The sequence below is a fragment of the Reyranella sp. genome, from assembly GCF_965279625.1.
GTDB lineage: Bacteria > Pseudomonadota > Alphaproteobacteria > Reyranellales > Reyranellaceae > Reyranella.
Genome location: NZ_OZ257251.1, coordinates 5,170,292 through 5,225,384 on the forward strand (window position 1 = coordinate 5,170,292; position 55,093 = coordinate 5,225,384).

Here is a 55,093-nt window from a genome sequence, read left to right on the forward strand (position 1 = left end):
CGTTGCCCCAGCTCGAGAACAGGTTCTTGCGGGCCCAGCCGAGAACGCCGGTCTCGTCGACGGGCGGGGCGAGCGGCTTGCGGTCGCCGACAGGCATGGCGTCGGTCATGCTCAGCGCTCCCTCAGGGCGATACGTTTGTTGTACCAGTTCATGAACGCCGAGATCGACAGGCTGACCGACAGGTAGGCGGCCATGATGATCAGGATGTTTTCGATCGCCTGACCGGTCTGGTTGATGGTCACGTTGATCGAGGCGACGAGGTCGGGGTAGCCGATCGCGATGGCCAGCGAGCTGTTCTTGGTGATGTTGAGATACTGGCTGGTCATCGGCGGGACGATCACCCTCAGGGCCTGTGGCAGCAGCACGAGGCGCATGGACTGGCCGCGCGACAGGCCGAGCGCCGCCGCCGCCTCGCTCTGGCCCTTGTGCAGGGCCAGGATGCCGGAGCGCACGATCTCGGCCACGAAGGCGGACGTGTAGAGCACGAGGCCGACCAGAAGCGCGGTGAACTCGGGCTGGATGACGGTGCCGCCCGAGAAGTTGAAGCCCTTCAGCTCGGGCCAGCTCATATGGTGCGGCGCGCCGCCGGCCAGCCAGACGAGAGCCGGCAGGCCGATGATGATGCCAAGGCCCGCGGAAATGCCGGGGAAGGGCTGGCCGGTGGCTTCCTGACGCTTCTTGCCCCAGCGATTCACGAACCAGGCGCCGGCGATGCCGGCGAGAAGGGCGAGACCCATCCATGTGTGGATGGGGTCGGCCATGGGCATCGGGAAATAGACCCCTCGGTTACTGAGGAACACGCTGTTCCAGAGCAGCGAGATCGCCTGCCGTGGACCGGGAAAGGCCTCGCTGATCAGCTTGTAGAAGAGGAACAGCCACAGCAGCAGGGGCACGTTGCGGAAGGCCTCGACGTACCAGGCGCAGATCCGGCTGAGCAGCCAGTTGGGAGACAGGCGGCCGACGCCGACCAGGGTGCCGAGAAGGGTGCTGAGCAGGATGCCGAGAACGGCGACGCGCAGCGTGTTGAGGATGCCGACCCAGATGGCGCGGGCGTAGGTGCTGGCTGGCGAGTACTCGATCATCGTATCGCCGATTTCGAAGCCGGCTTCGCGCTCGAGGTAGTGGAAGCCGCTGGCGATCTTCTGGCGCTGCAGATTGTCGATCGTGTTGCTGACCAGATACCAGGCAAGAAACCCGACGAGACCGACCACGACGATCTGGAACACCCAGCCGCGAATGACCGGATCGTTCCACGGTGCCACTTTCACACGTGGCGTAGAGCCGAGAGCCTCGACCGCCATACGCTATTCCCCCTGCCTTGTGCGGTTTTCCCGCGCGGGCGTTATATGCCCGGTATTGCCCTCAGTGTATGTGGGAATTGCCCCTGCGCAACGGGACAAATCCCGACGTCCCCTGCCTCGGTCCCCCGGCATCAACGGATCGGCGGCGAGTATTGCAGGCCCCCCTGGGTCCACAATGCGTTCTGGCCACGCTCGATCTTGAGCGGCGAGCCCATGCCGACATTCCGGTCGAAGACCTCGCCGTAATTCCCGACCTGCTTGACGATGTTGTAGACCCACTTCTCGTCGACCCCGAGCGCCTTGCCCATGCCGGGCGTGACGCCGAGGATGCGCTTGATCGAGGGATTGTCGCTCTTCAGCATCTCGTCGACGTTTTTCGAGGTGATGCCGGCTTCCTCGGCCTCGACCATGGCGTAGAAGGCCCAGCGCACGATGTCGGCGAACTGGTTGTCGCCATGGCGGACGACCGGTCCCAGCGGCTCCTTGGAAATGATCTCCGGCAGGATGACGTAGTCATCGAAGGTCTGGGGCGGCGGCACGTTGGCGGCGCGCGTGGCGGCGAGGCTCGATGCGTCGGTCGTGTAGACGTCGCAGCGGCCGGAGAAGAAGGCCGAGCGGATCTCGTCGACCTTCTCGATGACGACCGGCTTGAAGGTCATCTTGTTGGCCCGGAAATAGTCGGCGAGGTTGAGTTCCGTGGTCGTGCCCGGGGCCACGCAGACGGTGGCGCCGTTCAGCTCCTTGGCGCTCTTCACGCCGAGCTTCTTCGGCACCAGGAAGCCCTGACCGTCGAAGTAATAGATGCCGGTGAAATCCAGTCCCAGCGCCGTGTCACGCGTCAGCGTGTAGGTGGCGTTGCCCATCACGATGTCGACTTCGCTCGACTGCACCGCGGTGAAGCGCTGCTGGGAGGTGAGCGGGACGTACCGTACTTTCTCGGAATCGCCGAAGATCGTGGCCGCGACGGCGCGACAGACATCGACCGAGAGACCCTTCCACTTGCCCTGGCTGTCCGCGAGCATGAAACCCGCCGTGCCGATGCCGACCCCGCAGTTCACCATGCCCCGGGCCCGGACGGCATCCAGGTCCTTGCCGGCGTGAGCCGTCCCGGCAACGCCAAGCAGCGCTACGACGATACCGGCAGCCGCCACGATCTTGTTGTGCATGTCACCCCCCTTGTTCTTGAACACAGCATGCCGCCTTCTCCCCGCGGCTTGCAAGCCGCAGGCCAAAACGAGGGCGGGGAGCCCAAACGAAAACCGCCGCCCTTTCGGGCGGCGGTTCGTCTCGATGTTGGATTGGAAATCCTAGCGGATCGGCGGGGAGTACTGCAGGCCGCCGTTCGTCCACAGAGCGTTCAGGCCACGCTCGATCTTGAGCGGCGAGCCCATGCCGACGTTCCGGTCGAAGCTTTCGCCGTAGTTACCGACCTGCTTGACGATGGTGTAGACCCACTTCTCGTCGACGCCGAGCGCCTTGCCCATGCCGGGCGTGACGCCGAGGATGCGCTTGATCGAGGGATTGTCGCTCTTCAGCATCTCGTCGACGTTCTTCGAGGTGATGCCGGCTTCCTCGGCCTCGACCATCGCGTAGAAGGCCCAGCGCACGATGTCGGCGAACTGGTTGTCGCCCTGGCGGACGGCCGGTCCCAGCGGCTCCTTCGAAATGATCTCCGGCAGGATGATGAAGTCGTCCGGCTTGGCAGGCGCCGGGGTGTTCGCGGCGCGCGTCGAGTACAGGCCCGAGGCGTCGGTGGTGTAGACATCGCAGCGCCCGGCATAGAAGGCGGCGCGGATTTCCTCGACCTTCTCGATGACGACCGGCTTGAAGGTCATCTTGTTGGCGCGAAAATAGTCGGCAAGGTTGAGTTCGGTCGTCGTGCCCGGCTGGACGCAGACGGTGGCGCCGTTCAGCTCCTTGGCGCTCTTCACGCCGAGCTTCTTCGGGACCATGAAGCCCTGGCCGTCATAGTAGTTGATGCCGGTGAACTCGAGGCCGAGCGCGGTATCGCGGGTCAGCGTGTAGGTCGTGTTGCGCGAGAGAATGTCGACCTCGCCCGACTGCAGGGCCGTGAAGCGCTGCTGGGCCGTCGTCGGCACGTACTTGACCTTCTCGGAGTCGCCGAAGAGCGCGGCCGAGACCGCGCGGCAGACGTCGACGTCTAGGCCGGTCCACTTGCCCTTGTCGTCCTGCTGCGCGAAGCCCGCGACGCCCGTGTTGATGCCGCAGACCAGCTGGCCGCGGGCCTTCACCGCATCGAGATCCTTGCCGGCATGCGCCGTACCGGCGACACCGACCAGACCGGCGGTGACGACGCCGGCCATCATTTTCTTGAGCATTATGTCATCCCTCGTGGTTTGCCTCTGGCGTTCCCGTCGGTCGCCTGTCGCGACCGTTCAGGATCGGTGACGCAATTGGTAGGCGAACAACCGGAGGCGCGCAACGGCAGTGCACTGCCGGTGCGGTGACTCACAGGCGGTCGGCGGCGCGAGACGAGAAGGGGTTGGACGACCACGGATCCGCGCCCTGCAGACCCGGATAGCGGGTGTCGCTGCTGCCGCGGCTGCGCTCGGAGGCGCGCTTGATCTCCTGCTGCCACTGCCGATAGGAGACGAGTTGTTCGCCTCCCAGGGTGCCCTGGCCGCCCTTGTCGGAAATGTAGGGTTGCGGATCGACGAACTGGCCGTTCACGATCACCGAGAAGTGCAGGTGCGCGCCCGTCGAGCGGCCGGTCGAGCCGACATAGCCGATCACGTCGCCCTTGCGGATGCGCGTGCCCGGGCCCATCCCGTCAGCGAAGCGGGACATGTGCGCGTACAACGTCTCGAAGTTGTCGGCGTGGCTCATCTTCACCGTGCGGCCGTAGTTGAAGTACCAGCCCTGGTGATTGATGACGCCGTCGGCCGCCGCATAGATCGGCTCGCCGGTCTTGCCTTCGTAGTCGATGCCGTTGTGGAAGCCGCCGCCGCTCTTGCGGCCGTAGTAGCGCCGTGTGCCGAACGGTGACGACTGGCGGGCGCCCGGCCGCGGGTCGGCCAGCGCCGTGCCGCCGAGACGTCGGCCCTCGTCATCGAACCAGCCTTCCGGCTGGTTCTGGGGCGCGAACCACCAGAAGGACCGTTTCGCGGCGCCATCGCCGAGGCTGGCGACGAGGATGCGCGGCGCACCGTCCACGGTGCGGCCCTGGACGACGTCGATCTTGGCGGCGGCCGGTGCGAAGCCGGAAAGAGCCTGGGTCAGCTCTTTCAGGGCGGCCGGGTTGGCGCCGGTCGGAGCCAGGGTGCTGGCAAGCGTCGCGCTGCTCGTCTTCACCGTTTTGACCGAATCGGCAACCACGGAGCGGGCACCCGGGCCGGCGGTCGACGGGGCGGAGCCCGGCAGGCTCGAGACGCGCTCGTCATCGTCCTCGGTGGCACCGGGGGCAAGCTTGAAGCCGAACGAGCCATCGGCTCCACGGGCCAGGTCGACGGCCAGCGACTTGTTCGAATAGAGTTGAAGGGAGACGAGACGCTTGGGCTGGCCGCCGCCCTGCGGGGCGAGCACGGCGCGGCCGGAACTGGCGGCCTTGACCTCGGGCTGGCTCAACGCCTTGCCGACGGCATCGGCGGCAGCCTGCGCGTCGGTCGGATCAACCTGCAGGATGATGAGCTGCTGGGCAACCGAGCTGTCGGCTGCAATGGAGAAGGACTGGACGTCTTCGCTGGGGACAGGTGCGGGGGCCGACTTCGCCACCGGCTTCTTGAGCTGGTTCTTGGACGGGGCCTTCACCTGCGCCATCGCGCCGGCAGCACAAAAGAGAGAGGAGACTGCAAGGGTCGCCGCCGTGAGGCTGCGGATGGTTCGCCAGCTATAGGCGCGTTGGAGACGCGTCATGTTGGACGTCATCGTTGGGCCGCTCCCGTTCCATTGAACGCAACTAATTGACGGTTGAGGCAACTGACGATCCACCGACTCCCCAGTCGATGCCCCCGCGTGCCCCGCTTGAGGGTCACTTTGGCCACGGAGTATCCACAAGTCCACAAAAAGTTGCAAAAATGCAACACCCGTGAAAACTCCCTAACATGTTGTAAATGCTAGAGTTTCAGACTCGCGGATCCTTGCGGTCGTCAAAGGTCACAGGGGAAAGACGCCAATATTTGCTGCATTGCGAATAAGCGCGCTGCGGGCAAAATTATCCGCTCGCCGAGACCTACACCTCGACGTGGGTCTGCGGGGATTGACCCGCACGACCCTTCCGCATAACCGGCATGACCGAGCATCTGCATGACCGCGCCACCCCAAGAGGTGGCCCGTTCGTCGGTAGGCGTTGGGCGCAATGGTTGCAGCACAGGCGTAAGAGGAGAACACGATGGCCGATCCGATCGAGCTTCTGATCCAGGGACGGGCGCACGATCTGGGAGGCGGTTTCGCGGTCCGCCGTGTCCTGCCCAGCGTCAAGCGGCGCACCGTCGGGCCCTTCATCTTCCTCGACCATTTCGGCCCGATGGACGTGCCGCCGGGCGGCGGGATGGAAGTCCGTCCGCATCCCCATATCGGCCTGGCCACCGTGACCTACCTGTTCGACGGCGGCATCTACCATCGCGACAGCCTGGGCTATTCGCAGGCGATCCGGCCGGGCGATGTGAACTGGATGACCGCCGGCAGTGGCATCGTCCACAGCGAGCGCACCGAGCCCGAGATGCGGGCCACAGGCTTCCGTATGCACGGCGTCCAGACCTGGGTGGCGCTGCCGAAGACGCACGAGGAGACGGCGCCGGCCTTCGAGCATGTCGAGGCAGCGCGACTGCCCGCCTGGACCGAAGGCGGCGCTTCGCTGCGCCTGATCGTCGGTACCTATGCCGGCCGCACGGCGCCCACGACCCACTTCTCGCCGATCTTCTATGTCGGGGTGGAGATGACCGCCGGCGCCTCGCTGGCCGTCACGCCCGATCACGAAGAGCGCGCGATCTATGTCGCCGAGGGCATGATGGTGGTGGGCGAGAGCCAGCTCGGCGTCGGCGACCTGGCGGTGCTGGCGCCCGGCCAGACGGTCGAGGTGCTGGCGGGCCCCGAGGGCGCCAAGGCGATGCTGCTGGGCGGCGCCACGATCGACGGCCCGCGCCACATCTGGTGGAACTTCGTCTCCTCGAGCAAGGACCGCATCGAGAAGGCCAAGGAAGACTGGCGCGAGAAGCGCTTTGCCATGGTGGCAGGGGACCCCGAGTTCATCCCGCTGCCGGACCGGTAGAAGGAACGGGACACCATACTGTCATCGCGAGCGGGGTAACCCCCGCTGTGGAGCGCAGCGAAGGATCTGGCGCTAGCCAAGGAGTCCTTTGGTCAATCTGCTAGGTCTTTCGCTTCGCTCAAGACGACAATGGCCGCCTACTTCTTCTCGACGTTCCAGAACACCGTGATGGGCGATTCGATGTTGCCTGTCACTCCCTTGCGCCGGGCCATGGGCTGGAGGAACTGGCCGAGCGGCACCGTCACGCCCTGCTCCAGGATGCGCTTCTGCACCTGCTCGGCGATCTCGAACTGCTTCTTCGCATCGCCCTCGCCCACGAAGGCCATGCGCAGCCGCTCGATCTCCTCGTCGAGCGGCCAGCCGAACTGGGCGCGGTCGCCGCTCGCCTCGGCGTAGTGGTTGTTCACCGGGTCGATCAGCAGCACCGCGGCGCCCGCCGTCATGGCGATGTTCCATCCACCCTGGGCGATCGGATCCTTCTTGGAACGCCGGGCGACCAGCGTCTGCCAGTCCATCGACTGCATGTCGACCTTGAAACCGCCGCGCTCCAGCAGCGTCTTGGCGACCGGTGCCAGGTTGGTCAGGACGGCGAGGTCGGTCGACTGCAGCAGCACGATCGGCGTGCCATCATAGCCGGCCTCCTTCAGGATCTTCTTCGACTCCTCGAAGCGCGATTCCAGGATTCCCTCGGTGCCGGCGGCATTCTCGAGCGGGGTGCCGCAGCCGAACATGGCCTTGCAGACCTTGTAGTAGCGCGGATCGCCGATGACGGCCTGCAGGAAGTCCTTCTGGTTGAGAGCGACCATGGCGGCGCGACGGTAGCGGACGTCGTTGAACGGCGGCTGCTTCCAGTTGAAGCGCAGCACGTAGCTCGAGCCGAGATGGTCGGGAATGACGATCTCGACGTTCTTGTCCTTTTCGATGACCGGCAGCAGGTCGTGCGAGGGCTGCTCGATCATGTCGATCTCGCCCTGCTGCAGGGCGTTGATCGCGGTCTGCGTGTCGGGGATCGAGACCCATTCGATCCGGTCGACCTTGGCCACCTTGCCGCCGGCCAGCCCCGACGGCGGCTCGGCGCGCGGCTTGTAGTCCGGATTGCGCAGGTAGACGACCTTCTCGCCGGGCTTCCATTCGTCCTTCTTGAAGATGAACGGTCCCGAGCCCGTCGTGTCGGAGAGCTGTTGGGTGACGGGCGTCTCGGCGACCCGCCTGGGCATGATGAAGAGCGGGATCGAGGAGGGCTTGGCCAGCGTCCTCAGCATCATGCCGTAAGGCTGCTTGAGGGCGATCTGGAAAGTTCGGTCGTCGATGGCCTTCATCTCCTGGGTCTGCTTGCCCAGCAGGCCGCCCAGCGTGTCCTTGTCGGTGAAGCGCTTGATCGACGGCAGTACGTCGGCCGTCGTCACCGGTTGTCCGTCATGCCACTTCAGCCCCTCGCGTAGCTTGAACGTCCAGGTAAGCTGGTCGTCGCTCACCGTCCAGCTCTCGACCATCTGCGGTCGCGGCTCGAGCTTGCCGTCGAGCGCGAAGAGCGTGTCGTAGATGAGGTAGCCGTGATTGCGCACGATGTAGGCGGTCGTCCAGACCGGATCGACGATCTTGAGATCCGACTGCATGACGACTTTCAGCGTCTTGCTCGGCTGGGCGTAAGCGGGCGCTGCGGCGAACAACGCAAGGGCGGCAAACAGGGTACGGCGCAGCATGGAAGAATCCCTCAATTCGAGGCCGGAGGAGTCCAGCTCGTTTCCTCGTCGAGCGGATAGACGGGCCTCGGCAGTTTGGTCCAGGTGAAGTTCGCCAGCACCGGCGACGTCAGGCCCGGACAATCGACTTCGTAGATCTGCTCCGGCCTGAAGAACTCGTCGAAGCCGCCGCGGAAGTGGCCGCGGCTCTTCACGACCACGGTGCGTGCCTGTGCAATGTCCAAGCCAAACATCTCGAACTGGCGCGGGTCCATGCACTGGCAGCGGATGCTGATGACCACGATCAGGATGCCGCCGAGATCGAGCAGAGCCGACGGGCCCATGTCGGCCGAGACGTTCTTGAGTACGCCGCGGCGTCCGACATACTGGCCGTCGGAGAGCTTGACGACCTTGGCCTCGCAATCGAACGGCAGGGAGAATACCTGCTGTTCCTGGGTGTTGAAGGAGGCGTTGAAGATCGCACCTTCGCCCAACTCGTGCGCCTTTGCCGCGAGCGCCGCGTCGTTGAACACGCCGAAAAACACGCCCTGCGCCCGGGCGCCCTTCAGCGCGCGCAACAGATAGGTCGTGTTGCCGCGTCCGCCGCCGCCGGGATTGTCGGCGACGTCGGCCAGGATGATCGGCTTGCGGCGCTTGTCGCGGCCGATGGCGGTGGCATGCTGGACGGCGTCGGCCAGGGTCATCATCTCACGCTTGAAGCGTTCCCTCGTCCCCCAGGCGCGCTGGGCGATGTCGAGCGCAAGGTCGGCCGCCGCCTTGCGGTTGCCGTTGCGCGCGGTGACGACGGCGGTGAGGCCGTTCTTGGGACTGTCGCTATAGGCGAAGCCCGCCATCACCGAGACGTTGAGGATGTCGCCGCCGACCTTGGTCTGGCCGTACTTGATGAGGTCGGCATAGGGGCCGCGCGCGGTGAGCAGCGCGATCTGCGGCGGCACCAGCGGGATCTTGACCATCTCGACCGCGGTGCGCGTGCCGGCGAGCAGTTCGCGCATGTGCTTCGCCGCCTCGACGCCGCGCTCGTAGATGTCGACATGCGGGTTCTCGAGATAGCCGACGAAGACGCTGAGATTGTCGGTCATGCGGCGCGAGACGTTGGCGTGCAGGTCGAACACCGAGACGATGGGCACGTCGGGGCCGGCGACGCGGCGCAGCATCTCGAACAGGTCGCCGTCGGGATCGTCGGTGCCTTCCGCCAGGGCGGCGCCATGGCAGGACACGAAGATCGCATCGACCGGCAGGACGGATTTCAGGCTGGCTTCGATTTCGGCGAGATAGGACTTGAAGAACTGTTCCTCGACCGGGCCGCCGGGCTGCGCCAGCGAGACGCGCAGCGGCACCGGCGTCCAGGTGCCGGTGCGATCCATCTCGGTGAAGAAGCCGGGCAGGTCGGGCATGGTGATCGACTTGCCGGAGCGCGCCTCGCTCACGATGCGATTGCCGCGGATGTCGACGTCGTGCTCGAAATCCTCCGCCGTCGTCACCGGCGCAAACCGATTGCACTCGATGGCGAAGCCGAGAACGGCGATACGCGGATTGTCCTGGGACAAAGAAACCTCCTAGCGCTGTCGCGCGAGGAACGCGTCGACCAGCGCGTTGAACCTAGCGGCCTGCTCGAAATATGGCGAGTGTCCGGCCTCTTCGATGGTCTCGGCTTCGCCGCAGGGCAGGCTTGTGGCGATGGCGCTTGCCAGGAACGGCGGGAAAACGATGTCCTCGCTGCCGGCGATCAGCAAGGTCGGCACGCGAAACGTCTTCAACTCGGCCACGGTGCGCGTCGCGGTGCGGCGCAGGCCGGCGCGCAGCTTCTCCTTGTCGAGCCTGCCCGCCATCTCGTCGATGCTGCGATAGAGCAGGTGCAGCGCGGGGAAGCGCTCCGCCGCACGTTCGCCCATCGCCGGATGAATGCCGCGCGCCATGCCGGCCGCGATCGTGGCCTCGGCCGCCGCGAACCAGGCATCGTACGCGGCGCCGCCGGAAGGATCGCTGCCGCGGCGGTCGAGCGTGCCCGAGGTCGAGCTCAACACCAGCGCCTTTACGCGGTCCGGATGGGCGAGCGCATATTCCAGCATCGTCCAGCCGCCCATCGATTGCGCAACCAGGCGCACGTCGGCATAGCCCAGATGATCGATCAGGGCGGCGAGGTCACCGGGATAGTCGGCGGGATCGACGCCATCGGCGACCGGATCGGACGGCGCGAAGCCGCGATGGGCAAAGGTCACGCAGGTGTAGCGCGGCGCAAAGTGCGCCACCTGCTGCCACCAGCTCAGGTGATTGCCGCCCAGCCCGTGCGCGAAGATCAGCGCGGGGCCGCTGCCCGTGACCTCGTAGTAGAGATCGCCGAACGGGCGCTTCAGCCGCCCGACGGTGCGGGACGGCGCGGCGTAGGAAGTCATGCGGAGCGTCTCCTCAGAGCAGGGGTTCGATGTTGAAGGCTTCGAGATCGGTCGTGAGATCGGTGAACCAACCCTCCATTCCGGCGATCAGCTCGTCGGCGATGCCTTCAGGGGTAGCCTCGGCCTCTATGCCGACGACCGGGCGCGGCTGACTAAACACGAAAATCTCGCGACCTCTCACGCCCAGCAGCTGGCCCGTGATCGTCCTGGCTTTGGGCAAACAGAGCGCCGTCACGAGGCTGGCGACATGGTGCGCGCCGATCCTCAGCGCGCGCTCCTTGTAGGCTTCCTCTGCCTCGTTCGTCGGCTGGAGGGTTCCGGTGACGCGAGTGCGGGCGAAGGGCACCACGGCATTGGCGGTGATCTGCGCCGGCGCGAGGTCCATCGCGGTGACGCGCGTGAGTCCGAACAGCCCGGCCTTGGCGCTGGCATAGGCGGCCTGCCCGAGGGCGCCGTAGAGTCCTGTCGAAGAGACGATGTTGACGATGCGGCCCCAGTCGTAGCCGTCCCTGCCGCCACGGGCCGACCTGTCCTGCTCGCGCATGACGGCGGAGGCGGCGTTGATCAGATAGAAGGCTGCGGAGAGGTTGGTGCGGATCACGGCGTCCCAGTCGGCCGGATCGGCGCGGAAGACCGGAGCGTCGCGCCGGATGGCGGCATTGTTCACGACGATGTCGATGCCGCCGAACGTTTTCACCGCGAGATCGACGAGCTGCTTCGCCACACCGGGCGAGGCGACGCTTTCGGTGAAGGCGAGAGCCTTCCTGGCACCCGCCTTGTCGTTCAGTGCCTGGGCGGCGGCGCGCGCCACCTCCGGATCGCCGCCATCGCCCGCGATCGAGGTGCCGTTGTCGGCCACGATGACCTGCGCTCCCTCGGCGAACAGCGACTCCGCGATGGCGCGGCCGATCCCGCGGCCGGCACCGGTGACGAGGGCGACCCTTCCCTGCAGAGGACCGCTCATTGATCCGCGCCCGTTTTCTTTCCCGCGCTCGCCATTTCGGCCGCTGTGTAGAAGGCATCGGCATGGATATCGAGGCGCCGCATGCCACGCTGCTCCAGCAGCAGGGTCGCGGCCTCGACCATTACAGGCGGGCCCGCGAGATAGGCCTTGCAGCCATCGACCTCGTCGAAATCCTGGGCCACCGCCTCGTGCACCAGACCTTGCCGCAGGCTCGACTCACCGCCTTCGCTCAGCACCGGGATGAAGTGCAGGGTCTTGTGTTTCTCCGCCAGCGCCGCGAAGTGGTCGTGGAGATAGAGATCGCGTTCGCTGCGGACGCCGAAATAGAAATAGATGTGCTGCGGCAGTTCCTTCTGCAGCGCCCGCTCGACGATCGACTTGATCGGCGCCATGCCCGAACCGCCGGCCACGGCGATGATCGGACCGCGATGGCTCTCGCGCAGGTAGGAGGCGCCGAACGGGCCTTCGACCCGCACGCCGTCGCCAACTTTCAGCTTCTCCCACACATGGGCGCTGGTGGCGCCCCCTGCGGTGCGGCGAACATGGAATTCGAGGATCGGGTCGCCCGGTACGTTGGCCATCGAATAGTCGCGCGGCGGGCAGCCCTCGAAGGTCACCGAGGCGAACTGGCCGGCCGAGAAGTCGAAGGGACCGCCCGAGACGATCTCGAGGCGGATGCGCTTGATGTCGTGGGTGGCGTCGTCGAGGGATGAGACCCTGCAGGCGAGGAGGCGGCGCGAATGGACGATCAGGTCGTCCTCCTCCTGCCACGCGACTTCGCACGCGTCCGACGGCACCGCGCGGCAGGCCAGGATCAGGCCGCGCGCCTTCTCCTCGTCGGACAGCGCGAACTCGGAATAGCCCTCCATCGTCACCTCGCCCTTCACGAGCAGCGACTTGCAGGCGCCGCAGTTCCCGGACTGGCAGCCGAACGGATAGGAGATGCCGGCATCGAGCGCGGCGTCCAGGATGGTGGCGCCGGCCGGCACGTCGATCGTGCGGTCGGCCGAGGCGATGCGGACTTTGAAACTCATCTGGTGCGCCGGCGAATGGGTGTGCTTCCGAAACTGTCCGCGTCTAGCGCTCTGGCGAAGGGCCGTCCACCTGCCAGGCTTCGCCGGGCGTCCTTTCGACGGCCGAAACCCCGACCCCGATCGATCTTCGGGAAAAGGTGCAGGCTTTCGCCCGTCCGTTATAGTCCCCGCCCCATGAGCTCAGCCCATCCAGACTTCCAGAACTTCCCCAAGGATCTCATGCACGATTCGGAGATGCTCCAGATCCTGCGTGCCAATCCACCCGAAGCGTTGAAGACGCTGAACGGCGAACTGCTCGATATCGATTCGGCGCGCGGCTTCGCGCGGTTCCGCTTCGAAGTCGTGCCGGCCTTCTGCCATTCGCAGGGCCGCATCTGCCAGGGCGGCTTCCTGACCGGAATGGTCGACACCGCCATGGCCAATGCCGCCATCGTCAAGGGCAAGCTCGGCGTCGCCGTGCCGACGCTGGAACTCAAGATCAGCTTCTTCGAGGCGATGGGGCCGGGCATCGTCTATGCCGAGGGTCGCGTCCTGCGCTGGGGCGGCTCGGTCGGCTTCCTCGACGGCGATCTCAAGGACGAGAAGGGCCGCCTGATCGTCCACTCGACCTCGACGATCAAGATCGTGCGCCCGAAAGTGAAGGCTTAGAGCCTTTCTGCCCTAACTCGATCCATACCCGAACCACCTCATCCTGAGGAGGCGCGCGAAGCGCGACGTCTCGAAGGATGGGCAACGGACGTGGTGCGTGTGGCCCATCCTTCGAGACGGCTGCTGCGCAGCCTCCTCAGGATGAGGTTAGCTGTGTGGCTACCCGCCGAACCGCGCCTGCCAGTGTTCGGCGATCTGGCGGCGGGTGGCGAACCAGGCGCCGCCCTTCTGCTTCATGTGCGAGACGATGCGGTCGAGCGCGGCGATGCGGCCGGGGCGGCCGATCATGCGCAGGTGCAGGCCGATCGACATCATCTTCGGGAACCGCTCGCCCTCGGCCCACAGCGTGTCGAACGCGTCGGTCGTGTAGTCGGCGAAATCGCGCGCTGAGACGAAGCGGTGGAAGCCCTGGTGATAGTGCATGTCGTTGGTGTCGAAGCTGTAAGGCAGCACCAGGTGCCGCCTGCCGGCGACCTCGACATGGAACGGGAGATCGTCGGAATAGTCGTCACTGTCGTAGAGGAAGCCGCCTTCCTCGACGAGCAGGCGCCGCGTGTTGGGCGAGGGCGTCGAGCGGGTGTGCCAACCCACGGGGCGCGTGCCGGCGATCTCGGTCAGCGCCTTGACGGTGCGGGCGATGATCTCGCGCTCCTTCGCCTCCTCCATGTGGGCATGCTTCTCCCAGCGCCAGCCATGGCAGGAGATTTCATGGCCGCGCACCACGGCGTCGTGGATCAGCCAGGGCGAGAGTTCGGCTGCGAGGCCGCAGGTGCTCACCGTGGCCGGCACACCCAGCCGCTCAAGCGAATCGGCGATGCGCCACCAGGCGGCCTTTGTGCCGTACTCGAAGTGCGATTCCATGCACCGGTCGGGGACACCCACGACCTCGTCGGTGACCTCGTAGACCTTCTCGTTGTGGGCGTCGCCCGCCGACAACGACATCTCCGCGCCTTCCTCGAAGTTGATCACGAAGGAGACTGCGGCCCGCGCGCCGCCGGGCCACTGCGGATCGGGTGGCGTGCGGCCATAGCCCTTGAGGTCGCGCATCGCGGTCACGAGTCCCGATGGGCGATGATGTCGGCCAGGGGACCTGCGAGGCCCTTTGAGTCCTTGGCGGCAGGGCGGCGATAGGTACCCTGGGTCGCCTTGCGCGGATTGAGCCGCACGAGGCCCTCGGCCATCGTCACCGCGGCCTGGATGCCGTCGACCAGCGGCACCGGCACGCGGTCGCGAATCGTGTTGGCAAGGCCGGCCAGAGGGGCGCCGGCGAGGATGACCACGTCGGCGCCGTCGTTCTTCACGGTGCCGAGGGCGAGGTCGATCAGCACCTGTTCCTTCTCATGCTGCACGTCGTCGATCGAGCGGAACCCCTCGTCGGGCGTGCGAATGGCGGCGCAGCGGCCGGACATGCCATGCCACTCGACGATCTCTGCGAACCAGGGTTCGAGCGCCTTGGCGAAGCTCACGATCGCGAACTTGCGGCCCAGCGTGCAAGCGACCAGCATCGCGGCCTCCGCCATGCCGACGACCGGGAAGTCGAACAACTCGCGCGCGCCGCCGAGGCCGGGGTCGCCGAAGGCCGCGACGATGGCGGCATCGAAGGTGCCGCGCCGCTCCGCCAGCATCTCGAGCATCATGGCGCTGCCGATCGCGGCTTCGGCGCGCGTGGCGATGTAGGGCACGCCGCGCGGCGCAGTCATCGGCAGCAGGTCGGTGCCGGGGCTGGCGACCAGCTTGCCGGCGGTCACGAGCCGGTCGGTCACGCCGGTCGAGGTATTGGGATTGGCGACGAGGATTTTCATGGGGCCATTCTTAGAAGTCGGCGAGCTTGCGCAAGCCCACGAGCCGGTCGCCGATCACGAGCGCCACGATAGCCAGCAGCACGAGGCCGGCGGAGATGGCGGCGATGGTCGGATCCGGTCGCTCCTCGACATATTGCAGCATCTGGATGGGAAGGGTCTTGGTCCAGGCATCGGTGAAGAACATCGAGATCGGATAATTGTCCATCGACGCCAGGAACGCGAACATCCCCGAGGTCAGGAAGGCCGGCGCGAGCGATGGTACCAGCACCCGCGTGAGCGCCGCCGGATAGGAGCAGCCCAGGGTGCGGGCAGCGTCGATCAGCGAGAAGTCGAACAGCGAGAGGGCGCCGACCACGGTGCGCACGATATAGGGCAAGGTGATGACTACGTGGGCGACCAGCAGGCTGGCATAGACGTCGCGCAGCCCCATCGCCTTGAAGCCCTGCAGCATGGCGATGCCGATCACCAGGCCCGGCAGCATCAGCGGCGACACGAGGAAGGTCGAGATCGTCTCGCGGCCGGGAAAGCGCCCACGCACGAGGGCGATGGCGCACAGGGTGCCGAGGACCATGGCGACGGCGGTGGAGACGGCGGCGATCTGCAGTGAAACCACGAGGGCGGGGAGTAGCCCGCGCATGCCGGCCAGACGCTCGTACCAGCGCAACGACCAGTCGGGCGGCGGCAGGGTGAACACCGTCGAGGAGCCGAACGACACTGCGATGGTGACGATGAGCGGGGTCATCAGGAAGACGACGGTGAAGCCCGCGATGGCCCACACGAAATACTGTGTGGCGCGCTCGATGGTGGTCATGTCTGGCTGCCTCCGATGCGGCGCGCCAGCCAGGTCGAGCCCACGACGATCGACACGGCCAGCACCAGCAGGATGACGGCGGTGGTCGAGCCCAGTTGCTCGTTGCGCATCAGCAGGAAGGAACGGCCCGTCAGGGTCGCCAGGGTCTGGAAACGGTCGCCGATCAGCAGCGAGGGGATGACGAACATCGAGACGCTCATCGAAAAGACGAAAGCGACGCCAGACACGATGCCGGGGAGGGTGAGCGGCAGAGTGACGTGGGTGAAGCGGTAGAGCGGCGTGGCACCCAGGGTCGCGCCGGCCTCGCTGAGGCGCGGATCGATCAGCTTCACCACCGAATAGATCGGCAGGATCATGAAGGGCAGGAAGATGTTGGCGGCGCCCAGCACCAGCCCGGTTTCGGTGAAGAGCAGCCGCTGCGGCTCGTCCCAGAGGCCGAGCCCGACCAGGATCTGCGAGACGATGCCGTCGCGGCGCAGGACGATCTGCCAGGCGAAGGCCTTGACGACGGCGCCGACCGAGAGCGGCAGGATGATCGAGATCAGCATCACGGCCTGCAGGACCGCGCCGGCTCGCGCCAACGCGAAGGCGGCGGGATATCCGATCATGAAGCAGACCACGGTGACCCAGGCGGCGACCCGCAGCGTGTTGCCGACGACACGCCAGTTGAACGGATCGCTCAGGAAGGCGACGTAAGGCTGGATCGTGAGTCCGGTGGGACCGGTCAGGCTCTTCATGAAAAGCCAGAGCAAGGGGAAGGCGTAGACGACCAGCAGGTAGAGAACGGCCGGCGCCGCGAGGAGGGCGACGGGATCCCGCCACGCCGAGGGGGCGCTCTTCGTCGTCATGGCGCCGGGTAGATCAGCGTGTCGGCGACGGCCCAGCCCAGTCGCATTTCAGTGCCGGGCGCGGGCAGTCCGTCGGAGAGGTCGGCTGTCTCGACCATGAGCTGGTCGCTGCCCTGCGTCTCGAAATAGAGCTGGACCTTCGAGCCTTGGAACACGGCGTCGCGCAAGCGGGCGACCAGTGCATAGTCGCCGGGCGCATCCACCTTGATGCGTTCGGGCCGCACCGCGAGCATCACGGAGGCGCCGACCACGAAGCTGCCGGGCGCGCGCAGCGGACCGAATGCGGTGTCGACGATGACCTGATCGTAGTCCTGGCCGACGACCGTGCCGGCGAGGCGTGAGGACAGGCCCACGAATTCCAGCACGAAGGCGGTGGCGGGCGTGCGGTAGATTGCGGCCGGCACGGCAAGCTGCTCGATGGCGCCCTTGTTCATCACCGCGATGCGGTCGGACATGGTGAGCGCCTCGTCCTGGTCGTGCGTCACGAACACGGCGGTGATGCCCAGTTCGCGCAGCAGCCGGCGCAGCTCGATCTGCATGTTTTCGCGCAGCTTGCGGTCGAGGGCGGAGAAGGGCTCGTCGAGCAGCAGCAGCTTGGGCTGCACCGCCAGCGCGCGCGCCACCGCGACCCGCTGCTGCTGGCCGCCCGACAAGGCCCGCACCGAGCGGTCGGCGAAGTCCGTCAGATGGACCAGGGACAGGAAGCGCCGCACGGTCGGGCCGATTTCGCCGGCGGGATGCTTCCGCGCCTTGAGGCCAAAGGCGATGTTCTCGGCAACGGTCAGGTGCGGGAAGAGCGCGTAGTTCTGGAAGACGACGCCGACATCGCGCCGGTGCGGCGGCCGCGATCCGATCTCCTCGCCGTCGAGCCGGATGGCGCCACGGTCGGCCGCCAGCAGGCCGGCGACGATGCGCAGCAATGTGGTCTTGCCGCAGCCCGAGGGGCCCAGCAGTGAGATGAACTCGCCGGCGGCGACCTTCAGGTCGACGCCACCGAGCACGGTGACGCCGCCGAAGGACTTTTCAGCTCCGGCGACGTCGAGGAATGAGTCGGAGGTCACGAAGCGGCTTCCCGACTACATCGCCATGTCGCGGTCCCAGCGTTTCACCCAGTCGGCGCGATTGTCGGCGACGAACTTCCAGTCGATGCCGAAGATGGTCGCGTTGGTCGGCGCCCCGGGCGGCACCGGCGTGTCCTTGTTGGTCGGCAGCGAGTAGGTCGCGGCCGAGAGCTTGGCCTGGACCTCCGGTCCGATCATCTCGTTGATGTAGCCCGCGGCCAGCTCCGGCTGCGGTCCGCCCTTCACCAGCGCGACGCCCGACGGCATGGCGAAGATGCCTTCCTTCGGCACGGCGATCTCCACCGGGGCGCCGGCAGCCTTGCGCTCGAGGGCGACCTGCGAGATCGCGCTCGAGATCATGAAGCCCTCGCCCTGTTCCAGGAGATTGTAGGCCTGCGGCATCTGCGTGTAGGCGGTCAGCAGGTTGGGCTTGATCGTCACCAGCTTCTTGAAGGCGGCATCGATGTCCTTCTGCGCCTCGGGCATCGGCTTTCCGGTGGCGAGGAAGGCCGCCATGAACAGGTTGGCGAGGCCTTCCGTGTTCTGCAGCGACGGCAGGATCACGCGACCTTTGTACTTGGGATCGTAGGCGTCGGCCCACGAGGTGGGCGCCGTCTTCATGGCCTTCGGGTTGTAGGCGATGCCCAGCCAGGGCTGGAGGTAGTTGCACCACATCCCGTCCATGTGGATCGTGCCCGGCTTCAGGGCAGCGAGGTTGGGGACCTTTGCGGCGGTCAGCGGATCGAGGAGCCCCTCGGCGACGGCCGGGATCATGACCGGATCGTCCATCATGACGACCGACAGATACTGCTTGTCCTTGTTCTTCTGCATCTTCTCGAGATTGACCAGAGAGCGCGAGCCCTCGAACACGACCTTGCAGGAGAATTTCTTCTCGACGACCGGTGCGATGATGGTCTCGACGAAGCCCTTGTGGCTGGCGGCGCCACCGACCACGAGTTCCTTCCCCTGCGCGCGCAGGATGCGCGGCGCGGCGAGTGCCGCCGTGGCGGCGCCGGCAGCCGCGAGGACCGTGCGGCGGTTGAGGACGGCAATCTTTGACTTGTTCATAGGCAATTCCCCCTGCTCGAAGCCGGGGAAGCAAGGACCGTGCCGAGCCTTGTCATCCAGAGCGAAGCGAAGGATCTCGCGTTAGCTGCGGAGCACTCTGGCCATACCGTCAGGTCCTTCGCTGCACTCAGCAACCATTAAGAATGCACTATGCGGCGACGCGGCGAGATGAGATCCACGGGGTGCCGCGGGCGACGACGGCGTTGACCTGGATGAGCATCTTGCGCGCACAGGCGATCATGATCTTACGATGGGGTTTGCCGGCGGTCTTCAGGCGTTGATACAGCGCCTTGATGGCCGGATTCCAGCGGAAGGCTGCCGCGAGGCTGGCGGCATAGAGCGCGCGACGCACCCGATCGCGGCCGCCGCCGATGCGGCTCTGGCCTCTCCATTTGCCCGACTGCCGCACGAAGGGAGCCAGCCCCGCCAGGGAGACAATCGGTTCACGCTCGAGACGCCCGAGTTCGGGCAGCAGCAGCAGCAGGCTGAGCGCGGTGCGCTCGCCGACCCCGTCGACGCTCTGGATCAGTTGCAGCCGGGCCAGCAGGTCAGGCTCGGCGGCGATGCTCTTCATCAGCAGGATCCGCTCTGCCGCCTCGCGCCGTTCCAGCCGCTCGACCTCCCGGCGCAGGAAGCGGCGCACATGCGCCAGATGCGCGGCCTCCAGGCGCGTCTTGGCCCGCACCACGTCGTCCTCCAGCTGCTCGATCAGCCGCAGATGCTCGGCAAGGGGAACCAGCCGCGCATCCGAAGCCTCGTGCACCTTGTCGAGCAACGCCGCGCAGGTGGCGATCAGCGCCGCATCCAGTGGGTCACTCTTGGCCCGGCGCAGGCGGTATTGCGCGAACGCCCGGACCTGTAGGGGCTGCAATACCGCTACTTCGAAGCCGGCCTCGCGCAACGTGCCAGTCACTTCCTGCGAGTACGAACCGGTGGATTCCAGACCGACCCGCACGACCTGCGCCGCGCGGAGCCATTGGATCAGCTGGTGATGGCCGGCCGCACTGTTGTCGAACGCCATGCGGTCTGCCGCGCCGTGCAGCGCCACGTCCAGCCGCGCCTTGCCGATGTCGATCCCGGCTACGACCATGCTAACATCGCTCATCTTCGTCCATCCTGCCTCGTCTTCGAACCTGGAGTTCGGGCAACCATCCGGATCGGGTGAAGAGGCCGGCCGCGATCTTGCTGAGCTCATCCCCCAAAGGGATCAGACGACGTCGATCCGACGACCGGCCGCGCGGGCCCGGATGGCCATCCGGGCCCGCGCGCTCCTTGCGAAGCGTCTAAAGGCTAGCCGTTTTTGCTAAGACGAGGACGACGGTGCGCCTATTGACCTTTGAGCCGTGCCACTTCTTCTTCGAGTTCCTTGATCCGCCGGGCGAGGCTGTCGACGGCCGGGGCGATTTCAGCCTCGGTGTAGCGCGGCACGATGTGCTGGCGGCAGTTGATGTCCCAGGCTTCGATGGTGAAGGCGATCGCCCGCTGCGGCCGTGCGCGGTAGGCCGGGTCGACGAGGCGTTCCATCAACTCGAGGTCGTTCTCGACGATCCGCGCCCGGCCCCAGAGCTTCAGGCGCTGCTGGCTGGCGAAGTGCAGGACGAAGAGGTGGGCGCGGTCGTTTTCCCGCAGATGGCCCAGGGAGATGTACTGCTGGTTGCCCGCGAAATCGGCGAAGGCCAGCGTGTGGGTTCCGATCGGCTTCAGGAAGCCCGGCGGCCCGCCGCGGTGTTGTATATAAGGTCGGCCATCGGCGCTGGCCGTTGCGAAGAAGAACGTGTCGATGACGCCCAGGAACTGCCGGAGATCGTCGGTGATCTCCGTGTTCCAGGTCCGGCCCTCGAACTGGGCGCGCGATCCGAGACGCGTCTGCTCCGCCTTCACGCCGGCTGAGAACATTACGTCGTCGGGATCGCTCATCCCAGCCGCTCCATCGTTACCCCAGCTTCTTGCCGAGCTCGCCCGCGATCTCCTGGATGAACTGCCAGGCGACGCGGCCCGATCGGGATCCGCGCGTGATCGACCATTCGACCGCCCGCTTGCGCAGTTCGTCCGTGGGAAGGTCGAGCTTATAGAACTCGCAATAGCCTTCGATCATCGTGAAGAACGTATCCTGGTCGGCGTTGTGGAAGCCGAGCCACAGGCCAAAGCGATCCGACAGGGAGACCTTCTCTTCGACGGCCTCGGACGGGTTGATGGCCGTCGAGCGCTCGTTCTCGATCATGTCGCGCGGCATCAGGTGGCGCCGGTTCGAGGTGGCGTAGAAGACGACGTTCTCCGGCCGGCCCTCGATGCCGCCGTCGAGCACCGCCTTCAGCGACTTGTAGGCGGCATCCTGCCCGTCGAAGGAGAGGTCGTCGCAGAACACGATGAAGCGACGGCTCGAATCGCGGATCATGGTCAGCAGGGCGGGGAGGGACGGGATGTCCTCGCGATGGATCTCGATCAGCGCCAAGGGACCCGGCGGGCCGCCCTGTTCGCGGTTCACATGGGCATGCACCGCCTTCACGATCGAGCTCTTGCCCGCGCCGCGCGAGCCCCAGAGCAGCGCATTGTTGGCCGGCAGGCCCTTGGCGAAGCGCCGGGTATTCTCCACCAGCGTCTCTTTCTGCCGGTCGATCCCGACCAGGAGGTCGAGGTTCACGCGGTTGACCTTGGGGACCGCTTCGAGGCGGTGGCCGGCGGCGTGCCAGACATAGGCCTCGGCCGAATTGATGTCCGCGCCGGGAGGCGTCGGGGGCGCCAGGCGGTCGAGGGCTGCCGCAATACGTGAGATAGTGGCTTTAAGGTCTTGATCCATTGTCGCCAGCCGCTGAAAAGGGGGGCGACCATATCGTCCCCCGCTTGCGTTGCAAAGCGGGGGGAGACCGCTATAGTCCGCGCGCTTTTTCGACGGCCGGAAGACTCGGGAGCAGAAGATGTTTATTTCGCAGGCGTGGGCGCAGGGTGCGGGTGGCGGTGGCGGGGATTTCCTCGTCCAGCTGTTCCCGCTGATCCTCATCTTCGTCGTCTTCTACTTCCTGCTGATCCGTCCGCAGCAGGCCAAGGTGCGCGCGCAGCGCGAGATGCTGTCCGGCGTGAAGCGTGGCGATCGCGTCGTCACCGGCGGCGGTATCATCGGCCTGGTCACCAAGGTGATCTCCGACAACGAGGTGCAGGTCGAACTTGCCGAGGGTGTGCGGGTTCGCATCATCAAGCAGACGATCACCGACATCCTGACGCGCGGCGAGTCGGTGCGCGGTCCGAAGGACAGCAACGAAGACGACGACAAGCCGATGCTGCCGCCGCCGGCCCCGACGGCGGAGCGCAAGAGCCTGCTGGGCAGCCTATTCGGCGGCGGCAAAAAGTAACGGCTGCAGAAGGGCTTAGGTCGGGATGCTCAACCTTCCGCGCTGGCAGACCATCGTCATTGCCGGCATCACGCTTCTGTCGGCGCTGTTCGCTCTGCCGAACCTGCTGCCGGCCAGCGTGCTGCAGCACCTGCCCCAGTGGTATGCGAGCAGCCGCATCAATCTCGGCCTCGACCTGCGCGGTGGCGCCCATTTCCTGCTGGAAGCCGACCTGCGCTCGGTGCTGACCGAGCGCCTGACCAACCTGTCGGACGCGGTGCGTTCGGAGCTGCGCAAGCAGCAGGTGCCGTTCAAGGACGTCACGGTCGAAGCGGGCCGCGCTCTGGTCGTGAGTCTGCGCGACGAAGCGAACCGTTCCAAGGCCCTCGAGGCGATCCGCGCCGTCGATCCCGCCCTGGCGCTCTCCGGCAGCGGCGAGACGATCCGGGTTGCCTATTCCGATCAGGAGATGGCTAAGAAGAAGAAGGAAGTGATCGACCAGTCGATCGAAATCCTTCGCCGCCGCGTCGACGAGACCGGCACCCTCGAACCGACCATCACGCGTCAGGGCGACGAGCGCATCCTGTTGCAGGTTCCGGGCATCAAGGACACGAGCGACCTCAAGCGCAAGATCAACCAGACCGCCAAGCTGACCTTCCACCTGGTCAACGAGGATCTCGCGGCGACCGGCCAGAACATCCCGCAGACCGTGCCGCCGACCACTTTCCTGGTGCCGACGCGCGAGGGCATGCTGGAGCTGCGCCGGACCAATCCAAAGGCCTGGGAGGATATCCAGGCCGCCAATCCGCGCCTGTCGCCCGAGCAGATCTGCCGCCGCTATCAGCCGCAGTGCCTTCCCGTGCTGAAACGCGTGGTCGTCGGCGGCGAGGACCTCGACGATTCCAAGGCCACCTTCGAGCAGCAGCAGGGCGGCCGCCCGATCATCAGCTTCACCTTCAACTCGGCCGGCGGCCGCGCCTTCTGCACCGCCACCCGCAACAACATCGGCAAGCGGCTGGCGATCCAGCTCGACGGCGAGATCATCAGCGCCCCGGTGGTGCAGAGCGCGATCTGCGGCGGCAGCGGCATCATCACCGGCAGCTTCACCACCCAGCAGACGCAGGAACAGTCGCTGCTGCTGCGATCCGGCGCCCTGCCGGCGACTCTCAGCATCATCCAGGAAAGCACCGTCGGCGCCGATCTCGGCGCGGATGCCATCCAGGCCGGCACGGTGGCGGCGCTCACGGGTACCGTCCTGGTGGCGGTCTTCATGTTCGTGGCCTACGGGCCGGTGTTCGGCGGCTTCGCCAACCTCGCCATGCTGGTGAACCTGCTGATGGTGTTCGCCGGCATGTCGATCCTGGGCGCCTCGCTGACCCTGCCCGGTATCGCGGGCCTCGTCCTGACGGCAGGCCTCGCGGTCGACGCCAACGTGCTGATCTACGAACGCGTGCGCGAGGAGAAGGCGCTGGGACGTTCCCCGTTCAGCGCGCTCGCCACCGGCTACGAAAAGGCGATGTCGGCGATCATCGACGCCAACCTGACGACCCTCATCGCCGGCGTCCTTCTGTTCGGCTTCGGCTCCGGGCCAATCCGCGGCTTTGCGACGACGCTGACGCTGGGCATCATCACCTCGATGTTCAGCTCGACGATCTTCACGCGCATGCTGCTGGCGGTCTGGGTCCGCTGGCGCCGCCCCGCTGAACTCGTGATCTGAGGCGAAGCCATGTGGAAGCCCGTTCGCCTGTTCGCCTTCAAGAAGAAGTTCGACTTCCTCGGTCAGCGTCGCATCGCGCTGATTCTCTCCACCCTGATCAACATCGTGTCGGTCGTCGGCGTGCTGACGATCGGCCTCAACTTCGGTATCGACTTCAAGGGCGGCATCGCCATCCAGGCCAAGGCCAAGGACGGCAAGGCCGAGCTCGACCAGTTGCGTAACACCGTCGGCGCCCTTGGTGTCGGCGAAGTGTCGCTGCAGGAATTCGGCGATCCCAGCACCGTCCTGATCCGCGTCCAGCGCCAGGAGGGCGACAACCAGTGCGTCGCCGGCGCCCAGCGCGTGATGCAGAAGACCGCAGGCCAGGGCTGGCAGGTGAAACCCGGCCCCGCCGGTACGGGCGATGTCGAGTTTACGTCGCCGACCGCGCTCGACGGGGCCAACTGGCGCGATGCCGTGAGCCGCGCCGGCCTGACCCTCCAGGAGCGCCAGCTTCCGCGCGGCTCGACCAACACGGCCAAGATCGACATGTCGGTCGAGCAGCGGGCCGAATGGTGCCAGCAGGTCGCGATCAAGCTGGTCGAGGATGCGATCGGCAGCAATTACGAACTGCGCGGCACGGAGTCGGTCGGCCCGAAGATCGGCGACGAGCTGATGCGGAGCGGCATCTGGGCCGTGATCGCCACCATGGTCGCCATCGCCATCTATGTCTGGGTGCGCTTCGAGTGGCAGTTCGCGATCGGCGCGCTGATCGCCATGCTGCACGACGTCATCTCGACCGTCGGCATCTTTGTGCTGTTCCAGCTCGACTTCAGCCTCACGGCGCTCGCCGCGGTGCTGACCATTGCCGGCTACTCGATCAACGACACCGTCGTGATCTTCGACCGCGTGCGCGAGAACATGCGGCGCTACAAGAAGATGCCGCTGCTGGATCTGCTCAACCACAGCATCAACGAGACGCTGTCGCGTACCTTGATGACCTCGGCGACGGTGTTCGTGGCCGTGGGCGCGCTGGTGCTGTTCGGCGGGCCTGTCCTGCACAGCTTCTCGGTCGCCATGCTGTGGGGCGTCATCGTCGGTACCTACTCTTCGGTCTGGGTTGCCTGCGCCGGTCTCGTCTATCTCGGCTTGCGCGCCGACCGGCTTCGTCCGGAGGACGAAAAGTCGGACAAGACCGACAAGGCGGAGCAGGCCGGGGCGTGAAGCCGCCGCTTCCAGGACCGGCCGACAAGACCCTGCCGACACCCGATCCGGCGCAGGTTCAATATATTCGCAGCTACGGTCCCGGTCGCTTCATGATCAGCGACAGGGAATGGCAAACGCCCGTCCTGGTGACGCCGACGATTACCCATCCGTGGGAGATCACGCGGATCGAGGATCTCTCCCTCGACAGCCTGGCGCCGCTGCGCGAGGCCGCGATCCCGACGGAACTGCTGGTGCTGGGCTGCGGTGCGCGCGCCGTGTTCGTTCCACCGGACCTGCGGGCGACCCTGAAGGCCGCGGGCATGGGGCTGGAGGTCGTCGACACCGGCTCGGCCTGCCGCATCTACAACGTGCTGCTGGCCGAAGGCCGGCGGGTGGCGGCGGCCCTCATTCCGCTCTAGCGAGCAGGGGCGGTCCAACGAAAACGGGGCCCCGTGGGACCCCGTTTCCTCGTCCGGCTCGAGGTCCCTCAGATCGGGGCGTTCTGCTGGGCCAGCATGCAATAGAGCATGCCGATCGAGAACATGGTGTTGAAGCGGCTGGCATAGAGCGCCCGCGGGGCCGCTGCGGCCTTCTCTTCGGCCGTGGCTTCGACGAGGCCCAGGATCTTCTGCTGGTTCGGCCAGATGATGAACCAGACGTTGAAGGCCATCACCAGCGCCATCCACATGCCGACGCCGATCATGATGAACCCGGGACGCAGGGTCAGCGCCTCGACGATGTACTTGTTCATCGCGGCGACCAGGAGCCCGGTCAGGACGGTGGCGAGGGCGGCGTAGCGGAACCACCACAGGACGGTCGGCGTGATGAACTTGGTGAGGGCGGTGCGGCTTTCCACCGGCTGGATCTTCGGCATGGTGGGCACCTGCACGAAGTTCAGGTACCAGAGGAGGCCGATCCACATGACGCCGCAAACCACGTGCAGCCACCGCATGATGACCGTCGCATAGGCATGGTCGATCCTGATCGACTGTCCCGTCACGGCGCCTGCGATCACGACGATCAGGATCAGCAGCACCACACCGGCGGCAACGGTTCGTCCAAGCGAGGTAAACAAGGCACCCATGTTGAACTTCCCCCTTTATCTTATTGAAGGGATTGATGAATCCCTGACCGGCACACTCTAGTTCGAAGACATTCTGCGTTCAACTGTCGCACCCAGGCTTTAGCACCGTCATGACCGGCTCTCCGCCCAACAGCAGTTACCGCGCAGCCGAGACTTCGCACCGTTACGTGCTCGACCTCGTGCGCGCCGCCGACCGGGAGCGCTTCCTCGGCGCCCTGTTCGCACCGGAGCCGCAGCGCAGCGGATTGCTGGCCCTGCTGGCCTTCGACCATGAGCTGGCGCGCACCCGCACGGTGACCCGAGAGCCGATGCTGGCCCGCATCCGCCTCGAATGGTGGCGCGAGGCGGTGGGGGAGGCGTCGGGGACGGGAACGCCGCGCGCCCAGCCCATCGTCGATGCGCTCAGCGAAGCGACACGCCGGCACCGACTGACGCTCGAAGGTCTGGTGGCGTTGATCGACGCGCGCGAGGAGGAGATCGAGGGGCCGCTCGACGTCATGCGGGCCGGCCATGCGCTCGCAGACCTCCAACTCAGCGTCTTGGGGGTCGAGGATGCGGCGTCGCGGCAAGCCGCCCATGCGGTCGGCGCAGCCTGGCTGATGGGCGAGGGACCCGAGCGCGACCAGCTCGTGGGCGACGCGCGGTCGCTTCGGCGCAAGGTCGATCCGGCCGCCCTGCCGATCCTGCTGCCGGCGCTGTCGCTCGACCGGCCGCTGGGGCCGTTGCGGCGGCCGCTGGCCTATTGGTGGGCGGCGAGGCGCGGGCGATACTGACGGGAGGAACCCCGGGAGGAAGCGTGGCACGCGCGAAGGCAAACGGCATCGAGATCGAGTACGAGACGTTCGGCAGCCGGAAAGATCCGGCGCTGCTGCTGATCATGGGCCTGGGCGCCCAGCTCACGCTCTGGCCGGAGACAATTTGCGAGGGGCTGGCGGCCCAAGGCTTCTTCGTCGTGCGCTACGACAACCGCGATGTCGGCCTCTCGACCGACTTCGATGAATGGGGCGTGCCCGACCTGATGGGCGCCTTCGCCAAGCTGATGAAGGGCGAGACGGTCGATGCGCCGTATCTGCTCGCCGACATGGCCGCCGATGCGATCGGGCTGCTCGACGCGCTGGACATCGACCGTGCGCACATGGTCGGCGGCTCGATGGGCGGCATGATCGCCCAGGTGATCGCCGCCACCTATCCGCAGCGCACGCGCTCCCTCGTCTCCATCATGTCGACCAGCGGCCGCTATGGCCTGCCCGCCGGCAAGCCCGAGGCGGTGGCGATGCTGTCGGCGCAGCCCGAGGGATCGGAGCGCGAGCAACTGATCGCCCACGGTATCAAGTTGCGCACCGTCATCAGCGGTCCGGGCTATCCGACGGAGCCGGCTGCCATGCGAGCGCTCGTCGAACGCAACATCGACCGCCGCTACTATCCGCCCGGCGCGGCGCGCCAGTATCTCGCGATCATGGCCTCGGGCCCGCGCGTCGATCTCCTGAAGACGGTGAAGGTGCCGACGCTGGTATTGCACGGCGAGGACGATCCGCTGCTGCCGGTCGAGTGCGGCCGTGACGTGGCCGCCCTCGTGCCTGGCGCGAAGATCGAGACCTTCCCCGGCTGGGGACACGACGTGCCCGAGCAGATGGTGCCCAAGCTGGTCTCGAGCATCTCGAGCTTCTGCAAGACAGTCTGAGGAATCACGCCCATGAAGTTCGGCATCTTCTACGAGCATCAGCTGCCCCGGCCGTGGGGCGAGAAGAGCGAGTATCAGCTCCTGCAGGATTCGCTCACCCAGATCGAGCTCGCCGACAGGCTGGGCTACGACTATGCGTGGGAGGTCGAGCATCACTTCCTCGAGGAGTATTCCCATTCCTCCGCGCCGGAAGTGTTCCTCGGGGCCGCCAGCCAGCGCACCAAGCGCATCCGGCTGGGCCATGGCGTGATCCAGCTCACGACCAACAATCCGCATCGTGTCGCCGAGAAGGTCTCGACCCTCGACCTGCTTTCGGGCGGCCGTGTCGAACTCGGCATGGGAGAGGCGGCGGGGCCTGCTGAACTGCATCCGTTCAACATCCGGGTGCGCGACAAGCGCGAGCGCTGGGAGGAGGCTGTGAAGGCCATCGTCCCGATGTTCTCGAAGGAGAGCTGGGAATTTCACGGCGAGTATTACGATTTCCCGGCGCGCAATGTGATCCCCAAGCCATTCCAGAAACCGCATCCGCCGCTCTGGGTCGCCTGCTCGAACATCGCCACCATCGGCAAGGCGGGCGAGTGGGGCATGGGCGCGCTGGGCTTCACCTTCGTCACGCCGGAAGCGGCGCGCGCCTGGGTGCACAAGTACTACAACAACCTTCTCAACAACTCGAAGAAGCTCGCCGACTATCCCAGCAATCCCAACGTGGCGATGGTCTCGGGCTTCATGTGCGCGGCCACCGACGAGGAGGCCGAGGCCAAGGCCGCCGGCTGGACCTTCTTCATCTTCGCGCTCTCCTACTACGGGCGCAAAGGCGTCGATGCGCCGGGGACGTCGAACCTGTGGGACGAATACCAGGCATGGCGCGGCGGACCGGAGGAGAAGAAGGCCCTCGAGTCTGGCCTCATCGGCTCGCCGGAAACCATCCGCCGCAAGTTGCGTCAGTTCCAGGCCAGCCGCGTCGATCAGGTGATCCTGCTGAACCAGGCCGGCAAGACCAGCCACGAGGACATCTGCGCCTCGCTCGATCTCTTCGCCCGCGAAGTGATGCCGGAATTCCATGCGGCCGAAGCCGAACATGCCGTCTGGAAGCAGAAGGTGCTCGACCGCGAGATCGAGCTCGAGGATCTCGACGTGGCAAAGTACGACATCTTCAGCCACCAGAACGAACACATCGTCCGCCTCACGCCCGAGCAGCTGAAGCAGAAGATGGCCGAGAAGGAAGCCGCCGCGAAGCGCGCCTGAGCGCTCTGCGAGGCGCGATCGCCGGCGGCGGGATCGGCGTGCCGTGGTGGCGGGCGTCAGGGACGAACGGGCTGCCCCGCGTCGTCTATACGGGTGCAGTTGGTCGCCTTGGTCATCAGGCAATCCTGAAGCTGGGATGTCCTGCGCAGTTCGTGCGTCAGGAACACACCTCCGAACAGCAGCAAGGCCATGCCAACGAGCGCGATCAGGCTATTGCGACGTCCGGCGGCTTCGCGTTCCTCCTCTTCCCGTTCGGAACGTTCCCGGTCGTCGGACATTCGCGGCCTACTCGGCCGGGTGCAGGCCGGCGGCTGCCGGCGGTGTTTCCCCGGCCGCCCGCCGCTTGCGCGCATTCAGCCTCTGCTGGAGGCGATCGAGATAGAGATAGATGACCGGCGTCGTGTAGAGCGTGAGCCATTGCGAAACCAGCAGGCCGCCGACGATGGCGATGCCCAGCGGACGGCGCAGTTCGGATCCGGCGCCCTGGCCGATGGCGAGCGGCAGGCCGCCGCCGATGGCGGCGAAGGTCGTCATCATGATCGGCCGGAAGCGCAGCAGGCAGGCCTCGTGGATCGCTTCCAGCGGCGTCTTGCCCCGCTCGCGCTCCGCCTCCAGCGCGAAGTCGATCATCATGATGGCATTCTTCTTCACGATGCCGATCAAGAGGATGATGCCGATCAGTGCGATGACGCTGAGGTCGTAGTGGAAGAGCATCAGCATCGCCAGCGCGCCGACGCCGGCAGACGGCAGTGCCGACAGAATGGTGATGGGGTGCACATAGCTCTCGTAGAGCATGCCCAGCACGATATAGACGGCCAGGATCGCCGCGGCGATCAGGAGCGGCGTCGAGGAGAGCGATGACTGGAAGGCCTGCGCCGTTCCCTGGAACGCGCCGTCCAGGGTGATCGGCGTATGCAGGTCGGCTTGCATCTGCTTGATCTTCTCGACCGCTTCGCCCAGCGCCACGCCGGGTGCGAGGTTGAACGACACGGTGACGGCGGGAAACTGGCCCTGGTGGCTGACGGTGAGGGGCGCGACCTTGTTGGTGAAGCGCGCCAGCGTGCCCAGCGGCACCTGCGTGCCGGTGTTGCTGGCCACATAGATGCGCGACAGGGCGGTCGGGTCGGCGCGGAATGACGGCAGAACCTCGAGCACGACCTTGTACTGCGTGCTGGATGTGTAGATCGTCGCCACCTGGCGCTGGCCGAAGGCGTCGTAGAGCGTCTGGTCGATGAGAGCGAGGCTGACGCCCAGGCGCGAGGCCGTGTCGCGATCGATGTCGATCGAGATGTGGGGCGCCGCAATCTGCTGATCGGATGTGACGTCCTGCAGCTCCGGCAGCTTGGCCATGTTCTGCTCGATGATCGGCGCCCAGTGGTTCAGCTCCGCGACATCGGTCGAAGTGAGCGTGTACTGGAATTCGGTCTTGCTGAGACGGCCGCCGACATTGATGTCCTGGCCGGCCTGCATGAAGAACTTCACCCCCTGGACCGCCGCCACCTTGGGCCTGAGGCGCTGGATGATCTCCTGGGCAGATGCGTCGCGCTCGCTGAACGATTTCAGCTGAATGAACATGCGGGCGGTGTTTTCCGACGAGTTGCCGCCGGTCGATCCTACGAATCCGAAGACGCCCGAAACCGCCGGATCCTGCTGGATGATGGCGGAAAGCTGGGTCTGCAGATCGGCCATGGCGGCGAAGGAGATGTCCTGTCGCGCCTCGCCCTGGGCGAAGATGAAGCCGGTGTCCTGCTCGGGAAAGAAGCCCTTGGGAATGATCGCATACAGGTAGCCCGTGACGGCGATCAGGACGACGGTCGAGAGCAGCATCAGCGGCTGGTGGCGGAACACCCATTGCAGGCCGCGGTCGTAGCCGCGCACGACGGCCTCGAACACGTCCTCGCACATCTGGTCGAGCCGGCCGCGCTTGTGACCCGCCTTTTCGCGCTTCAGGAATTGAGCGCACATGACGGGTGTCAGCGTGAGGGACACGAAAGCCGACATGACGACCGCCACCGTGACAGTGACGGCGAATTCGCGGAACAGGCGGCCGACGATGCCGCCCATGAACAGCAGGGGAATGAACACCGCGATCAGCGAGAAGGTGATCGAGACGATCGTGAAGCCGATCTGGCCCGCGCCCTTGAGCGCGGCGTTGAACGGTGTCTCGCCTTCCTCGATGTAGCGCACGATGTTCTCGATCATGACGATCGCGTCGTCGACGACGAAGCCCACGGCGATCGTGAGGCCCATCAGCGAGAGATTGTCGATGCTGTAGTCGAGCACGTACATGATGCCGAAGGTGCCCACCAGCGACAGGGGCACCGTGATGCTGGGGATGATCGTGGCCCACAGGTGGCGCAGGAAGATGAAGATCACCATCACCACCAGGCCGATGGTCAGCACCAGCGTGAACTGCACGTCCTCCACCGAATCGCGGATCGATTGCGAGCGGTCGGAGACCAGGTCGACTTTCACGCCCTTGGGCGCGGAAGCGAGAAGGCGAGGCAGCTGCGCCTTGATCGTGTCGACGATTTCCACGGTATTGGCGCCGGGCTGGCGGAACACCAGGAGAAGCTCGGAACGCTTGCCGTTGAACCAGGCGCCGCTGCGCGGGGCCTTGGTGGCGTCGATCACGTCGCCGATGTCGGTGAGCTTGACCGGGGCGCCGTTGCGGTAGGCGACGATGATCTGCTTGTAGGTCGAGGCCTGGAAGAGCTGGTCGTTCGTGTCGATGGTGAATGACTGGTGCTCGTTCTCGAAATTGCCCTTGGCCTGGTTCAGCGTGGCGTTGCTGATCGCCTGCCGCACGTCCTCGAGTCCGATCCCGTGCGCCGCGAGGGCGGAGGGATTGGCCTGGATGCGGACCGCGAAATCTTGTTGGCCGCCCACCAGCACCTGCGACACGCCCGGAATCGCCGAGATCTTCTGGGCGAGGATTGTGAAGGCATAGTCGTCGACCTTGTAGATCGGCATGTCGTCGGACTGGACGGCATAGATGAGGACCGCGCGGTCGGCCGGATTGACCTTTCGGTAAGTGGGTGGGTTCGGCAGGTCCTTCGGCAACAGACCGCTGGCGGCGTTGATGGCGGTCTGGACGTCGGTGGCGGCGCCGTCGATGTTGCGGCCGAGATTGAACTGGAGAGCGATCGACGTGGTGCCGAGGCCGCTCGTCGAATTCATCGAGGCGAGGCCCGGGATGGCGGCGAACTGCTGTTCCAGCGGCGTCGCGACCGACGACGCCATGGTTTCCGGACTGGCGCCGGGCAGGGTCGCCGAGACGGTGATGGTCGGGAAATCGACGTTGGGAAGAGCCGCCACGGGCAGCAGGCTGTAGGTCGCCGCGCCGAACACGAGCAGGCCCAGCATCAGCAGGGACGTGGCGATCGGCCGGCGGATGTAGGTCTCGGAAATGTTCATGGTGTCAGCCCGCCCTGGGCGTCGGCGTCGCGACCGCTGCCGGCGACTTTACCGAAGGCTCCGCTGCGGGCGTTGCGGGGGCAACTTTGACGAGGGCGCCGTTGGACAGGCGGTACTGGCCGTCGACCACGATCTTCTCGCCGGCCGTTATGCCCTTTTCGATGATCGCGATGTCATCCTGCATGCTGGAGGTCTCTACGTCGCGCCGCTCGACGGTGCTGTCGGGGCGGATGACATAGGCATAGTAGCCCGAAGGGCCCTGCATGATGGCGCGTTGCGGTACGGTCACCGCACCGTTCCTCGTCGACAGGACCAGCCGCACGTTCACGAACTCACCCGGCCACAGGGCCTCGTCGCTGTTCTGAAAGGTGGCCTTCATGCGCAGCGTGCCGGTCGCGACATCGATCTGGTTGTCGATCAGCGAGACCTCGCCCTTGGCCAGCAGCTTCCTGTCGTCGCTGGCATAGGCATAGACCGCCAGCGGCGCGGCGGCCTGGTTGTGGCGGATCGCCTCCGCATAATCCTGCGGGACGGTGAAGTTCACGAAGATGGGTTTGATCTGGTTGATGCTGACCAGGCTCGTGCTCTGCGAGGACTGGACGAGATTGCCGAGGTCGACGGGAAGCTGGCCGGTGCGGCCGTCGATCGGCGCGCGAATGTCGGCATAGGAGAGGTTCAGCCTGGCCGTGTCGATCGCCGCCTGATCGACGGCGATCGAGCCCTTCAGTCCGTCGACGGTGGCCTGTTGCTGGTCGACGCTCTGGCGCGACTGGAAGCCCGAGCCGGTCAGCTTGCTGTAGCGCTCGAGGTCGAGCTGCGCGCCGAGAAGAAGCGCTTCGTTGCGTGACTTGGCGGCGGTGGCCGAATCGAGCGTTGCCTGATAGGGGCGGGGATCGATCTGGAAGAGCGGTGTGCCGGCGGTGACGTCCTGGCCTTCCTTGAACAGGACCTTGACGATCTGGCCGTCAACGCGCGCCTTGATCGTCACCGTCTTGAAGGCCTGCACGGTGCCGAGCCCGCGCACGAGAACCGGAACGTCCTTCGTCTCGGCGACGCCGTCCGACACCGGGACGGGCGGCGGCGAGGCAGAGGCCCGTGCGCTGGTATTGCCAGACTGATGGAGGAACAGATAACCCGAAACGGCCAAGATGATCGCGAGGCCTGTGCCCGCGAGCCTGGTCAGTGTCGATTTCTTCATCTCTGAACGGCCTTCCCTCGGCACTCACATGAGAGAGCGAGATTGGGACTCGGCGCTTCAAAGAGGGCTGCAAGGCGGCGCTGCGCTTACAACAAGCTGACAGGCCCGTGCTCTTTGACGCAGGCGCAATTGCAATTTCTTCATCACTGCAATCGCACGCGTGGTCGAAACTTCTGTCATCCTGAGCGAAGCGAAGGATCTCGCGCCAGCCACGGAGTACGTTGGTCGTTCGTCAGGTCCTTCGCTGCGCTCAGGACGAGATAGGCCTAACGCGCTGGCGGCACCTGCGTCCGATACCAGTCGAGGATCTCCGCGCCGGTCCACATGACGACGTCCTCGTGACCGAGAATGTAGTCGTAGAGCATCTCGAGATACTTGATCCGGTGCGGCACGCCGGTCAGATAGGGGTGGATTGAAATCGCCATCACGCGCGGCGCGGTCTTGCCGTCGAGGTAGAGCCGGTCGAACTGGTCGCGGCCGCGCCGGAAGATCTCGTCCGAGGGCTGCTGCTGCACCGCGCTCATGACGACGTCGTTGATCTCGACCGTGTAGGGCACCGAAACGATCTCGCCATGCGCGGTCTTCAAGGGCAGCGGCTGTTCGTCCATCACCCAGTCGGCGACGTATTCGATGCCGGCCTCCGCCAGCAGGTCGAGCGTCTCGTCGGTCTCGGTGAGGCCGGGGCTTTCCCAGCCGCGCGGCGGCTTGCCGGTGAAGTCCTTGATGGCGCGGATCGTGTCGGCGATCGCGCTCTTCTGGTCCTCGACCTTGTGCATCGGCTTCTGCACCCAGCCATGGCCCATGAAGTCCCAGCCAGCCTCGTGTGCGGCCTGGCAGGCCTCGGGGTAGAGCTCGCAGGCCGTGCCGTTCACGGCGAAGGTCGCCTTGAGCTTGCGCGCGTTCAGCGTCTCGAGGAAGCGCCAGAAGCCGACCCGCATGCCGTACTCGTGCCAGGCCCAGTTGGGCACGTCGGGCAGAAGCGGCACGCCCATCGGCGGCGGCAGGACGGTGCGCGGCATCGCCCCGGCCGGACTCCAGTTTTCGACGTTCACGATCGTCCAGACGGCGACGCGCGCATTATTAGGGAGGCTGAGCCGCGGCCGCTTGTGGATCGGCAGGTACGGCGTGCGGCCGCGGACGGTGTCTCCGGTGTCGCGCGTCATCGCCCGGGCTACGCCTTGTTCGGGTTGATCAGGAACTTCTCGCCGGTCGCGCGCTTGGCGTAGGCGGTCAGGTTCTGGAGGTCGAGGGCTTCCTGCAGCGAGATGGTCTTCGTGTAGTGGCTCACGAAGGTCGTCTTGAGCGAGTTCACGACCCTCTCGCGCAGGCGCAGCTGGTCGGGTCGGCCGATCTTCTGCAGGAACGGCGTCAGCAGCCAGCCGCCGACGCCCCAGGCCATGCCGTAGTTGCGCGTCAGTTCGACCGGGCCGGTGCTCAGGCTGCCATAGACATAAACCTGCTTGTGCACAGAGGAGCCGTAGCGGTTGTAGGTCGTGGCGGTCTTGTTGATGGCGATTTCCATGGCCGTCAGGATCTGGCTGGCGAGCTTGCCGCCGCCGATCGCGTCGAAGGCGATGGTGGCGCCGGTCTCGACCAGCGCCTGCACGAGATCCTCGTTGAAGCTCGCGGCGCTCGAATCGACGACATGCTTGGCGCCAATTCCCTTCAGCAGCTTCGCCTGCTCGGCGCTGCGCACGATGTTCACGAGGCCGATCCCGTCCTCATTGCAGATCTTGACCAGCATCTGGCCGAGGTTGGAGGCCGCCGCCGTGTGGACAAGTGCCTTGTGGTCCTCGCGCTTCATGGTCTCGGTCATGCCGAGTGCCGTAAGCGGATTGACGAACCACGAGGCGCCTTCGGCCGCCGTCGTGCCGGCGGGGAGGGGCTGGCAGTCGCGCGCGTTCAGTACCCGGTACTGGGCGTACATCGAGCCGCCGACCATGGACACGAGCTTGCCCTTGAGCGCCTGCGCGGCGTCGGACGAGCCCGCCTTGATCACGGTGCCGGCGCCTTCATTGCCGACCGGCAGGGACTCGCCCAGGCGTGTCGACAGGAACGGCAGCGCCGCAGCGGAGACTGGCGCCGTCACCTTCACCCCGTCGCCGCTGCCGGTCGAGGTCGCCTTGCTGAGGTCGGCAGGACCTGTGAGCAGGCCGAGGTCGGAGGGATTGATCGGCGTCGCCTCGACCTTCACGACGACCTGATCGGGGCCGGGCTCCGGCACGTCGATCCGGGCGAGCGACAGTTCGAGCTGGCCTTCCGTGGAGATCAGGGAGCGAAGCTGCAGTCCCGATAGCTTGTTGGTGTCGCTCATCTCAGATCTCCCGTTGGTTTGAAGGCGCGCACGATGCCAAGCGCGATGAGGTCGAACAAGCCTTTCCTGTGCGATGACGCGGCCTGTTTGAGGACGGTCTACGCGGAATTGAGCCGGTCGAGGTAGGCGGCGAACATATCCCCCATCGCCGAGGCCAGCCGCTCGACCTCAGCGGCCCGGCGGCCTTCCTCCGAGACCTGGGCGCCGACCGCGCCCATCGACATCACCATGATGTCGGCAGCGGCGCTGCGCTCCCGTGGGGTTGCCCTCGGCAGGGCTTCGCGCATGAAGAGCATCACGTGGCGACGACCGGCCTTGCGGTGCGCTTCTGTCTCCGGCGCGTCGCGATAGAGCGGGGCCGCATCTGCGAGAGCGATGCGGAGGGTCGCTTCCTCGACTTCAGATCTGAAGAAGGCACGCACGATCGCCCGCAAACGTTCCGCCGGCTGCAGGGTGCGGTCGGCCAGCATGGTCTGGAGGAGGCCGCCCGTCTGTTTCCATTCGTCGCTCTGCAGCCGGAAGAGGATCGCCTCCTTGTTGGGGAAGTACTGGTAGAGCGAGCCGACGCTGACGCCGGCCCTTTCCGCCACGCGCGCGGTCGTGAATCGTCGTGCGCCGTCCTGCGTCAGAACACGAACCGCCGCCTCGAGTATGTCCGAAACGAGCTGCGCCGAACGGGCCTGCCGGGGCTCTTTTCGTGAGGAGATACTGGGTGTTTTGCGAGTGGTCATGGACGGGCGCCCGAACGCGAATATCAAATGCGACGAATCATTCGTATTTTACGAGCGAGCAACTTCTTTGGAAAGACCGATGAAAAACACACTTGCTTCTTCGCCGCTCTCTTCGGTCCTCGACGGGCTGTTTGCGGAGGCCGACGCCTCCATCGCGGGCATTCGCCAGGAGATGGCCACGCTCTCGCCCGAGGAACGGTCGACCATGATGGCGACCAAGACCGAGTACCGGGCGTTCTACGAGCGGGCGAAGGACTTCCCGCTGGCCGTCTCGCGCGAGACCGGCACCTTGCTCTACATGCTCGCACGCTCGATCGGCGCCCGGAACATCGTCGAGTTCGGCACCTCGTTTGGTGTCTCCACGCTGCACCTCGCCGCCGCCCTCAGGGACAATGGCGGGGGGCGCCTCGTCACGAGCGAGTTCGAAACCTCCAAGGTCGCGCGCGCCCGGGGCAACATTTCTGCCGCCGGCATGGCCGATCTCGTCGATCTTCGCGAAGGCGATGCGCTGGAGACGCTGGCGAAAGACCTTCCGCCTGCGATCGATCTCGTCCTGCTCGACGGTGCGAAAGGGCTTTATCCGGCAATCCTCGGGCTGGTGGAGCCGAACCTGCGGGACGGGGCCTTCGTCGTTGCCGACAACGCAGACTGGAGCCCTGAGTATCTGGCGCGCGTGCGTTCGCCGGCAAAAGGATATCTGTCCGTGCCGTTCGCCGACGATGTCGAGCTGTCGATGCGCCTCGGCTGATGCTTCAGCCGGTCCAGGCCCGGCGCGTGGTCGAGAAGGCGAGCACGGCGGAGAAGGCGACGATGCCCAAGGCGACGCAGGTGTAGAGGCCCGAGACGCCCCAGCCGAAATGGTCGAGGGCCAGCAGGCTGCCGCCGCCCGCGATGGTGATGCGGGTGAGGTTGGCGGCGACCGGCCAGACCATTTCGCCGGTGCCCTGCGAGGCGAAATAGAGCGCCATGGCCAGGCCGAAGAAGCCGTAGGCCGGCCCGACGATGCTGAGATAATGACGACCCGACGCGAGCGCGGCCGGGTTGCTGGTGAAGAGGCCGAGCCACAGGTCGGGCCAGAGTGCCACGACGATGCCGATGGTGGCGGCGACGGCGCCGGCCATGAAGGCGCCGGTCCAGGCCATGCGCTGGGCGCGCGCATATTGCTTGGCGCCGATGTTGGTGCCGACCAGCGCGGTGAGGGTGGCGCCGATGCCGAAGCTGATCGGGATCAGCATGTATTCCAGCCGCGAGCCGATGCCGTAGCCCGCGATGGCGGCGTCACCTTCGCGCCCGATCAGCCCGGTGACGACCAGCACGGTGCCGTTGGTCAGGATGACCACGAGACAGGCGATCAGCCCGACCTTCAGGATGTCGCGGAAGGCGCGCCAGCGGAACCCGTCGATCGGCCAGCGCAGCCTGAGCGGCGCCTTCGCACCGGTCAGTTTCGACAGCATCCAGAGGGCGGCGAGAGCAAAGGCGACCACCGCGGCGATGGCGGGGCCGCGGATCCCCAACGCGGGCAGGCCGAACCATCCCAGGGTCAACGCGCCGGTGAGGGGGATCTGGATGGCCGCCGTCACGACCAGCGCCAGGCCGGGCGTCTTCATGTCGCCGGTGCCGCGCAGGACCGAGGCCATCGAGTTGGCGACCCAGTGGGCGACGCAGCCCGAGAACAGGATGGTGGCGAAGGCCTCGGCACGGTCGAGGGCCGCGCCGCTGCCGCCCAGCGCGCCATAGATCTGGCGGCCGAAGCCCACGAACAGGATGCCGAACAACGCAGCCATCCCGATCGCGATGGCCAGTGCATGCGCTGCCGCCGCCTCGGCGGCCGCCTTGTTGCCCGAGCCCAGGGCGCGGGCCACCGAGGAGGAAATGCCGCCACCCATGGCGCCCGCCGACATCATGCCGAGCGTCATCTGCGTCGGGAACACCAGCGCCAGCGCCGCTAGGTCGACGACGCCAAGCTGGCCGATGAAATAGCCATCGGTGATGCTGACGAGGCTCTGCATGGCCACGTTCAGCACGTTCGGGGTGGCGAGGGTGAGGATGGTGGGCACGATCGGCCCGGCCAGCATCATCTGCCGGCGTTCTGCGGGAGTCATTGCAGGCGATTTAGCACGCGCCGCGCCGCGTGCTCGCTAACTTATCTCATGGGGTAGGGAGTTTTGTCAGCGCTTCGCGCGCTGCGAAACGACGGCCTCGGCGAGCTGGTCGATCGTCACGATGTCGGCTGCGACGTGCATCGGGATGGTGACGTCGAACCGGTCCTCGAGCTCCATGATCACGTCCATGATCGTGAGCGAATCGACGGTCAGCCCCTTGGAGATGACGGTCTGCGGGGTGATCGGCTTGCTGCCGACATTGTACGGCGCCAGAAGGGTGAAGATCTCGCGCATCACGTCGTACTGCAGCGAAAGCGCGGCGGGGGCGACCAGTTCCTGAACGGCCTGCATGAGTCACTCCTCGAAAGGGGGTGAGCCATTCTCGTCCTGATGACGGCCGCAGGGGAAATAACGTTTGGTTACCCACTGTTGCGGGACGTTACGAAATGTTTCCGCCGTTCAGATGACGTGAACGATGGGCCGTCTCACTCCGCCGCGAGAGGCGTCGGATTCAACCATTCGTCGAAGTCGCGCAGCGCCCGCACCGCCATGGCTTGCTTGCGCTCCTTGCCCTTGAAGCTGCCTGCGATGGGCGGGAACAGGCCGAAATTGATGTTCATCGGCTGGAAGGTCGTGGCGTCGGCGCCGCCGGTGATGTGGCCCAGCAGCGCGCCCATCGCCGTGGTGGGTGGCGGTGGCGCCTGCGTGCGGCCGAGTCTCTCGGCCGCGGCAAACCTTCCGGTCATCAGGCCGACGGCGGCGCTCTCGACATAGCCCTCGCAGCCGGTGATCTGGCCGGCGAACCTCAGCCGCGGCATCGCCTTGAGGCGCAAGGTGCCGTCGAGCAGGCGTGGGCTGTTGAGGAAGGTATTGCGGTGCAGGCCGCCCAGCCGGGCGAACTCCGCCTTCTCGAGGCCGGGGATGGTGCGGAAGATGCGCGTCTGCTCGCCGTGCTTCAGCTTGGTCTGGAAGCCCACGATGTTCCAAAGCGTGCCCAGGGCATTGTCCTGGCGAAGCTGCACCACGGCCCAGGGGCGATGGCCGGTGCGCGGATCGCGCAGGCCGACCGGCTTCATCGGGCCGAAGCGTAGGCTCTGCGGCCCGGTCGAGGCGATGACCTCGATCGGCTGGCAGCCCTGGAAGTACGGCGTGTTGTGCTCCCACTGCTTGAACTCGGTCTTTTCGCCGGCCAGGAGTGCTGCGACAAACGCCTCGTACTGCGGCTTGTCCATCGGACAGTTGAAGTAGTCCGCGCCGTCGCTGCCCTCGACATTGCCGGGGCCGACCTTGTCGTAGCGCGACTGCTTCCAGGCGATCGACTGGTCGATGCTCTCGTGGTGGACGATCGGCGCAATGGCGTCGAAGAAGGCGAGCGAGTCCTCGCCGGTGAGTTTCGCGATGGCGTCGGCGAGCGCCGACGAGGTCAGGGGACCGGTCGCCACGATGACGCTGTCCCAGTCCTCGGGCGGCAGGCCGGCCACCTCTGCGCGTTCGAGCGTCACCAGCGGATGGGCGAGCAGGGTTTCCTGCACGGCGGCCGAGAAGCCATGCCGGTCGACCGCGAGGGCACCGCCGGCCGGCAGCTTGTGCGTGTCGGCCGAGCGCATGATCAGCGAGCCGGCACGGCGCATTTCCTCGTGGATCACGCCGACGGCGTTGTTGGCGGCATCGTCGGAGCGGAAGGAGTTGGAGCAGACCAGCTCGGCCAGGGTATCGGTCAGATGCGCCTCGGTGCCGCGCACCGGGCGCATCTCGTGCACGACGACCGGCACGCCCGCCTGCGCGAGCTGCCAGGCCGCCTCGCTGCCTGCGAGACCGCCGCCGACGACGTGTACGGGCTTGGTGCTTGACGTCATGCTCTCCGACCTGAAACCGTGCGCCTCCCTTACAATGGAGCGCCCGGCATGACCATCAAGTTCCACAATCCCAAATCGGTCTCCGTGGCCGGCAAATACAGCCTCGGCGTCGAGGTCCCGCCTGAGGCGCGCGTGCTCTACGTTTCGGGTCAGGTCGGCGTGGATTCCGCAGGCAAGCTGCAGGACGGTATCGAGGCGCAGAGCGAGCAGGTCTGGAAGAATATCGGCGAGGTGCTGAAGGCCGGCGGCATGGACTTCCGCGACATCGTCAAGCTCACCGTCTTCCTGACCGACAGCCGGTTCATTCCCGCCTTCCGAGAGGTGCGCGGCAAGTTTGTCGGGCAGGAACCCTATCCTGCGTCGACCTTGCTGGTCGTGGCCGGCCTCGCCGATCCCTCGATGCTGGTCGAGGTCGAAGTGGTGGCGGCTAAGTAGCCTGCTGACCGGAGGGGAGAATGGTTCGCCTCGAAGTCGTCTCGCGGGACGCCTTTCATGTAAGCGTGAACGCGGCGTCGGAGGCGATCACGCGCGCGGGTGGCTGGGTCTCCGGCCACTCGCTGCTCTCGGACGCGATGGCGGTCCTCAATTTCGAGATTCCCGGCGACCGCCTGCGCGAGCTGGCGGACGAGCTCGAGGTGCGCGGGCTGAAGGCGGAGCTTCCACGCGAACTGTCCAGCAGCCCTCAGGATGTCGCCGGACGCCTGACGTTGTTCTTCACGCAGGGCAGCGGAGACCTGCGCCGCGACGTGCTGCCGTTCCAGTGAAATCGGCTCCCGCGGGGGTGCCGTGCATTAGGTTGGAAGCCTGGAAAAGGAACGTCGGGAGCGGCCTGGTCGGGCTCATGCCCAACTGATGCGACCCGCAATGACCGCTCCCGCCGTGCCGTTCGCGTCTGCCGCTATGCCGATGCCCGAACGATTGCCTCGACAATCACTGCGGCACGTTGCTTGGGTGGATTCATCAAAACCTCCCGACTGAACGTGACGATCGAATTCACGCACCAGCGGGCGCAGCTGTCAACGGTGTTTCGCGACGGCGGACTCGCCGGCCGGTGCATGCGGTGCCATTATTGTCCCTTCGAAGTCGAGGCAGGCGCGCGTTGGTTCCCAGCATCAAGAAGCCCGTGGTCGGGGTGATCGGCAATTCAGGCGTGATCAACGACCGTCACAACGTCCAGCTCGTGGGACAGCGCAACATGCGGGCGGTCGCGGACGTCGCCGGGGCGCTGCCGCTGATGTTTGCCGGCACGCCCGACATCACCGACATCGAGGCATTGCTCGGCGCGGTCGACGGCATCCTGCTCACCGGGGCCCGCGCCAATGTCCACCCGACGCGCTTCGGGGCCGAACCGCATCCCGCCCACGAACCCTACGATCAGGAGCGCGACGCAATGGCCTTGTCGCTGATCGACGCCTGTGTCGAGCGCGGCGTGCCGATCTTCGGCATCTGCCGCGGTTTCCAGGAAATGAACGTCGCCTTCGGCGGCTCGCTTCATCCCGAGATCCGCGAGATTCCCGGCCGCATGAACCATCGCATGCCGCGGCTGGAGAACGGCGAGGTCCATCCCGACCCAACCGTGGTGTTCGCCGACCGGCACGAGGTGCAGCTCGTGAAGGATGGCTATTTCGCCCGGCTGCTCGGCTGCGAGTGCATCCGCGTGAACTCGCTCCATGGACAGGGGATCCTCGATCCGGGCGCGCGCGTCGCCATCGAAGGCGTGGCGGAGGACGGCACGATCGAGGCCATCTGCATCTCGGAGGCTCCGGCCTTTGCGGTCGGCGTCCAGTGGCACGCCGAGTACGACCCGCAGAGCAACCCGATCAACCGCGCCCTGTTCCAGGCATTCGGCCAGGCTCTCCGCGAGCATATGCGCTCCTCCTGAGGCTTATGATGACGGACAAACTCAGAGTGGGATTGGCCCAGCTCAATCCCAAGGTCGGCGACGTGGCGGGCAATCTCGCCAAGGTGCGGGCCGCCCGTGCGGAAGCGGCCCGGCAAGGCGCCGACCTCGTGCTCACGTCGGAGCTGGTGCTTGCGGGCTACTCGCCCGAAGACCTGGTGCTGAAGCCCGCCTTCCAGCAGGCCTGCCACGACGCGGTCGAAGCCCTGCGCGCCGACACCAATGACGGCGGTCCGGCCTTGTTCGTCACGACGCCGTGGCGCGAGGGCGAGAAGCTGCACAATGCCATCATCGCGCTCGACAAGGGCGAGATCATCGGTAAGCGCTTCAAGGTCGACCTGCCGAACTACGGCGTGTTCGACGACAAGCGCATCTTCGCGCCCGGTCCGATGCCAGGGCCGCTGGTTTTCCGAGGTGTCCGCATCGGAGTGCCGATCTGCGAGGATGTGTGGACACCCGATGTCGTCGAATGCATCGCCGAGACCGGCGGCGAAATCCTGCTGGTGCCGAACGGTTCACCCTATGAGGCCGGCAAGACCGACGTTCGGGTGCAGCTCGGCGTCAAGCGCGTGGTCGAGAGCGGCCTGCCCTTCGTCTATCTCAATCAGGTCGGCGGCCAGGACGAGGTCGTCTACGACGGCGCTTCCTTCGCGCTGGGCGCCGATCGCTCGCTCAAGGCCAAGCTCGCCTCCTTCGCCGAAGAGGTCGCGACCATCGAGTTCCGGCGCGGCGCTGGCGGTTGGGAATGCGAGACCGGTCCGATCGCGCGCGAACTCGACCAAATCGAATCCATCTACCAGGCGATGGTGCTCGGCCTGCGCGACTATGTGAACAAGACCGGCTTTCCCTCGGTGGTGATCGGCCTCTCGGGCGGCGTCGATTCGGCGATCACGGCGGCGGTGGCGGCCGACGCGCTGGGCCCCGAACGCGTACATGCGATCATGATGCCGTCGCCCTATACCAGCCGCGACTCGCTGGAGGACGCCGAGGCCTGCGCCCGGGCGATCGGCGTGCGCTACGACATCGTCGACATCGGGCCGGCGATGGAGGCGTTCCGCGGCATGCTGGCGCCGCTGTTCGGCAACAGGCCCGAGGACGTGACGGAAGAGAACATCCAGAGCCGCGCCCGCGGCGTCACCCTGATGGCGGTGTCGAACAAGCTGGGCGGCATGGTGGTGACGACCGGCAACAAGTCGGAGATGGCCGTCGGTTACGCCACCCTCTACGGCGACATGTGCGGTGGCTTCAACGTGCTGAAGGACGTCTACAAGACCACGGTCTTCGAACTCTGCCGCTGGCGCAACGCGCATCTGCCGGCGGGCGCGCTGGGACGTGCCGGCGTGGTGATCCCGCCGCGCATCGTCGACAAGCCGCCCTCTGCCGAATTGCGGCCCGACCAGAAGGACTCCGACTCATTGCCGCCTTATCCGACGCTCGATGCCATCCTGAGGGGGTTGATCGAGCGCGATCTCGACACGGCGGCCCTGGCCAGGGAGGGACTTGATCCTGCGACCGTCGATCGCGTCTGGCGCCTGCTCGAAGGCGCCGAATACAAGCGCCGCCAGGCGCCGCCAGGCGTGAAGATCACATCCCGCAACATCAGCCGCGAGCGCCGTTACCCGATCGTGAACGGGTTCAGGGGGCAGGGCGCAGGAGTTGCGAAGTGAGCGACGAACTCGGACGCCTGGCCACCCGCGAGTACGACGTGACCCTGCCGGATGGAACGCAGGGGAGGCTGGCTTTCGCGCTGTGCGATCTCGCGAAGGAAAATGCGCTGGCCGAGCATGCCCGCCGGCGGAAGGCCGTCGCCTTCGGCCTGCTGAGCTTCGCGGAGCTTCCCGGCGCGCCGCGCAACGCGCTCCTCTGGGTGCGGACCAGGGACGGGATGGAGATGACGACGGCGGACGGCGACAACCAGCCGGGCGGCGACCTGCAGAGACTGGTTGCACGCCACTTCATCGTGTTCTTCGACGAGATCAAGGACCTGATGCCCGAGCTCGCGACGTTGCCCTTTCACCTGAAGGATGCATCGTGATGCTCATCGCCCAGATCTCGGATCCGCACGTGAAAAGCGATAGCGAACTTCTCTACGGTCGCATCGACACGCAGGGCTTTCTCGAACGCGCGGTGTCACATGTGAACGGGCTCGATCCGAGACCCGACATTGCCCTGGTGACCGGCGATCTGGTCGACAAGAGGGAGCCCGCGGAATACGCCAACCTGAAGCGCCTGCTGTCGAAGCTTGAAATCCCTTTCTACCTGATCCCCGGCAATCACGACGCGCGGGACGCCTTGCGCGAGGCGTTTCCGGACCACGCCTACCTGCCGAAGGCCGGCTTCCTGCAGTATGTCGTGGAAGATCGGCCGCTGCGCCTGATCGCCCTAGACACGCTTGTCGAAGGCAAGGGCCATGGCGCGCTCTGCAGCCAACGGCTGGACTGGCTCGAGGCGCGTTTGGCGGAGAGCAACCGCACGACGCTGCTGTTCATGCATCATCCGCCGTTCGATGTCGGCATAGCGCCGCTCGATGCGGCGCGCCTGCTCGAAGGCGGAGAACGGCTGGAGGCACTCGTCCGTGCGCACGGCAACGTCGAACGCGTGCTGTGCGGCCACGTGCACCGGCCGATCCAGGTACGCTGGGCCGGCACCATGGCGTCGATTGCCCCCAGCACGGCCCATCAGGCCACGCTGGATCTGCGCGAGGGCGCCAGGCTTTCGATGACCATGGATCCGCCGGGCGTGGCCCTCCATCTGTGGCGGCCCACCACGGGCCTGATCACCCATGTGAGCTATGTCGGCTCCTATGAGGGGCCGCGCCCGTTCCGCTGACGCTCTGTTGCAGTCGGTCGGAAGGGGAATGCAGGTGGACTATCGCACCAGGTCAGCCCATCGCTGTCCGACTTGATCGCCGCTCGCACGCTGTTGCCCATCGACATGGAACTTGCGCGGTGGTCTTCCGTTTCGGAGGCAGGATGGTCGCAACAAACACTCAGGGACTGATCAAGAGGCTCGGTCCTGGCGTGATAACGGGGGCCGCCGACGACGATCCCAGCGGCATCGCGACCTACTCGCAGGCGGGCGCACAGGCGGGTTTCGGACTTCTCTGGACGGTGGTGCTGACCTGGCCGCTGATGGTCGCGGTGCAGTCGGTCAGCGCCCGCATCGGCCGGGTCACCGGTCGTGGCCTGGCCGCCAACATGTGCCGCGCATTTCCCCGACCGGTCGTGCTTGGTGCAGTCCTTCTGCTGTTCGTCGCCAACACCATCAACATCGGCGCCGACCTCGCGGCCATGGGCGCGGCGGTGGCGATGCTGGTGGGCGGGGGACAAATCCTTTTCACCTTCATGTTCGCGATCGCCTCGGTACTGGCGATCGTGTTCATCCCCTACAGCCGTTATGTCGGCTTCCTGAAGTATCTGACGTTCTCGTTGTTCGCGTATGTCGGCGTGGTCTTCACCGCCCATATCGACTGGCGCGCGGTCGGCATTGGCGCCGTGGTCCCGAAGTTCGCCTTCGACAAGGACACGTTGATGCTGATCGTCGCGATCCTGGGCACGACGATCAGCCCCTACCTCTTCTTCTGGCAGAGTTCACAAGAAGTCGAGGAAGAGGAGGGCGATGACGAGGCGGGCCCTCTGACCGACAATCCCGAGCAGGCGCCGCGCGAACTCACGCGCATCGGCTGGGAGACCGGCATCGGCATGGCGATGTCGAACCTGGTCGCCTTCTTCATCATCCTGACGACGGCGGCTACCCTCAACGCCAACGGCAAGACAGACATCGAGAGCACGCAGCAGGCCGCCGAAGCGCTCCGGCCAATCGCCGGCGACGCGGCGTTCCTGCTGTTCAGCCTGGGCATCATCGGCACCGGTCTGCTGGCGGTGCCGGTACTTGCGGGATCGGCCGCATACGCGCTGGGCGAGGTGCGCAGCTGGAAAATTGGCCTGGAGCACGATTTCTCGGAGGCCCGGCCCTTCTACATCACCATCGCGGTGGCGATCCTGGCGGGGCTCGGGGTGGTGTTGCTGCCGATCGACCCGATCAAGGCGCTGATCTGGAGCGCGGTGCTGAATGGCGTGATCGTGGTGCCGATCATCGGTGCGATGATGATCGTGGCGTCCCGTCGCGAGATCATGGGAGATTTCACGGCGACCCTCTGGCAACGCGTCCTGGGCTGGCTCACGCTGGTTCTGATGGCGACCGCCGCCATTGGGATGTTCGTGTTGATGTAGAACCGCGCCCGCGTAAGCTGTCGCCATGAAACTCTATTCCGGGCCGCTCAGCATGTTCGGTGCCAAGGCCGAGATTGCCCTGCGCGAGAAGGGCATTCCCTTCGAGCTCGAAATGGTGCCCTTCGAGATGAAGACGCTCTACGAGCCGAAGCATCCCGAGGTCGTGCGCATCAATCCGAAGCGCCAGGTTCCCGTCCTGATCGACGGCGACCTCGAGCTGTTCGATTCGACGCAGATCTTCGAGTACCTGGAGACGCTCAAGCGCGATCCCGCGCTGTGGCCGGCAGAGCCAAGGGCCCGCGCACGGGCGCGCCTGCTCGAACACAAGTCCGACGAGGTCTATTTCCCGCACATCGTCCGTCTGATGAGCGATCCCGCGGCGCCGGGCGCGCACGACGCGGCGGCGCGCTTCCACGAGGAGATGGAGCGCACGATCGGCGGGCAGGAGTGGATCGCCGGCGCCTACAGCTATGTCGACATCGCCTTCTACATGGCGCAGCTCTTCGGCGAACGGATGGGGGCGCCGATCCCGGCCGACCTGCCGCGTCTGCACGCCTGGCGCGACCGGATGAGCGCCCGTCCGGCGGTGCGACAGGTGGCCGGCGCCATGGGGCGCTATCTTCTCTCAATCGGCCGCACCCTGCCGCCGTTCATGGGCCAACTGGGGCTGAATACATGACAAGACCGCGTATCCTGTTCCTGCCGGGTGCCGGCGGCTCGCCTCAATTCTGGAAGCCCGTCGCCGAGGCCCTGCCTGCGACCTGGCCCAAGGAGCATTTCGGCTGGCCGGGTCTCGGCGCACAGCCGCACGATCCGACGATCCGCGGCGTCGACGACCTGAAGCGGCTGGTGACGGAAAGGATGGACGAGCCGGTGGATCTGGTGGCGCAGTCGATGGGCGGCGTCATCGCGGCGCGGATCGCGCTGGAGCATCCGGAACTGGTGCGCCGCCTCGTTCTCTGCGTAACGTCAGGCGGTGTCGACATGGCAGGTCTCGGCGCCTCGGACTGGCGCGCTGATTACCGTCGCTCCTTCCCTAAGGCCGCTTCGTGGATCACGGACGGGAGTCCGACGTCGCCGCTGCAGGTGGAGAGGATCGCGGCACCCACCCTGTTGATCTGGGGCGACGCGGATCCAATCAGCCCCGTCGCCGTCGGCCGCCATCTCGCGGAACGTCTGCCGCAGGCCTGGCTAGAGATCGTGCCGGGCGGCGATCACGACGTGGCCAGCACCCATGCCGACCTCGTCGCGCGTTTGATCGCCAGACACCTGTCCTAGGGTTTGACGGTCTTCTTCAGCACCGACTCGTAGACCTGCAGGATCGCCGAGCTGTCGTTGTTGCCGAGGCCCATGCGGCGGGCCATGCGCTGCAGATTGTGGGTGGCCGATCCCTGCGGCAGCGGCACGTCGAGTTCGTCGGCCAGCTCCATCGCGAGGTGCAGGTCCTTGTGCGCAAGGTTGAGGGCGAAGGACGGCGGCGAGAACTGGCCCGAGAGGGCGCGCTCCGAGAAGGCCTTGAACACCGAGGAATTGCCGCTGGAGCTGGCGATCACCTGCACGAGCTTCTGCGGATCGAGGCCGGCGGTGACGCCCAGCATCAGACCCTCGGCCGCGGCGGCGGCGTTGCAGAAGGCCATCATGTTGTTGACCAGCTTGGCCACCGTGCCGGTGCCGAGCTCGCCCATGTGGATCACGTTGGCGCTGAACGACTGAAGCACCGGCAGCGCGTCGTCGAACACCTTCTTGTCGCCGCCGACCATGATGGCGATGGTCGCGGCCTCGGCGCCCACCGTGCCGCCGCTCACCGGCGCGTCGAGCATGGCGATGCCCTTGGCGGCCATGGCCGCGCCGATCTTCTTCACCATCGACGGCGCGTTGGTGCTGAGGTCGATATAGGTCTGGCCCTTGCCGAGATTGGCCAGGATGCCGTTGTCGCCCAGGGTCACGGCCTCGACGTCACGGGGCATGGGGAGCGACGTCATGACGATGTCGGCGCCCTTGGTCACCTCGGCGACGGACTTCGCGGCGCTGGCACCGAGATCGGTGCAGGTCTTCACCGCCTCCGGGTTCAGGTCGAACACCGTGACCGAATGATTGCTGCGCTTGATGAGGTTGCGGCACATGGGACCGCCCATATTACCGACACCGATATATCCGACCTTCATCGCTTCCTCCCGGGAACATGCAGTTGCCGCGACTATACGACAGAAACAGCCTGCCCTTGCTATAAGCACCGCGACACTGGGAGACCCGACGCCTCATGCCGCGAAACAAGCCGTCCGATTCCTTCCCGATGCGGTCAGGCCGACCGGAGAACGGCGCGCGGGTGAGCCGTTGAGCCGCGACGCCGAACGCGCCCGCTCCCTGCGAAGGGTCAAGCTCGCAGCCACGCTGTTGTTGGTAGCGACGGCGGTGCTGTTCGTCGTGGCCCGGCATTACGAGCCGCTTCACTGGGCCTGGGGGTACGTCGCGGCCTTTGCCGCGGCGGCCACGGTGGGCGGGTTGGCCGACTGGTACGCCATCGTGGCCTTGTTCCGCCGGCCGCTCGGTCTGCCGATCCCGCACACCGCGATCGTTCCGCGCAATCACCATCGCATCGCAGAGAATCTCGGCGAGTTCATCGAGACGAACTTCCTGGCACCCGAGCCGGTCGAGGCCCGCCTGCGCGACGTCGACTTCGCCGCGCTTGTGGCCGACTGGCTCAGCGACCGCGAGCGCAGCGCCGCCCTCGCCGGCTTCATGGTGCGGCTGGTGCCGCAGGCCCTGGCCGCGGTCGAGCAATCCGGACTCAAGGGCTTCCTCGGCAAGCGTGCGATGGCCGAGCTGGAGCGCATCGAGCTCGCGCCGCTGGCGGCAGGGCTGCTGGGTGCCGTCACCGAGAAGGGGCGGCATCAGCGCGTTCTCGACGAGTTGCTGGTGGCCTTGGAAAAGGTGCTGGCGAACGAGGACACGCTGGCAGCGATGCGCGAGAAGATTCGCAAGGAGTTACCCGCGCTGTTCAATCTCTACCGGGCCGACGCCTACCTGCTGCGCAAGATCGTCGCTTCGACCACGGCTTTCATCAAGGATGCGCGCGACGATGCCGACCATCCGCTGCGGCGGGAGTTCGACAGCTTCGTTGGGAATTTCATCGAGCGCCTGCGCACCTCCGACTCCTTCGCCCGCCGTGCCGAAGGGCTGAAGCGTGACCTGCTGGCCCGGCCGGAAGTCGCGGCCATGGCCGAGGGCGCGTGGGACAGCGTGCGCGCGTTTCTCGCAAAGGACGCGCAAGCCGGCGACAGTCAGGTTCGCCGGCATCTCGAAGCAATGCTGGTCGATGTCGGCAGCCAGCTGGCGCGCGATCCGGCAATTCGTGCCGAGATCAATCGCGGCATGGTGCGCGTCCTCGCAGATTTCGTGCAGAGTCAGAAGAGCGGCGTCGGCCGCTTCATCGCCGACCAGGTGAAATCCTGGGACATCGACGTGCTGATCGGCCGCATCGAACTGACCGTCGGGCGCGATCTGCAATATATCCGCTTCAACGGAGCCATGATCGGCGGGCTTGCCGGTTTGGCCTTGCACGCGCTGGAGCAGGGGTTGAAGCTGGGCCTGTAACCACAGGAGGTTCGCATGGCCGACCCAGCACAGGGCTTCACCGACATGTTCAAGAAATTCGGCGAGCAGCTCAAGGTCCAGCCTTTCGACATGACGAAGATCATGGAGCATCACCAGAAGAACCTGGAGGCCATGACCAAGTCGTGGCAGGCGATGGCGGAAGGCGCGAGCGGGATCGCGCAAAAGCAGAAGGAAATCTTCGAGGCCGCGATGAAGGACATGGCCGAGATGGCACAGTCCTACAAGCCGGGCGGCAATCCCCAGGAAGTGATGGCCAAGCAGGCCGAGTTCGCGAAGAAGGCCATGGAGGCGGCGATCGCCAACACCAAGGACATCGCCGAGCTGGTCCAGAAGTCGAGCACCGAGGCCTTCAAGATTGTTCAGGACCGGATGAAGGAGTCTTACGAAGAGATTCGGACTTCGGTCGAGAAGAAGTCATAGCGCGAACGAAACTAAGCCGGAGGTGGCGCAGTCTGCCTGGGAGCGCGCCGCCTCACTGGCCTCGAGAGGTTCTGGGAGAGAGACGACGTGGACCGGTTTTGGCTCAAGAGTTATCCGCCGGGCGTGCCGGCGGACATAGATCCGTCGGCCTATCCCAGCGTTGTGTCGCTGTTCGAGGAGAGCTTCTCCAGGCATCGCGACAAGAAGGCCTATGTCTGCATGGACAAGGCCCTGACCTTCGGCGAGATCGACTCACTTTCGACGGCGCTCGGCGCCTGGCTGCAGGGACGTGGTCTGAAGCGCGGCGCACGCGTCGCGATCATGATGCCAAACGTCCTGCAGTATCCGGTAGCGGTCGCCGCCGTGCTGCGGGCGGGATACGTCGCGGTCAACGTGAACCCGCTCTACACGGCGCGTGAGCTCGAGCATCAGCTCCAGGACTCCGGCGCCGAGGCCATCATCATCCTCGAGAATTTTGCAACGACCTTGCAGCGGGTGATCGCGCAGACGGGCGTCAAGCATGTCGTGGTCGCTTCGATGGGCGACCTGCTGGGGTTCCCGAAGGGCCTGATCGTCAACTTCGTCGTTCGCACCATGCGCAAGATGGTGCCAGCCTGGTCGCTGCCGGGCCATGTGACGTTCAACGAAGCGCTCAGGGCAGGGCGCAGCATGGCCCTGGCGAAACCGCAGCTCGGTCCCGACGATGTCGCGGTCCTGCAATACACGGGCGGCACGACCGGCGTCTCGAAGGGCGCGACCCTGCTTCATCACACCTTGGTCGCGAACCTGCTGGCTTCCGAGGCCTGGATGCAGCCCGGCCTGAAGCGCAGGAAGATCAGCGGCCAGCTCACGATCGCCTGTGCGCTGCCGCTCTATCATGTGTTCGCGTTCGTGACCTGTGGCCTGCTCGGGTTGCGCACCGGCGCGCTGAACGTCCTGATCCCGAACCCGCGCGATCTCGCGGGCACGATCAAGGATCTGGCCAAGTACAAGATCAACGTCTTCCCGGCGGTGAACACGCTGTTCAACGGGCTGGCCAACAATCCCGAGTTCGCCAAGCTCGACTTCTCGGAGCTGGTCATCTCCAACGGCGGCGGCATGGCGGTGCAGGAGGCGGTCGCCAGGAAGTGGTTGGCCATCACCGGCTGTCCGATCTGCGAGGGCTACGGGCTCAGCGAGACGTCCGCGGGCGTCACCTGCAATCCCACGGACTCCGAGACCTACACCGGGACGATCGGGCTGCCGCTGCCCAACGTCGAGATCCGCATCCTCGACGACGTCGGCAAGGAGGTCCCGATCGGGCAGGCGGGGGAGATCGCGATCCGCGGCCCGCAGGTCATGCGGGACTACTGGCAGCAGCCTGAAGAGACCGCGAAGGTCATGACGGTGGACGGCTTCTTCAAGTCCGGCGACATCGGCATCATGGACACCCGCGGCTACACCAGGATCGTGGATCGCAAGAAGGACATGATCCTGGTCTCGGGGTTCAACGTCTATCCCAACGAAGTCGAAGAAGTCGTCGCAGCCCATCCCGGCGTGCTCGAATGCGCGGCGATCGGCGTGCCGGATGCCAATTCCGGCGAGGCGGTGATGCTGTTCGTGGTCAAGAAGGACCCTTCACTCACGAAGGAGGCGTTGGCGGCCTACTGTCACCAGGAGCTCACCGGCTACAAGCGGCCGAAGTACATCGAGTTCCGGGCCGAGCTGCCGAAGAGCAACGTCGGCAAGATTCTTCGCCGCGAACTCAGGGACGGGGCGAGCATCAAGGCGGCGTAACTCTCGCAGGCAACCTGCAACCCTGGGGGGCTCGCCACGTTCTGTGGCCTTCAATTCCCCGGAGGACCGCATGAACGCCCCCAAGATTCTCGCCGCGACAGCTCTCGTCCTGTCGGCCGCCGCCTGCAGCAGCACCAGCACCACCTATGAAGCCCGGCCGGCGGGTGCGCGCTACGCGGTCACCGGCTCCGAGCAGGCCTGCGTGGATTACGGCTTCCGCGTCGGGACCGACAACTACAACCGCTGCGTCTCCCGCGAGACCGCCGCCCGCGCCCAGGGCCGCGTGCCGGTGGGCTACACCGTCGCCAGTCTCGACGCCGATGCCCGCAACGCCTGCTATTCCTACGGCCTGACGCCCGGCAGCTCGATGTACGACCGTTGCGTGGGGCGTGAGATCGACGCCCGTCGTTACCGCGATCAGGCCTACGGAAACCCGGTCCCGGCGCCGGCTCCCGGCTCCTCGACGACCACCTACTACACGAGCGCGCCGGCCGCCCCGACCTATTACGGCCCGGCGACGACCGTCTCGACCACCACCTACAGCACCCCGCCGGTCGCCGCCCAGACGACCCCGCCGGCCGGCGTTGAGGCCTTCCGTGACGAGTATGGTTTCCGCTATGATGGTCAGGGAAACAGGCTCGACCGCAACGGCAACATCATTAGCCCGCAGTCGACCACACGATGAGGGGGCTTGATGGCTGCGAGACGTTTTATGGCCGCGACGCTCGGCGTTTCGATGCTCGCCGCCTGCGATCCGCTGCCCCAGCCCCTTTATAATGAGACGACGCCGCCGCCGGCCTATCGGGCCCAGCCGGGCGGCGTGCGCGTCGACAATGAAGGCTTTCAGATGGATCCGGAAGGCTACCGGATCGACAAGAGCGGGGCCCGCGTCGGGATCATCGACGTCCCGGCCAAGACGGCAGGGGATAACTCCAATGCCGTCGCCGGCTATTACATCAGCAATATCGGCGCGGATGCCCCGGGCCGCGTCGCGTCGCCCAGCGAAGGGGCGGGCTCGGGCGTAGGAACGGGGCCCGGCGCGGCGAACGTGCCGACGCCTGCCCAGATGCCGCAGCAGGCGCCGATCGCGCCGGCGCCCAGCAACGTGCCGCCCCCGGCCGGCTACCGGTAGGAATTCTCCCTACTCGATCTTGACGCCGGCTTCTCGGATCACCGGCGCCCATTTTGCAATCTCGTCCTTGATGAACGTCGCCGTGACTTCGGGCGAGGTGTTGGTCGTCGGGACGGCTGCGATGTCCTCCAGGAACTTGATGGTGGCGGGGTCCTTCATCATCTGGCGCGCCGCCTGGTCGAGCACGTCGACCACCGGCTTCGGCACGTTGGCAGGGCCCAGGATCAGGTTGAAGGTGTAGGCCTCGTAGCCCTTCACGCCGGCCTCGATCATCGTCGGGATTTCCGGCGCGATCGGCGCACGCTTGGAATAGGCATAGGCGAGAATGCGGACCTTGCCGGCCTTGTGGAGCTGCAGCGTCGTGCTGAAGGTCTCGAACATCCAGGCGGTCTGTCCACCCATCATGTCCTGCAGCGCCGGCATCGAACCCTTGTAGGGGATGTGCTCGACGTCCATGCCGCCGACCTCGCGCTTGAAGTACTCGCCGGCGAGATTGATGATCGAACCGGCGCCCGAGGAACCGTAGGAGTACTTGCCCGGGTTCTTCTTCATCAGCTCGACCAGGCCCATCACGGTGTCGGGCATATCGGGTCGGGCCACCAGCACCAGGGGGTTGACGCAGATCGAGGCGATCGGCGTGAAGTCCTTCACCGCATCGTAGGCCGGCTTCACGAAGGCCGTCGGGTTGATGGCGTGGGTGGAGGAGGGCGCGCAGAGCAGCGTGTAGCCGTCCGGCTTGGCGTTCTTCACGTCCACCGCGCCGATCGAGCCCGCCGCCCCCGCCTTGTTATCGACGATGACCTGCTGGCCGAGGATGGCGGTGAGCTTCTCCGCGGCCATGCGGCCGATGATGTCGGTCGGCCCTGCCGGCGCGAAGGGAATGACGAAGCGGATCGTCTTGTCGGGATACTTGCCCTGGGCACGGGCGATGGACGGGGCGGCAAGCGCCGCAGCCCCGGCGATGATCAGTTGGCGGCGTTTCATCTTCTTCCTCCCTGGTGTTTCGCGTTCTAGTTCAGTGTCTCGTCGAACAGCTCGATCATGGCGTTCCACGACCGGCGGTCGGTGGCCTCATGATAGAAGAAGCCTTTCATGCCGCGCGAATCGGCCGCCGGATTGGTGAAACTGTGACCGGCGCCGCCATAGAGCTGAAGGCGCCAGTCGATGCCGGCCGACTTCATTTCCTTCTCGAAGGCCAGGCGCTGCTCGGGCGGAATGATCGGATCGTCGGCGCCGATGCAGACCAGCACCCTGGCCTTGATGTTCGTCGCATCCTGCGGCCGCGCGGTCGCGAGGCCCGA

General features: G+C 66.0%; 56 protein-coding genes (2 of these 56 cut by a window edge). 24 read left to right on the top strand and 32 right to left on the bottom strand.

Annotated elements, in window-relative coordinates; all coding sequences use genetic code 11:
• From ACQY78_RS25135 to ACQY78_RS25155, 5 genes are all read right to left on the bottom strand, one after another.
• On the bottom strand, positions 1 to 109 hold the 5' portion of the coding sequence (locus ACQY78_RS25135; protein WP_428680271.1) for an amino acid ABC transporter permease. Its footprint begins 1,172 nt before the window's first position; the window shows 109 of its 1,281 coding nt (coding positions 1-109); it begins with the start codon at positions 107 to 109; its stop codon lies off the left edge, out of view.
• 2 nt (positions 110 to 111) lie between these two features.
• Positions 112 to 1,302, bottom strand: a complete 1,191-nt coding sequence (locus ACQY78_RS25140; RefSeq protein WP_428680273.1) for an amino acid ABC transporter permease — start codon at positions 1,300 to 1,302, stop codon at positions 112 to 114.
• Between the two features lie 131 nt (positions 1,303 to 1,433).
• Positions 1,434 to 2,468: an amino acid ABC transporter substrate-binding protein gene (locus ACQY78_RS25145; protein ID WP_428680276.1), complete on the bottom strand. Its 1,035-nt coding sequence runs from the start codon at positions 2,466 to 2,468 to the stop codon at positions 1,434 to 1,436.
• Between the two features lie 141 nt (positions 2,469 to 2,609).
• Positions 2,610 to 3,641, bottom strand: coding sequence for an amino acid ABC transporter substrate-binding protein (locus tag ACQY78_RS25150; protein ID WP_428680279.1), 1,032 nt, complete (start codon positions 3,639 to 3,641; stop codon positions 2,610 to 2,612).
• Positions 3,642 to 3,771: 130 nt separating this feature from the next.
• Positions 3,772 to 5,175: a M23 family metallopeptidase gene (locus ACQY78_RS25155; protein ID WP_428680282.1), complete on the bottom strand. Its 1,404-nt coding sequence runs from the start codon at positions 5,173 to 5,175 to the stop codon at positions 3,772 to 3,774.
• A gap of 475 nt (positions 5,176 to 5,650) precedes the next feature.
• Between ACQY78_RS25155 and ACQY78_RS25160 the strand changes: the two genes are divergently transcribed.
• A complete protein-coding gene (locus tag ACQY78_RS25160; protein ID WP_428680285.1) occupies positions 5,651 to 6,529 on the top strand; it encodes a pirin family protein in 879 nt (292 codons plus the stop codon).
• A gap of 137 nt (positions 6,530 to 6,666) precedes the next feature.
• On the opposite strand, the gene ACQY78_RS25165 is transcribed toward ACQY78_RS25160, so the two are convergent.
• Genes ACQY78_RS25165 through ACQY78_RS25185 form a run of 5 tightly spaced genes read right to left on the bottom strand, consistent with a single transcriptional unit; the run spans position 6,667 to position 12,623 of the window.
• Positions 6,667 to 8,232: an ABC transporter substrate-binding protein gene (locus ACQY78_RS25165; protein ID WP_428680288.1), complete on the bottom strand. Its 1,566-nt coding sequence runs from the start codon at positions 8,230 to 8,232 to the stop codon at positions 6,667 to 6,669.
• An 11-nt stretch (positions 8,233 to 8,243) separates the two neighbouring features.
• Positions 8,244 to 9,779 carry a M81 family metallopeptidase gene (locus ACQY78_RS25170; RefSeq protein WP_428680290.1) on the bottom strand — a complete coding sequence of 512 codons (1,536 nt, stop codon included), beginning with the start codon at positions 9,777 to 9,779 and terminating at the stop codon, positions 8,244 to 8,246.
• Positions 9,780 to 9,788: 9 nt separating this feature from the next.
• Complete coding sequence (locus tag ACQY78_RS25175) at positions 9,789 to 10,625, bottom strand: alpha/beta fold hydrolase (protein ID WP_428680293.1); 837 nt, start codon at positions 10,623 to 10,625, stop codon at positions 9,789 to 9,791.
• A gap of 13 nt (positions 10,626 to 10,638) precedes the next feature.
• Positions 10,639 to 11,589, bottom strand: a complete 951-nt coding sequence (locus tag ACQY78_RS25180) for an SDR family NAD(P)-dependent oxidoreductase (RefSeq protein ID WP_428680296.1) — start codon at positions 11,587 to 11,589, stop codon at positions 10,639 to 10,641.
• On the bottom strand, positions 11,586 to 12,623 hold the full coding sequence (locus ACQY78_RS25185) for a 2Fe-2S iron-sulfur cluster-binding protein (protein ID WP_428680299.1): 1,038 nt from the start codon (positions 12,621 to 12,623) through the stop codon (positions 11,586 to 11,588). Before ACQY78_RS25185 ends, ACQY78_RS25180 begins: the two co-directional genes overlap by 4 nt.
• A 174-nt stretch (positions 12,624 to 12,797) precedes the next feature.
• Here ACQY78_RS25185 and ACQY78_RS25190 point away from each other — a divergent pair, with 174 nt between their 5' ends.
• Positions 12,798 to 13,271 carry a PaaI family thioesterase gene (locus ACQY78_RS25190; protein WP_428680302.1) on the top strand — a complete coding sequence of 158 codons (474 nt, stop codon included), beginning with the start codon at positions 12,798 to 12,800 and terminating at the stop codon, positions 13,269 to 13,271.
• A gap of 159 nt (positions 13,272 to 13,430) precedes the next feature.
• Here ACQY78_RS25190 and ACQY78_RS25195 read toward each other — a convergent pair whose 3' ends face one another.
• From ACQY78_RS25195 to ACQY78_RS25235, 9 genes are all read right to left on the bottom strand, one after another.
• Complete coding sequence (locus ACQY78_RS25195) at positions 13,431 to 14,318, bottom strand: polysaccharide deacetylase family protein (RefSeq protein WP_428680304.1); 888 nt, start codon at positions 14,316 to 14,318, stop codon at positions 13,431 to 13,433.
• 5 nt (positions 14,319 to 14,323) lie between these two features.
• Positions 14,324 to 15,073: an aspartate/glutamate racemase family protein gene (locus ACQY78_RS25200; RefSeq protein ID WP_428680307.1), complete on the bottom strand. Its 750-nt coding sequence runs from the start codon at positions 15,071 to 15,073 to the stop codon at positions 14,324 to 14,326.
• Positions 15,074 to 15,083: 10 nt separating this feature from the next.
• Positions 15,084 to 15,884 (bottom strand): ABC transporter permease, encoded by an 801-nt coding sequence (locus tag ACQY78_RS25205; RefSeq protein ID WP_428680309.1) that lies wholly within the window; start codon positions 15,882 to 15,884, stop codon positions 15,084 to 15,086.
• Positions 15,881 to 16,732: an ABC transporter permease gene (locus ACQY78_RS25210; RefSeq protein WP_428680311.1), complete on the bottom strand. Its 852-nt coding sequence runs from the start codon at positions 16,730 to 16,732 to the stop codon at positions 15,881 to 15,883. The genes ACQY78_RS25205 and ACQY78_RS25210 overlap by 4 nt, the downstream gene beginning before the upstream one ends.
• Entirely contained in the window at positions 16,729 to 17,793 is a 1,065-nt protein-coding gene (locus tag ACQY78_RS25215) for an ABC transporter ATP-binding protein (RefSeq protein WP_428680314.1), read from the bottom strand. Before ACQY78_RS25215 ends, ACQY78_RS25210 begins: the two co-directional genes overlap by 4 nt.
• A gap of 15 nt (positions 17,794 to 17,808) precedes the next feature.
• Entirely contained in the window at positions 17,809 to 18,861 is a 1,053-nt protein-coding gene (locus tag ACQY78_RS25220) for an ABC transporter substrate-binding protein (RefSeq protein WP_428680316.1), read from the bottom strand.
• A gap of 148 nt (positions 18,862 to 19,009) precedes the next feature.
• Complete coding sequence (locus ACQY78_RS25225) at positions 19,010 to 19,951, bottom strand: IS110 family transposase (RefSeq protein ID WP_428676459.1); 942 nt, start codon at positions 19,949 to 19,951, stop codon at positions 19,010 to 19,012.
• A gap of 236 nt (positions 19,952 to 20,187) precedes the next feature.
• Positions 20,188 to 20,778 carry a pyridoxamine 5'-phosphate oxidase family protein gene (locus ACQY78_RS25230; RefSeq protein WP_428680318.1) on the bottom strand — a complete coding sequence of 197 codons (591 nt, stop codon included), beginning with the start codon at positions 20,776 to 20,778 and terminating at the stop codon, positions 20,188 to 20,190.
• A gap of 16 nt (positions 20,779 to 20,794) precedes the next feature.
• Positions 20,795 to 21,658 (bottom strand): ATP-binding protein, encoded by an 864-nt coding sequence (locus ACQY78_RS25235; protein ID WP_428680321.1) that lies wholly within the window; start codon positions 21,656 to 21,658, stop codon positions 20,795 to 20,797.
• Between the two features lie 118 nt (positions 21,659 to 21,776).
• Here ACQY78_RS25235 and yajC point away from each other — a divergent pair, with 118 nt between their 5' ends.
• Genes yajC through ACQY78_RS25255 form a run of 4 tightly spaced genes read left to right on the top strand, consistent with a single transcriptional unit; the run spans position 21,777 to position 25,508 of the window.
• Positions 21,777 to 22,208 carry a preprotein translocase subunit YajC gene (gene yajC / locus ACQY78_RS25240; RefSeq protein ID WP_428680323.1) on the top strand — a complete coding sequence of 144 codons (432 nt, stop codon included), beginning with the start codon at positions 21,777 to 21,779 and terminating at the stop codon, positions 22,206 to 22,208.
• A gap of 25 nt (positions 22,209 to 22,233) precedes the next feature.
• A complete protein-coding gene (gene secD / locus ACQY78_RS25245) occupies positions 22,234 to 23,904 on the top strand; it encodes a protein translocase subunit SecD (RefSeq protein WP_428680325.1) in 1,671 nt (556 codons plus the stop codon).
• Between the two features lie 9 nt (positions 23,905 to 23,913).
• Positions 23,914 to 25,107, top strand: coding sequence for a protein translocase subunit SecF (gene secF / locus ACQY78_RS25250; protein WP_428680327.1), 1,194 nt, complete (start codon positions 23,914 to 23,916; stop codon positions 25,105 to 25,107).
• On the top strand, positions 25,104 to 25,508 hold the full coding sequence (locus ACQY78_RS25255) for an Mth938-like domain-containing protein (protein ID WP_428680329.1): 405 nt from the start codon (positions 25,104 to 25,106) through the stop codon (positions 25,506 to 25,508). The genes secF and ACQY78_RS25255 overlap by 4 nt, the downstream gene beginning before the upstream one ends.
• A gap of 68 nt (positions 25,509 to 25,576) precedes the next feature.
• Here ACQY78_RS25255 and ACQY78_RS25260 read toward each other — a convergent pair whose 3' ends face one another.
• Positions 25,577 to 26,173, bottom strand: a complete 597-nt coding sequence (locus ACQY78_RS25260; protein ID WP_428680331.1) for a urate hydroxylase PuuD — start codon at positions 26,171 to 26,173, stop codon at positions 25,577 to 25,579.
• A gap of 110 nt (positions 26,174 to 26,283) precedes the next feature.
• Here ACQY78_RS25260 and ACQY78_RS25265 point away from each other — a divergent pair, with 110 nt between their 5' ends.
• Genes ACQY78_RS25265 through ACQY78_RS25275 form a run of 3 tightly spaced genes read left to right on the top strand, consistent with a single transcriptional unit; the run spans position 26,284 to position 29,099 of the window.
• Positions 26,284 to 26,946 (top strand): squalene/phytoene synthase family protein, encoded by a 663-nt coding sequence (locus tag ACQY78_RS25265; RefSeq protein ID WP_428680334.1) that lies wholly within the window; start codon positions 26,284 to 26,286, stop codon positions 26,944 to 26,946.
• A gap of 23 nt (positions 26,947 to 26,969) precedes the next feature.
• On the top strand, positions 26,970 to 27,854 hold the full coding sequence (locus tag ACQY78_RS25270) for an alpha/beta fold hydrolase (protein WP_428680337.1): 885 nt from the start codon (positions 26,970 to 26,972) through the stop codon (positions 27,852 to 27,854).
• Positions 27,855 to 27,866: 12 nt separating this feature from the next.
• Complete coding sequence (locus ACQY78_RS25275) at positions 27,867 to 29,099, top strand: LLM class flavin-dependent oxidoreductase (protein ID WP_428680339.1); 1,233 nt, start codon at positions 27,867 to 27,869, stop codon at positions 29,097 to 29,099.
• A gap of 56 nt (positions 29,100 to 29,155) precedes the next feature.
• Here ACQY78_RS25275 and ACQY78_RS25280 read toward each other — a convergent pair whose 3' ends face one another.
• From ACQY78_RS25280 to ACQY78_RS25305, 6 genes are all read right to left on the bottom strand, one after another.
• Positions 29,156 to 29,377 (bottom strand): hypothetical protein, encoded by a 222-nt coding sequence (locus tag ACQY78_RS25280; protein WP_428680341.1) that lies wholly within the window; start codon positions 29,375 to 29,377, stop codon positions 29,156 to 29,158.
• 7 nt (positions 29,378 to 29,384) lie between these two features.
• A complete protein-coding gene (locus tag ACQY78_RS25285; RefSeq protein WP_428680344.1) occupies positions 29,385 to 32,516 on the bottom strand; it encodes a multidrug efflux RND transporter permease subunit in 3,132 nt (1,043 codons plus the stop codon).
• A 4-nt stretch (positions 32,517 to 32,520) separates the two neighbouring features.
• Positions 32,521 to 33,714: an efflux RND transporter periplasmic adaptor subunit gene (locus tag ACQY78_RS25290; protein ID WP_428680347.1), complete on the bottom strand. Its 1,194-nt coding sequence runs from the start codon at positions 33,712 to 33,714 to the stop codon at positions 32,521 to 32,523.
• A gap of 266 nt (positions 33,715 to 33,980) precedes the next feature.
• A complete protein-coding gene (locus ACQY78_RS25295; protein WP_428680349.1) occupies positions 33,981 to 34,877 on the bottom strand; it encodes a polysaccharide deacetylase family protein in 897 nt (298 codons plus the stop codon).
• A gap of 8 nt (positions 34,878 to 34,885) precedes the next feature.
• Positions 34,886 to 36,028 (bottom strand): zinc-binding dehydrogenase, encoded by a 1,143-nt coding sequence (locus ACQY78_RS25300; protein WP_428680352.1) that lies wholly within the window; start codon positions 36,026 to 36,028, stop codon positions 34,886 to 34,888.
• Between the two features lie 98 nt (positions 36,029 to 36,126).
• Complete coding sequence (locus ACQY78_RS25305) at positions 36,127 to 36,759, bottom strand: TetR family transcriptional regulator (protein ID WP_428680355.1); 633 nt, start codon at positions 36,757 to 36,759, stop codon at positions 36,127 to 36,129.
• A gap of 79 nt (positions 36,760 to 36,838) precedes the next feature.
• On the opposite strand from ACQY78_RS25305, the gene ACQY78_RS25310 reads away from it, so the two are divergent.
• Positions 36,839 to 37,507: an O-methyltransferase gene (locus tag ACQY78_RS25310; protein WP_428686494.1), complete on the top strand. Its 669-nt coding sequence runs from the start codon at positions 36,839 to 36,841 to the stop codon at positions 37,505 to 37,507.
• A 4-nt stretch (positions 37,508 to 37,511) separates the two neighbouring features.
• Here ACQY78_RS25310 and ACQY78_RS25315 read toward each other — a convergent pair whose 3' ends face one another.
• The 3 genes from ACQY78_RS25315 to trmFO all read right to left on the bottom strand — a co-directional run bounded on the left by ACQY78_RS25315 (position 37,512) and on the right by trmFO (position 40,717).
• On the bottom strand, positions 37,512 to 38,861 hold the full coding sequence (locus tag ACQY78_RS25315; protein WP_428680358.1) for an MATE family efflux transporter: 1,350 nt from the start codon (positions 38,859 to 38,861) through the stop codon (positions 37,512 to 37,514).
• 66 nt (positions 38,862 to 38,927) lie between these two features.
• The gene (locus ACQY78_RS25320; protein WP_428680361.1) at positions 38,928 to 39,212 is read right to left on the bottom strand and encodes an acyl carrier protein; all 285 of its coding nucleotides are present in this window, start codon (positions 39,210 to 39,212) and stop codon (positions 38,928 to 38,930) included.
• A gap of 134 nt (positions 39,213 to 39,346) precedes the next feature.
• Positions 39,347 to 40,717, bottom strand: coding sequence for a methylenetetrahydrofolate--tRNA-(uracil(54)-C(5))-methyltransferase (FADH(2)-oxidizing) TrmFO (gene trmFO / locus ACQY78_RS25325; protein WP_428680364.1), 1,371 nt, complete (start codon positions 40,715 to 40,717; stop codon positions 39,347 to 39,349).
• Between the two features lie 48 nt (positions 40,718 to 40,765).
• On the opposite strand from trmFO, the gene ACQY78_RS25330 reads away from it, so the two are divergent.
• From ACQY78_RS25330 to ACQY78_RS25370, 9 genes are all read left to right on the top strand, one after another.
• Positions 40,766 to 41,152 (top strand): RidA family protein, encoded by a 387-nt coding sequence (locus tag ACQY78_RS25330; RefSeq protein WP_428680367.1) that lies wholly within the window; start codon positions 40,766 to 40,768, stop codon positions 41,150 to 41,152.
• Positions 41,153 to 41,172: 20 nt separating this feature from the next.
• Entirely contained in the window at positions 41,173 to 41,481 is a 309-nt protein-coding gene (locus ACQY78_RS25335; RefSeq protein WP_428680370.1) for a hypothetical protein, read from the top strand.
• Positions 41,482 to 41,828: 347 nt separating this feature from the next.
• Positions 41,829 to 42,599: a gamma-glutamyl-gamma-aminobutyrate hydrolase family protein gene (locus tag ACQY78_RS25340; RefSeq protein ID WP_428686496.1), complete on the top strand. Its 771-nt coding sequence runs from the start codon at positions 41,829 to 41,831 to the stop codon at positions 42,597 to 42,599.
• Between the two features lie 5 nt (positions 42,600 to 42,604).
• Positions 42,605 to 44,284: an NAD+ synthase gene (locus ACQY78_RS25345; protein WP_428680373.1), complete on the top strand. Its 1,680-nt coding sequence runs from the start codon at positions 42,605 to 42,607 to the stop codon at positions 44,282 to 44,284.
• Complete coding sequence (locus tag ACQY78_RS25350; RefSeq protein WP_428680375.1) at positions 44,281 to 44,652, top strand: hypothetical protein; 372 nt, start codon at positions 44,281 to 44,283, stop codon at positions 44,650 to 44,652. The genes ACQY78_RS25345 and ACQY78_RS25350 overlap by 4 nt, the downstream gene beginning before the upstream one ends.
• The gene (locus ACQY78_RS25355; protein WP_428686498.1) at positions 44,652 to 45,446 is read left to right on the top strand and encodes a phosphodiesterase; all 795 of its coding nucleotides are present in this window, start codon (positions 44,652 to 44,654) and stop codon (positions 45,444 to 45,446) included. Before ACQY78_RS25350 ends, ACQY78_RS25355 begins: the two co-directional genes overlap by 1 nt.
• A 143-nt stretch (positions 45,447 to 45,589) precedes the next feature.
• Entirely contained in the window at positions 45,590 to 46,849 is a 1,260-nt protein-coding gene (locus tag ACQY78_RS25360) for an Nramp family divalent metal transporter (protein WP_428680378.1), read from the top strand.
• 25 nt (positions 46,850 to 46,874) lie between these two features.
• On the top strand, positions 46,875 to 47,528 hold the full coding sequence (locus ACQY78_RS25365) for a glutathione S-transferase family protein (protein WP_428680381.1): 654 nt from the start codon (positions 46,875 to 46,877) through the stop codon (positions 47,526 to 47,528).
• A complete protein-coding gene (locus ACQY78_RS25370; RefSeq protein ID WP_428680383.1) occupies positions 47,525 to 48,127 on the top strand; it encodes an alpha/beta fold hydrolase in 603 nt (200 codons plus the stop codon). The genes ACQY78_RS25365 and ACQY78_RS25370 overlap by 4 nt, the downstream gene beginning before the upstream one ends.
• Here the strand turns inward: ACQY78_RS25370 and ACQY78_RS25375 are convergent.
• Positions 48,124 to 49,014, bottom strand: coding sequence for an NAD(P)-dependent oxidoreductase (locus ACQY78_RS25375; RefSeq protein ID WP_428680386.1), 891 nt, complete (start codon positions 49,012 to 49,014; stop codon positions 48,124 to 48,126). The two genes, ACQY78_RS25370 and ACQY78_RS25375, sit on opposite strands and share 4 nt — an antisense overlap.
• Before the next feature lie 169 nt (positions 49,015 to 49,183).
• Here ACQY78_RS25375 and ACQY78_RS25380 point away from each other — a divergent pair, with 169 nt between their 5' ends.
• The 5 genes from ACQY78_RS25380 to ACQY78_RS25400 all read left to right on the top strand — a co-directional run bounded on the left by ACQY78_RS25380 (position 49,184) and on the right by ACQY78_RS25400 (position 53,792).
• Positions 49,184 to 50,443 carry a DUF445 domain-containing protein gene (locus ACQY78_RS25380; protein WP_428680388.1) on the top strand — a complete coding sequence of 420 codons (1,260 nt, stop codon included), beginning with the start codon at positions 49,184 to 49,186 and terminating at the stop codon, positions 50,441 to 50,443.
• 15 nt (positions 50,444 to 50,458) lie between these two features.
• The gene (locus tag ACQY78_RS25385; RefSeq protein ID WP_425064762.1) at positions 50,459 to 50,884 is read left to right on the top strand and encodes a phasin family protein; all 426 of its coding nucleotides are present in this window, start codon (positions 50,459 to 50,461) and stop codon (positions 50,882 to 50,884) included.
• An 87-nt stretch (positions 50,885 to 50,971) separates the two neighbouring features.
• Entirely contained in the window at positions 50,972 to 52,660 is a 1,689-nt protein-coding gene (locus ACQY78_RS25390) for a long-chain-fatty-acid--CoA ligase (protein ID WP_428680391.1), read from the top strand.
• 70 nt (positions 52,661 to 52,730) lie between these two features.
• A complete protein-coding gene (locus ACQY78_RS25395; protein WP_428680394.1) occupies positions 52,731 to 53,345 on the top strand; it encodes a hypothetical protein in 615 nt (204 codons plus the stop codon).
• 27 nt (positions 53,346 to 53,372) lie between these two features.
• Positions 53,373 to 53,792: a hypothetical protein gene (locus ACQY78_RS25400; RefSeq protein ID WP_428680396.1), complete on the top strand. Its 420-nt coding sequence runs from the start codon at positions 53,373 to 53,375 to the stop codon at positions 53,790 to 53,792.
• 9 nt (positions 53,793 to 53,801) lie between these two features.
• Here ACQY78_RS25400 and ACQY78_RS25405 read toward each other — a convergent pair whose 3' ends face one another.
• Complete coding sequence (locus ACQY78_RS25405; protein WP_428680398.1) at positions 53,802 to 54,776, bottom strand: Bug family tripartite tricarboxylate transporter substrate binding protein; 975 nt, start codon at positions 54,774 to 54,776, stop codon at positions 53,802 to 53,804.
• Between the two features lie 26 nt (positions 54,777 to 54,802).
• On the bottom strand, positions 54,803 to 55,093 hold the final stretch of the coding sequence (locus ACQY78_RS25410) for a dienelactone hydrolase family protein (RefSeq protein ID WP_428680400.1). Its footprint extends 426 nt past the window's final position; 291 of the gene's 717 nt are visible here — the last part of the coding sequence; its start codon lies off the right edge, out of view; it ends in the stop codon at positions 54,803 to 54,805.

Excerpts from the sequence above, each read along its gene's own strand:
- ACQY78_RS25140 (WP_428680273.1), bottom strand. The coding sequence starts at position 1,302 with ATGGCGGTCGAGGCTCTCGGCTCTACGCCACGTGTGAAAGTGGCACCG.
- ACQY78_RS25145 (WP_428680276.1), bottom strand. The coding sequence starts at position 2,468 with ATGCACAACAAGATCGTGGCGGCTGCCGGTATCGTCGTAGCGCTGCTT.
- ACQY78_RS25150 (WP_428680279.1), bottom strand. The coding sequence starts at position 3,641 with ATGCTCAAGAAAATGATGGCCGGCGTCGTCACCGCCGGTCTGGTCGGT.
- ACQY78_RS25155 (WP_428680282.1), bottom strand. The coding sequence starts at position 5,175 with ATGACGCGTCTCCAACGCGCCTATAGCTGGCGAACCATCCGCAGCCTC.
- ACQY78_RS25160 (WP_428680285.1), top strand. The coding sequence starts at position 5,651 with ATGGCCGATCCGATCGAGCTTCTGATCCAGGGACGGGCGCACGATCTG.
- ACQY78_RS25165 (WP_428680288.1), bottom strand. The coding sequence starts at position 8,232 with ATGCTGCGCCGTACCCTGTTTGCCGCCCTTGCGTTGTTCGCCGCAGCG.
- ACQY78_RS25175 (WP_428680293.1), bottom strand. The coding sequence starts at position 10,625 with ATGACTTCCTACGCCGCGCCGTCCCGCACCGTCGGGCGGCTGAAGCGC.
- ACQY78_RS25180 (WP_428680296.1), bottom strand. The coding sequence starts at position 11,589 with ATGAGCGGTCCTCTGCAGGGAAGGGTCGCCCTCGTCACCGGTGCCGGC.
- ACQY78_RS25185 (WP_428680299.1), bottom strand. The coding sequence starts at position 12,623 with ATGAGTTTCAAAGTCCGCATCGCCTCGGCCGACCGCACGATCGACGTG.
- ACQY78_RS25190 (WP_428680302.1), top strand. The coding sequence starts at position 12,798 with ATGAGCTCAGCCCATCCAGACTTCCAGAACTTCCCCAAGGATCTCATG.
- ACQY78_RS25195 (WP_428680304.1), bottom strand. The coding sequence starts at position 14,318 with ATGCGCGACCTCAAGGGCTATGGCCGCACGCCACCCGATCCGCAGTGG.
- ACQY78_RS25200 (WP_428680307.1), bottom strand. The coding sequence starts at position 15,073 with ATGAAAATCCTCGTCGCCAATCCCAATACCTCGACCGGCGTGACCGAC.
- ACQY78_RS25205 (WP_428680309.1), bottom strand. The coding sequence starts at position 15,884 with ATGACCACCATCGAGCGCGCCACACAGTATTTCGTGTGGGCCATCGCG.
- ACQY78_RS25210 (WP_428680311.1), bottom strand. The coding sequence starts at position 16,732 with ATGACGACGAAGAGCGCCCCCTCGGCGTGGCGGGATCCCGTCGCCCTC.
- ACQY78_RS25220 (WP_428680316.1), bottom strand. The coding sequence starts at position 18,861 with ATGAACAAGTCAAAGATTGCCGTCCTCAACCGCCGCACGGTCCTCGCG.
- ACQY78_RS25225 (WP_428676459.1), bottom strand. The coding sequence starts at position 19,951 with ATGGTCGTAGCCGGGATCGACATCGGCAAGGCGCGGCTGGACGTGGCG.
- ACQY78_RS25230 (WP_428680318.1), bottom strand. The coding sequence starts at position 20,778 with ATGAGCGATCCCGACGACGTAATGTTCTCAGCCGGCGTGAAGGCGGAG.
- ACQY78_RS25235 (WP_428680321.1), bottom strand. The coding sequence starts at position 21,658 with ATGGATCAAGACCTTAAAGCCACTATCTCACGTATTGCGGCAGCCCTC.
- yajC (WP_428680323.1), top strand. The coding sequence starts at position 21,777 with ATGTTTATTTCGCAGGCGTGGGCGCAGGGTGCGGGTGGCGGTGGCGGG.
- secD (WP_428680325.1), top strand. The coding sequence starts at position 22,234 with ATGCTCAACCTTCCGCGCTGGCAGACCATCGTCATTGCCGGCATCACG.
- secF (WP_428680327.1), top strand. The coding sequence starts at position 23,914 with ATGTGGAAGCCCGTTCGCCTGTTCGCCTTCAAGAAGAAGTTCGACTTC.
- ACQY78_RS25260 (WP_428680331.1), bottom strand. The coding sequence starts at position 26,173 with ATGGGTGCCTTGTTTACCTCGCTTGGACGAACCGTTGCCGCCGGTGTG.
- ACQY78_RS25265 (WP_428680334.1), top strand. The coding sequence starts at position 26,284 with ATGACCGGCTCTCCGCCCAACAGCAGTTACCGCGCAGCCGAGACTTCG.
- ACQY78_RS25275 (WP_428680339.1), top strand. The coding sequence starts at position 27,867 with ATGAAGTTCGGCATCTTCTACGAGCATCAGCTGCCCCGGCCGTGGGGC.
- ACQY78_RS25280 (WP_428680341.1), bottom strand. The coding sequence starts at position 29,377 with ATGTCCGACGACCGGGAACGTTCCGAACGGGAAGAGGAGGAACGCGAA.
- ACQY78_RS25285 (WP_428680344.1), bottom strand. The coding sequence starts at position 32,516 with ATGAACATTTCCGAGACCTACATCCGCCGGCCGATCGCCACGTCCCTG.
- ACQY78_RS25290 (WP_428680347.1), bottom strand. The coding sequence starts at position 33,714 with ATGAAGAAATCGACACTGACCAGGCTCGCGGGCACAGGCCTCGCGATC.
- ACQY78_RS25295 (WP_428680349.1), bottom strand. The coding sequence starts at position 34,877 with ATGACGCGCGACACCGGAGACACCGTCCGCGGCCGCACGCCGTACCTG.
- ACQY78_RS25300 (WP_428680352.1), bottom strand. The coding sequence starts at position 36,028 with ATGAGCGACACCAACAAGCTATCGGGACTGCAGCTTCGCTCCCTGATC.
- ACQY78_RS25305 (WP_428680355.1), bottom strand. The coding sequence starts at position 36,759 with ATGACCACTCGCAAAACACCCAGTATCTCCTCACGAAAAGAGCCCCGG.
- ACQY78_RS25310 (WP_428686494.1), top strand. The coding sequence starts at position 36,839 with ATGAAAAACACACTTGCTTCTTCGCCGCTCTCTTCGGTCCTCGACGGG.
- ACQY78_RS25315 (WP_428680358.1), bottom strand. The coding sequence starts at position 38,861 with ATGACTCCCGCAGAACGCCGGCAGATGATGCTGGCCGGGCCGATCGTG.
- ACQY78_RS25320 (WP_428680361.1), bottom strand. The coding sequence starts at position 39,212 with ATGCAGGCCGTTCAGGAACTGGTCGCCCCCGCCGCGCTTTCGCTGCAG.
- trmFO (WP_428680364.1), bottom strand. The coding sequence starts at position 40,717 with ATGACGTCAAGCACCAAGCCCGTACACGTCGTCGGCGGCGGTCTCGCA.
- ACQY78_RS25330 (WP_428680367.1), top strand. The coding sequence starts at position 40,766 with ATGACCATCAAGTTCCACAATCCCAAATCGGTCTCCGTGGCCGGCAAA.
- ACQY78_RS25335 (WP_428680370.1), top strand. The coding sequence starts at position 41,173 with ATGGTTCGCCTCGAAGTCGTCTCGCGGGACGCCTTTCATGTAAGCGTG.
- ACQY78_RS25345 (WP_428680373.1), top strand. The coding sequence starts at position 42,605 with ATGATGACGGACAAACTCAGAGTGGGATTGGCCCAGCTCAATCCCAAG.
- ACQY78_RS25355 (WP_428686498.1), top strand. The coding sequence starts at position 44,652 with ATGCTCATCGCCCAGATCTCGGATCCGCACGTGAAAAGCGATAGCGAA.
- ACQY78_RS25360 (WP_428680378.1), top strand. The coding sequence starts at position 45,590 with ATGGTCGCAACAAACACTCAGGGACTGATCAAGAGGCTCGGTCCTGGC.
- ACQY78_RS25365 (WP_428680381.1), top strand. The coding sequence starts at position 46,875 with ATGAAACTCTATTCCGGGCCGCTCAGCATGTTCGGTGCCAAGGCCGAG.
- ACQY78_RS25370 (WP_428680383.1), top strand. The coding sequence starts at position 47,525 with ATGACAAGACCGCGTATCCTGTTCCTGCCGGGTGCCGGCGGCTCGCCT.
- ACQY78_RS25375 (WP_428680386.1), bottom strand. The coding sequence starts at position 49,014 with ATGAAGGTCGGATATATCGGTGTCGGTAATATGGGCGGTCCCATGTGC.
- ACQY78_RS25385 (WP_425064762.1), top strand. The coding sequence starts at position 50,459 with ATGGCCGACCCAGCACAGGGCTTCACCGACATGTTCAAGAAATTCGGC.
- ACQY78_RS25395 (WP_428680394.1), top strand. The coding sequence starts at position 52,731 with ATGAACGCCCCCAAGATTCTCGCCGCGACAGCTCTCGTCCTGTCGGCC.
- ACQY78_RS25400 (WP_428680396.1), top strand. The coding sequence starts at position 53,373 with ATGGCCGCGACGCTCGGCGTTTCGATGCTCGCCGCCTGCGATCCGCTG.
- ACQY78_RS25405 (WP_428680398.1), bottom strand. The coding sequence starts at position 54,776 with ATGAAACGCCGCCAACTGATCATCGCCGGGGCTGCGGCGCTTGCCGCC.